Source organism: Micromonospora sp. M42, assembly GCF_000568915.1.
GTDB lineage: Bacteria > Actinomycetota > Actinomycetes > Mycobacteriales > Micromonosporaceae > Micromonospora > Micromonospora chalcea.
The window spans coordinates 3,176,630-3,232,410 of sequence record NZ_KK037233.1; the positions used below are offsets into that span (position 1 = coordinate 3,176,630).

Below are 55,781 nucleotides of genomic sequence, written 5' to 3' on the forward strand. Positions count from 1 at the left end.
CCCACTCGTCGCGTTCGACCGCGGGCTGGCCGACCGGCTGGTCACGCTGCTCGGCGCGCCGGTGCTGCCCACCGGCGCCGGGCACGACGCGGGGGTGCTGGCGGCGCACCTGCCCACCGCGATGCTGTTCGTGCGCAACCCGACCGGGGTGTCGCACTCCCCCGCCGAGGCGGCCACCGACGCCGACTGCGCCGCCGGGGTGACCGCCCTGGCCCGGGTCCTGGAGGAGCTGGCATGCCGCTGACCCGCTGGCTGGCCGAGTACGCCTGGCTGCCCGACCGCGCCGAGCCCACCCGGGACGTGCTGATCGAGGCGACCGACGGGCGGCTCACCGCTGTCACCCCGCTGACCGGGGACGGTCCGCCGACCGCCGGGGTGGAGGTGCTCGGCGACGCGGTACGGCTGCCCGGGCTGACGGTGCCCGGCCTGGCGAACGCGCACTCGCACGCGTTCCACCGCGCGCTGCGCGGGCGTACCCACGACGGGCGCGGCGACTTCTGGTCCTGGCGCAGCCTGATGTACGCGATCGCGACCCGGCTCGACCCGGACACCTACCTGGCGCTGGCCCGCGCCGTGTACGCGGAGATGGCGCTTGCCGGGATCACCTGCGTGGGCGAGTTCCACTATCTGCACCACGGTCCCGGCGGCACCCCGTACGACGACCCGAACGCGATGTCCGCAGCGCTGGTGGAGGCCGCCGCGCACGCCGGGATCCGGCTCACGCTGCTGGACACCGCGTACCTGGCCGGGGGCGTGGACGGCGCGCCGCTGACCGGGCCGCAACGCCGGTTCGGTGACGGTGACGCGCTGCGCTGGGCGGCGCGGGTGGACGCGTTCGGGCCGGCCGACGACCACGTCCGGCTCGGCGCGGCCATCCACTCGGTGCGCGCGGTCCCGGCCGAGCAGCTCGCCACCGTAGCGGGCTGGGCCGACCGCAACGGGCTGCCGCTGCACGTGCACCTGTCCGAGCAGCCGGCCGAGAACGACGCCTGCCGGGCCGTGCACGGCTGCACCCCGACGCGGCTGCTGGCCGACCACGGCGTGCTCGGCCCGCACACCACAGCGGTGCACGCCACCCACCCGACCGCCGCCGACGTGGCGCTGCTCGGCGACAGCCGTACCCGGGTCTGCGTCTGCCCCACCACCGAGCGCGACCTGGCCGACGGGGTCGGCCCGGTGCGCCGGATGGCCGACGCGGGCAGCCCGCTGAGCCTGGGCAGCGACAGTCACGCCGTGGTGGACCTGTTCGAGGAGGCCCGCGCGCTGGAGATGGACGAGCGGCTGCGTACCCGCCGGCGGGGGCACTTCACGCCGGCGGAGCTGCTCGGCGCCGCCACCGTCGGCGGGCACGCCGCGCTGGGCTGGGGCGACGCCGGCCGGTTCGCCGTCGGGCAGCGGGCCGACCTGGTCACGGTACGGCTGGACAGCGCCCGCACCGCCGGGGTGCCGCCGGCCGGCGCGTTCTTCGCCGCCACCGCCGCCGACGTGACGAGCGTGATCGTGGACGGGAGGCCGGTGGTGGACGGCGGCCGGCACCTGACCGTGGACGTGCCCACCGAGCTGCGGGACGCGATCGCGGCGGTGACCGCGAAGGAGGACTCGTGACGCGCGGCAGCCTGCTCGTCGACCACATCGGCGAGCTGGTCACGAACGACGGCCGCGACGGCGACCCGCTGGGCATCAGGCGCGACGCCGCGCTACTGGTCGAGGGCGGCCAGGTGGCCTGGATCGGGTCGGCCCGCTACGCGCCCGCCGCCGACCGGCGGATCGACGCCGGTGGCGCGGCGGTGCTGCCCGGCTTCGTGGACAGCCACGCCCACCTGGTCTTCGCCGGGGACCGGGCCGCCGAGTTCGCCGCCCGGATGGCCGGCGAGCGCTACACCGGCGGCGGCATCCGCACCACTGTGGGCGCCACCCGCGCGGCCTCCGACGACGACCTGCGCGCCACTGTGGGCCGGCTGCGCGCGGAGATGCTGCGGCAGGGCACCACCACCGTCGAGATCAAGAGCGGGTACGGCCTCACCGTCGCCGACGAGGCCCGCTCGCTGCGCATCGCCGCCGAGTTCACCGAGGACACCACGTTCCTCGGCGCGCACGTGGTCCCCGCCGAGTACGCCGACCGCCCGGACGACTACGTGGGCATGGTCTGCGGGCCGATGCTCGCCGCCGCCGCGCCGTACGCCCGCTGGATCGACGTGTTCTGCGAGCGGGGCGCGTTCGACGCCGACCACGCGCGGGCGATCCTCGCCTGCGGGCAGGCCGCCGGTCTGGGCGTACGGCTGCACGCCAACCAGCTCGGCCCGGGGCCGGGCGTACGGCTCGGCGTTGAGCTGGGCGCGGCCAGCGTCGACCACTGCACCCACCTGACCGACGCCGACGTCGACGCGCTGGCGGGCTCGGAGACGGTCGCCACGCTGCTGCCGGGCGCCGAGTTCTCCACCCGGTCGCCGTACCCGGACGCCCGGCGGCTGCTCGACGCGGGCGTGACAGTCGCGCTCGCGACCGACTGCAACCCCGGGTCGTCGTACACGTCGTCGATGCCGTTCTGCGTCGCGCTCGCCGTACGCGAGATGCGGATGACCCCGGCGGAGGCGGTGTGGGCCGCTACCGCCGGCGGGGCGGCGGCGCTGCGCCGCACCGACGTGGGGCGGCTGACCCCCGGGGCACGGGCCGACCTGATCATCCTCGACGCCCCGTCCCACCTGCACCTGGCCTACCGGCCGGGGGTGCCACTGATCCGCCAGGTTCTGCACAACGGAGTGCCGCGATGACCACAGTGACCATCCTGTCCACCGGGGTCACCCCCGCCGACGTGCTCGCGGTGGCCCGCGGCACCGCCAAGGTCGTGCTCGACCCGGCCGCCACCGAGGCGATGGCCACCTCCCGGTCCATCGTGGACCGGATCGAGGCGGCCGGGCGGCCGGTGTACGGCGTCTCCACCGGCTTCGGCGCGCTCGCCAACACGTTCGTCGCCCCGGAGCGCCGGGCCGAGCTTCAGCACGCGCTGATCCGCTCGCACGCCGCCGGGGTGGGCGCGCCGATGCCGCGCGAGGTGGTACGCGCCATGATGCTGCTGCGGGTGCGCTCGCTGGCGCTCGGCCGCTCCGGGGTACGCCCGCTGGTCGCCGAGGCGCTCGTGGACCTGCTCAACCACGACGTCACCCCGTGGGTGCCGGAGCACGGCTCGCTCGGCGCGTCCGGCGACCTGGCGCCGCTGGCGCACTGCGCGCTGGTGCTGCTCGGTGAGGGCTGGGTGCTCGGCCCGTCCGGGGAGCGCGTCCCGGCCGCCGACGCGCTGCACCAGGTCGGGCTGAAGCCGGTGTCGCTGGCCGCCAAGGAGGGGCTGGCGCTGATCAACGGCACCGACGGCATGCTCGGCATGCTGCTGCTGGCCGTCTCCGACGCCCGGCACCTGTTCGCCATGGCGGACGTGACAGCGGCGCTCGCCATCGAGGCGATGCTCGGCTCGGAGCGGCCCTTCCTGCCCGAGCTGCACGCGATCCGCCCGCATCCCGGCCAGGCCGCCTCGGCGGCGAACATCCACCGGCTGCTGCAGGGCTCGGCGGTGATGGACTCGCACCGCGACGACCTGGCGCACGCGGTGCAGGACGCGTACTCCATGCGCTGCGCCCCGCAGGTCGCCGGCGCGGCCCGGGACACGCTCGACTTCGTCGAGGTGGTCGCGGGCCGGGAACTGCTGTCCGTGGTGGACAACCCGGTGGTGCTGCCGGACGGGCGGGTCGAGTCGACCGGCAACTTCCACGGCGCGCCGCTCGGCTTCGCCGCCGACTACCTGGCCATCGCCGCCGCCGAGGTGGGCGCGATCGCCGAACGCCGGGTGGACCGGCTGCTGGACGTCACCCGCTCCCGGGAGCTGCCCGCGTTCCTGTCCCCCGACGCCGGGGTGAACTCCGGGCTGATGATCGCCCAGTACACCGCCGCCGGGATCGTGGCGGAGAACCGCCGGCTCGCCGCGCCCGCCTCGGTCGACTCGCTGCCCACCAGCGGCATGCAGGAGGACCACGTCTCGATGGGCTGGGCGGCCACCAAGAAGCTGCGCACCGTGCTGGACAACCTGACCAGCCTGCTCGCGGTGGAGCTGCTGGCGGCCGTACGCGGGCTCCAGCTCCGCGCCCCGCTGACGCCGTCACCGGCCGGGCAGGCGGCGCTCGACGTGCTCGGCCGCACGATCGGCGAGCCGGGACCGGACGTGTTCCTCGCGCCGCTGATGGAGGCGGCGCGCGACGTGGTACGCGGCCCGGAGCTGCGCGCGGCGATCGAACGGGAGATCGGACCGCTCGGCTGATCTCAGGTGGCGGGCGGGAGCACCTTCGCGACCAGCTTGGCCAGCTCCCGCAGCGCCTTGCCGCGGTGGCTGACCGCGTCCTTCTCCTCGGGCGTCAGCTCCGCGTTGGTGCGCTCCTGCCCGTCGCCCAGGAAGATCGGGTCGTAGCCGAAGCCGCCCTCGCCGCGCGGCGCGCGCAGCAGCCGGCCGGACTGGCGGCCGTCGACCAGGTGCTCCTTGCCGCCCGGCAGCACCAGCGCGACGGTGCAGACGAACGCCGCGCCCCGGTGCTCGTCCGGCACGTCGCCGACCTGGTCCAGCACGAGCTGGAGGTTGGCGTGGTCGTCGCCGTGCCGGCCGGACCAGCGGGCGCTGAACACACCCGGCATGCCGTTGAGCGCGTCCACCGCCAGCCCCGAGTCGTCGGCGATCGTCGGCAGGCCGGTACGCCGGCAGCCCTCCCGCGCCTTGATCAGCGCGTTCTCGCCGAACGTGAGGCCGGTCTCCGGCAGCTCCGGGTACTCCTCGACGTCGTCGAGGCCGAGCAGCGCGATCCGGTGCGCGCCGAGCGCGCCGTCCAGGATCCGCTGCAGCTCGACGAGCTTCTTCCGGTTCCGGGTGGCCAGCAGGACCTTGTTCATGACGAGAGCGCCTTCCGCTGCGCGTCGGCCAGTTCCAGGCAGCCCGCCACGCCCAGGTCGAGCAGCGCGTCGAGCTGATCGCGGGCGAAGACACCCGCCTCGCCGGTGCCCTGCACCTCGACGAAGTCGCCGGCGCCGGTGCACACCACGTTCATGTCGACCTCGGCGGTGACGTCCTCGGCGTAGCAGAGGTCGAGCATCGGCTCACCGCCGATCACCCCGACGCTCACCGCCGCCACCGAACGGTGCATCACCTTCTCCACCTTGCCGGCCAGCGCCTTGCGCTCGGCCAGCCAGGTCACCGCGTCGTGCAGCGCGACGTACGCGCCGGTGATCGCCGCGGTCCGGGTGCCGCCGTCGGCCTGGAGCACGTCGCAGTCGAGCACGATCGAGTTCTCGCCGAGCGCCTTGAGGTCCACGCAGGCACGCAGGCTGCGGCCGATCAGACGGGAGATCTCATGGGTACGCCCGCCGACCTTGCCGCGCACGCTCTCCCGGTCCGAGCGTGTGTTCGTGGCCCGGGGCAGCATCGCGTACTCGGCTGTCACCCAGCCCAGCCCGGAACCCTTGCGCCAGCGCGGCACGCCCTCGGTGACGCTCGCCGTGCAGAGCACCCGGGTCGCGCCGAACTCGACGAGCACCGAACCCTCCGGGTGGGTGCTCCAGCCCCGGGTCAGAGTCACCGGTCGGAGTTGGTCGGGCTCCCGCCCGTCAGGTCGCGCCATGCCTGCACCCTATGCGGTGCGGTGATCGGATCGTCCGCGGGTGTCCGCCGACACGGCCCGGCCGCCGCCGGGGTCACACGTCGTAGCAGGCGCCGGGCCGCACCACGTCCAGCGGCCCGGCGTACGCCCCGGCCGCCGCCTCCACCGTCTGCGACTCGCTGCCCCAGGCCGGTACGAGATGGGTGAGCAGCAGCCGCCCCACGCCCGCCTTGGTGGCCGCCTCGCCCGCCTCCCGGCCGGTCAGGTGCAGATCCGGCGGGTTCTCCACGCCGTCCATGTAGCTCGCCTCGCAGAGGAACACGTCGGCGTCCTGGGCCAGGCGCAGCAACGCCTCGCAGGGCGCGGTGTCGGCGGAGTAGCAGAACACCCGCCCGCCGTGCTCCAGCCGCACCCCGTACGTCTCGACCGGGTGGTTCATCCGGTCGACGGTGACGCTGAACGGGCCGATCGGGAACGTGCCCGGCTGGAGGCCGTAGAACTGGTAGACGTCCTCCACCGAGCCCTCCTCCTGCCCGTACGCGGCGGCGAGCCGGTCGGGCGCGCCGGAGGGGGCGTACATCGGCAGGGGCGGGTACGGACCGTCCGGCGCGTACCGGCGCACCACCACGTAGGACACCGCGTCGAACATGTGGTCGCAGTGCAGGTGGGTGAGGAGGACCGCGTCGGGGGCGTGCAGCCCGACGTAGCGCTGGAGCGTGGAGAGCGAACCCACGCCGAAGTCGATCAGGAGCCGGAAGCCCTCGGCTTCCATGAGATAGGCCGAGCAGGGCGATTCGGGGCCCGGGAAGCTGCCCGCGCAGCCGAGGACGGTCAGTCTCATCCGGTGGCCTCGATCTCACCATGAGTAGTCGATGCGCCGGCGGCGACGCCGCCGATGATCTCTACCGACGCGCTCGCCACGCTGCGCAGCCTACGCGCCGCCCCGGTCGGGCAAGAATCATCTGCCGGAAGTTGTCATCAACGTGACACCCATACACGTCCGCTCCGGGCAGGCGCGGCGGTCCGGCCGGCGGGGACACCACCGGCCGGACCGTCGCCGGACCGTCAAGCCCAGAGCTGCCCCTCCAGCGACTCCTCGGCGTCGGCGAGCGTGCCGCCGTACGCGCCGGTCGACAGGTATTTCCAGCCGCCGTCGCAGACCACGAACGCCACGTCGGCGCGGCGGCCGTCGCGGACCGCCTCGTGCGCCACCGCGAGCGCGGCGTGCAGGATGGCGCCGGTGGAGAACCCGGCGAAGATGCCCTCCACCTCGACGAGCTGCCGGGTCCGCAGCACGGCGTCCCGGGTGCCCACGGAGAAGCGGCGGGACAGCACACCCGCGTCGTACAGCTCGGGCACGTAGCCCTCGTCGATGTTGCGCAGACCGTAGACCAGCTCGCCGTACCGCGGCTCGGCCGCCACGATCTGGATCCCGTCGACCTTCTCCCGCAGGAAGCGGCCGGTGCCCATGAGCGTGCCGGTGGTGCCCAGCCCGGCCACGAAGTGGGTGATGCCCGGCAGGTCCTGCAGCAGCTCCGGTCCGGTCGTCTCGTAGTGCGCCCGGGCGTTCGCCTCGTTGCCGTACTGGTAGAGCATCACCCAGTCCGGGTGCTCGGCGGAGATCTGCTTCGCGGTCGCGACGGCCTGGTTCGAACCACCGGCGGCCGGCGAGAAGATGATCTCCGCGCCGTACATCCGGAGCAGCTGCACCCGCTCGGTGGAGACGTTCTCCGGCATCACGCAGACCAGCCGGTAGCCCCGCAGCTTCGCCACCATGGCCAGCGAGATGCCGGTGTTGCCGCTGGTCGGCTCCAGGATCGTGTCACCGGGACGGAGCCGGCCGGCCTCCTCGGCCGCGCGCACCATGTACAGCGCCGCGCGGTCCTTGATGCTGCCGGTCGGGTTCCGGTCCTCCAGCTTGGCCCAGAGCCGCACCGGCGGCGCCCCGGCGGGAACCGTCGGCGAGAGCCGGGGCAACCCGACCAGCGGGGTGCCACCGCACGCGTCGAGCAGGCTGTCGTACCGCGCCATCGCGGGCCCCCTCAGCGGGCGGCGCGCGTGGAGACCGCGTGCGAGGCGATCGCCGCGGCGGCCGCGAAGCCGAACGCGCCACCGGCCACGGCCGGCAGGATGGTCACGCTGTCGCCGTCGTTGAGCTTGGCGTCGAGCGCGCCCAGGAAACGGACGTCCTCGTCGTTGACGTAGACGTTGACGAACCGGTGCAGCACGCCCGCGTCGGTGACCAGGCGGGCCTTCAGGCCGCCGTGCCGCGAATCCAGGTCGGCGATCAGGTCGGCGAGCGTGTCGCCGCTGCCCTCGACGACCTTCGCGCCGCCGGTGTAGCTGCGCAGGATGGTGGGGATGCGAACCTCGATGGCCATGATGTCTCGTGCTCCTCGTTCGGGATGGTGCCAGGTGACGGGAAAAGGAAGGTGCCGGCGCTGAAGGTCAGCGGTCGGAACACTCGTAGTCGACCGTCGCCGGGCTCTGCCCGAACATGTAGGACTGGACGGCGTTCGGGTCCACGGCGGCATCCACGATCTTCACCGGTTCCTCGGTGATCACGCCGTCGACGATCCGGAAGGAGCGGATCTCCTCGGTGTCGGGCTCGCGGGTCGAGACGAGCAGGTAGTGCGCGCCCGGCTCGCCGGCGAAGGAGACGTCCGTGCGGGACGGGTAGGCCTCGGTCGCGGTGTGCGAGTGGTAGATCACCACCGGCTCCTCGTCGCGGTCGTCCATCTCCCGCCACACCCGCAACTGCTCCATCGAGTCGAACTCGTAGAAGGTCATGGAGCGGGCCGCGTTGTCCATCGGGATGTGCCGGGTCGGGGTGTCGCTGCCGACGGGGCCGGCGACCACGCCGCACGCCTCGTCCGGGTGGTCCCGACGCGCGTGGGCGACGATCGCGTCGATGATCGACCGGTCGATGCTCAGCACGCCACCAGCCTAGCCCCTGGCCGGGCCGGGCGGCGAGGTGGCAACCGTCACCACTCAGTCGATGAGCGCGTTGAGCAGGGACTCCTGCAGATAACCGAGGTAGGCGTAGACCGACAGTTGGAACACCCGGGACGAACCGGGGTCCTCGGCGACCGCGTCGTCGAGCTCCTCACCCAGGTCGGTGCCGTCCTTGATCTCCAGGCGTACGCCCATCGCCAGCCGGGCGTCGTTGAGCGCACGCAGCCACGCCTCGGCCGCCTCCGCGTCGAGTCGCACCTCGCCGCCGGAGTCGCCGTCGGGCAGGGCGGCGAGGATCGCGCCCGCCTGGTCGATCTTCCCGGTCTTCAGATCGCCCTCGGTGTAGCGGCGGAACTCGGCGGTGCCGGCGTCGTCGTCCGGGTAGACGTCGGGGAAGAGCCGGCCGACCACCGGGTCACCGTGGTCGAAGCCGTCGGTCAGCAGCCCGACCACCTCGGCGGCGACCTTGCGCAGCACCCGGACCTCGTCGACGGCGAACGTCGCCACGTAGTGGTCGCCCCGGCGGCGGAACATGCTCATGACCTCTCCACCGTCGCCCAGAGACCGTACGCGTGCAGCTGCGCCGCGTCGTGCTCCATCCGTTCCCGGGCGCCGGTGGACACCACGGCCTTGCCCTTGTGGTGCACGTCCAGCATGAGCCGCTCCGCCTTCTCCCGGCTGTATCCGAAGAGCTTCTGGAACACCCAGGTCACATACGTCATCAGGTTGACCGGATCGTCCCAGACGATGGTCACCCACGGCCGGTCGGAGACCGGCACCTCTTCGGTGTCCGGCGTCTCGACCGGCGCAACCTGTGGAGCCGCCATGCCCCCCATCGTGCCACCGGATCCGGGGAACCGATGAACCGGAACACCGCGGCGGCCGTCGTCACCCGCCCGGGCCGCGTACGCGAGCCCGGGTCGCGGTGTGCCCGCGCCGTGGTCAGGCAAGCAGGATGCCGTGGTCGACAGCATCGGCGAGCACCCCGGTCAGCGAGAGACGGATCACCTCGAAGCGGCGGGACACCTCGCGGGACAGTTCGAGTTCGACCTCGCGCAGCGCGCGCTGGGCCCAGGACCGGGCGGCGTTCGGGTCGTTGTTGTCGGTCGCCCGCCAGTGCTGCCAGCAGCCGCCGTTGAGGGCGACGCCCACGGGCGGGAGCATCTCGTCCCGCTGCCCGCCGGGCAGCCCGGCCAGGGCGTCGAGAGCGCCTTCGCCGGTCAGCGCGGCGACCCCGGCCGTGCTGGTGACCAGGAGGACCCGGTCCAGCTCCCGGCCGTCCGGATGGTCGGCCAGGCTACAGCGCACCGCGTGCGCGATCCGCCCGCGTACGCCCTCTGCCAGCGGCGCGCCGAAGACCCGGGCGGCGGCGGCGTCGACGAGACCGCGGACGGCCTCGTCGCACTGCGCGGTGGCGAGCAGCGACAGCGCCTCCAGTTCGCGGTCGAGCATCTGTGGCAGGCCGACGCAGCCGACCCCGAAGACGATCTCCTGCACCACCCGCAGGTGGATGTTCGCCAACTCCAGGGCGAGGTGCTGACGGATCTGGCGGGCGCAGGCTCGTGACCCCCTGTCGATCCGGTCGGCCAGCTCGCCGGGCTCGACGCCGGCCAGCACCGGCACCCGGCCGTGCGCGCCGGGCGGCACCGGCGGGCTTGCGCTGCCGCGGCGCAGTCCCTCGTCGGCGGCCCAGCCGACCAGGGCACGCCGCAGGTGCGGCAGCTCGGCCCGGCGGGCCGGGAACCACCGGGCCGGGGTGAGCGCCGGCACCGCGGCCAGCAGCGCCGCGCGGTGCGCCTCGATGGAGACCGACACCGGGTCGAGCCGGCGGGCGGACGGACCGGTGGCCTCCGCCGCCGGGCCGTCGGCCGACGCGGTCCAGCCGGTCGTGCCGGGGGTGACGGCGAAGAACACCTCGACCCGGGCGCGCGCCATCTCGGCGAGCAGGTGCAGCTCGGCCGCGCTGAACGCCTGGTCGGCGGAGATCACGAAGAGCAGCGCGCCGGCCCGGCCGACGGCGTCGCGCAGCACCCGGCCGCCGGCCACGCCGAGCGTGCCGGTGTCCGGCGTGTCGACCACGGCGAAGTGCCGCAGCAGCGGGTCGGGCAGGCTCAGCTCGACCCGGCGTGGCGGCCGGGCCAGCGCCGGGCCGGTCGCCATCGGGTCGGCGCCGTAGGCGTGCGGCTGGCGGTAGCCCGGAACGTACGCGGCGCGGGTCGCCTTCTCGGCGTGCTGGACCAGCAGGTTGCTTCCCGCGGGCACGGCGAGCGTCGCGGAGTCGATCCCGAGCAGGCCGGCGATCACCTCGCGCCGGCCGGCGCCGGCCGGGCCGGCGACGACCACGGCCATCGGATCGTCCGGTCCGGGCGTGGCCGCCCCGAGCCGGGTCGGCAGCGGGGCGCACCCGGGCGGGCCGGCCTGACGGCGCGGGTCGGGCACGTCGACCGAGGGGAGTGGACCCGGCGTCATCAGGTGGCCTCCCGGTCAGGCGACCGGGGTGCCGGTCGCGGCTTTTCCCTGGTTGCAGGGGCTGTCGGAAGAGTACGGCTGTCGGCCATCCGACAACGAACACCTCCGATACTCATGGGTAACGGCCAGATTACTCAACTTCACTGCGTAACGGCCCGCACGCGGACGGAACACGGTCGATATGCTGCTCCGATGAGTAGGTGGGAGTTCGTCGGCCGTAGGGATGAACTCAACCGTCTGTTGTCGACGATCGGCCGACCCGGAGGGCGCGGGTTGCTCTTCAGCGGCGACGCCGGGGTCGGCAAGAGCCGGCTGCTGCGCGAGGGCGTCTCCGAGCTCTCCCCCGAGCGGTACGCGATCTGGTCCATCGCGGCCAGCGCCACCACCGCCGCGCTCCCCTTCGGCGGGCTCGTCCAGGTGCTGCCCGCCACCCAGCCGCAGGGACTCTCCCCCGCCGGAATCCTGCGCTGGGCCGTCGACGTGCTGCAGGAACAGGCCGCCGGCCGGCCCATCGTCCTCGCCATCGACGACGCGCACCTGCTCGACCCACCCTCGGCCGCGCTTGTGCACCTGGTCGCCCGCTCCGAGAACGCCACAGTCATCGGGACGCTGCGCAACGGCGAGCAGATCCCGCTGCCGATCCGCGCGCTCTGGACCGACGACCTGGTCGAACTGGTCGAACTGGGCCCGCTCGGCCGCAGCGAGACCACCGGTCTGCTCGCCGCCATCCTGGGTGGACCGGTCGACGCCGGCTCCTCCGACCGGCTCTTCCAGCTCTGCGCCGGCAACCCGCTGCTGCTGCGCGAGCTGGTCCTGGCCGCCGACGACGAGCTGCGCCGCACGTACGGGATCTGGACCTGGACCGGGCGGCTGGAGCTGGCGCCCAGCCTCACCGACCTGATCGACACCCGGATCGGGCAGCTCACCCCCGGCGTCCGGGCGGTGGTCGAGCTGGTCGCCTTCGGCGAGCCGCTGGGCCTGCAACTGCTGGAACGGGCGGTCGACCCGGCGGACGTGGAGACGGCCGAGGAGCGCGGGCTCATCACCCTGATCCACGACGACCGGCGGCTCAACGTCCGCCTGGCGCACCCGCTCTACGGCGAGGTGATGCGCCGGCACTGCCCGGTCAGCCGCACCCGCCGGCTCCAGGCCACCCTCGCCGGGCTGCTGGAGCAGGTCGGCACGCGCCGCCGCGACGACCTGCTGCGGGTCGCGGTGTGGCGGCTCGACTCGGGCACGGCGCAGGACGTCGCCCTGCTGCTCGACGCGGCGGTCCAGGCGTTCGGCCGGTACGACGTGCCGCTGGCCACCCGGCTGGCCCGCGCCGCGCTGGAGGCCGGCGGCGGCACCGACGCGGCCGAACTGCTGGCCACCATCCTGATGTTCGGCGACCGGCCGGACGAGGCGATCAGCGTGCTCGACCAGGTCGCCGGGGAGATCCACGACGACCGCCGGCGCAGCCGGTGGCTGACGGTCCGGGGCATGGTCAGCTACTGGGGACTCAACCGGGAGTCCACGGTGGAGGAGATCGCCGCGCGCGGCGAGGAGCTGCGCGACCCCGCCGACCGGACTCGCGTACGCGCGTTCGAGGCCATCATGCGACTGCACCGGCTCGACGTCGACGTCGCGGTACGGCTGGCCCAGGAGGTGCTCGACCGCCCGGCCGCCCCGATGGCCGCCCGGGAGCTGGCCCGCTGCACGCTGGCCCACCTCCAGGCCGCGCAGGGGCAGTATCAGCGCAGCGCCACCGCGATCGCCCGGGTCCAGGCCGAGGCGGCGTGCTGGCGGGCCGACATGCCATACCTCCAGCTCGCCATGGAGCTGGCCCGGGGCACCCGGCTGACGCTCTCCGGCGACCTGCCCGGCATCGACGCGATAGTCGCCGACGAGTTCGCCGACCTGGCCGGGGCCGGTGACTTCCGGCTCGGCACCGGCTACCTGGCCATCCTCCAGGCGTACGCGGCGCGGCTGCGCGGGCGCGGCGACGAGGCGCTGCGGACCAGCCTGGAGGCGTGCGCGGTGCTCGCCACCAGCCGCGTGTACGCCGGGCTGGCGCACGCCGAGCGCGCCCAGGCCGCCGCGCTGCGCGGGGACGTGACGCACGCGACCGACGCGATGGCCGAGGCGGACCGGACGCACGCACCCGGCATGGCCGTGCTCTATCCCTGGCTGGAGCAGGCCCGGGGCGCGGTCCAGGCCGCGACGGGTGACCTGCCGGCGGCCACCAAGCACCTGTGCGCGCTCGCCGACCGGCTGCGCGAGGACGGCCTGGCCGGGCACGAGCTGCTCGTCCTGCTCGACCTGGTCCGGTTCGACCAGGCCGCCGCGCCGGTCGGCCCGACCTGCACCGACGGCGGCCGGCGCACCGTGGCGCAACGCCTGGCCGAGCTCTCCGAGAAGGTCGACGGCGTGCTGCCGCCGCTCGTCGCCCGGTTCGGCCGGGCCGCCGCCGACGGCGCCCCGGACGCCCTGCTGGCCGTCGCCGACGGTTTCGCCGACCGCGAGCTGACCGTGTACGCCGCCGAGGCGACCGCCATGGCGCTGCACCGGACGCGGAACGCCCGCGCCGGCGCCACCGGGCCGGTCCGGGAACGCCTCGCCGACCTGCTGCGCCGCTGCGACGAGATCTCCACCCCGGCGCTGCGGCGGCTCCGCCCGACGCTCAGCGACCGGGAGTGGGAGGTCGCCCGCCTGGCCGCCGACGGGGTGACCAGCCGGGCCATCGCGGAGCGGCTGTTCCTGTCCACGCGAACGGTGGAGAACCACCTCCAGCGCGTCTACAGCAAGCTCGGCGTCGCCGGGCGCGGCGAGTTGCGGGCCGCGCTGCGGTCGATGCCGGGGCACGACGGCACGGAGCCGGACTGAACTCTAGGCTGGAGCGGTGAGCACCCTTCGCCCCGCGCTGCTGACCGACCACTACGAGCTGACCATGGTCAGCGCCGCGCTGCGTGACGGCACGGCCGACCGGAGCTGCGTCTTCGAGGTGTTCAGCCGGCGGCTGCCGGCCGGGCGCCGGTACGGGGTGGTCGCCGGCACCGGCCGGTTGATCGAGATGATCCGCGACTTCCGGTTCGACCCGGCCGAGATCGACTTCCTGCGCCGTACCGGTGTGGTGGACGACCGGGCCGCGCAGTGGCTGGCCGACTACCGCTTCACCGGTGACATCGACGGCTACGCCGAGGGCGAGCTGTTCTTCCCCGGCTCCCCGATCCTCACCGTGTCCGGCACGTTCGCCGAGTGCGTGGTGCTGGAGACGCTCGTGCTGTCGGTGCTCAACCACGACTGCGCGGTCGCCGCCGCCGCGGCCCGGATGGTCACCGCCGCACGGGGGCGGGCGCTGATCGAGATGGGCTCCCGCCGCGCGCACGAGGAGGCCGCCGTCGCCGCGGCGCGGGCCGCGTACCTGGCCGGGTTCCGGTTCACCTCCAACCTGGCCGCCGGGCAGCGCTACGGCATCCCCACCGCGGGCACCGCCGCGCACGCCTTCACACTGCTGCACGACGACGAGCGGGCCGCGTTCGCGTCCCAGGTCGCCACGCTGGGCAAGGACACCACGCTGCTGGTCGACACGTACGACATCGCCCAGGGCATCCGCAACGCGATCGCGGTGGCCGGGCCGGAGCTGCGGGCGGTCCGGATCGACTCCGGCGACCTCGCGGTGATCGCCCAGCAGTCCCGCGAGCTGCTCGACTCGCTCGGCGCCACCGAGACGAAGATCATCGTCTCCGGTGACCTCGACGAGTACGCGATCGCCGCGCTCGCCGCCGAACCGGTCGACATGTACGGCGCCGGCACCGCCGTGGTGACCGGCTCCGGCGCGCCCACCGCCGGACTGGTCTACAAGCTGGTCGAGGTGGAGGGGCGGCCGGTGGTCAAACGCTCCGAGCACAAGGCCACCATCGGCGGCCGGAAGGTCGCGGTCCGCCGGCACAAGCCGACCGGGACCGCCACCGAGGAGGTCATCGTCCCGCAGGGCGTGCCGGACCGGCAGCCCAACGACCGGCTGCTCCAGCGCTCGTACGTGGTGTCGGGCGAGCCGGAGACACTGCCCACGCTGGAGGAGTCGCGGGACCACCTGCGCCAGTGCCTGATCTCCATCCCGTGGGAGGGGCTCAAGCTCTCCGCCGGCGACCCGGCCGTCCCCGTCACCGTCGTACCCGCGAGCTGAGGAGGAACCCGATGGCGAACGCCCTGATCATCGTGGACGTGCAGAACGACTTCTGCGAGGGCGGCTCCCTCGCGGTCGGCGGCGGGGCGGGAGTGGCCGCCGGGATCTCCCGGCTGCTCGCCGCCGAGCCGGACCGGTGGGACCACGTGGTCGCGACGAAGGACTACCACATCGACCCGGGCGCGCACTTCGGCGACCCGCCGGACTACGTCGACTCCTGGCCCCGGCACTGCGTGGTCGGCACCTCCGGCTCCGAGTTCCACCCCGAGCTGGCGACCGACCGGGTGGAGGCGATCTTCCACAAGGGCGAGCACGCGGCCGCGTACTCCGGTTTCGAAGGCCATGCGCCCGACGGCGAGTGCCTGGCCGACTGGCTGCGCCGGCACGACGTGGACCGGGTCGACGTGGTCGGCATCGCCACCGACCACTGCGTGCGCGCGACCGCGCTGGACGCCGCACGGGAGGGTTTCCGGACCACTGTGCTGCTCGACCTGACCGCCGCCGTCGCGCCGGACACGCTCGACGTGGCGCTGCGGGCCCTCGACGGCGCCGGGGTGACAATGGTGGGCGAGCCTGTGATCGCCACCGCTTGACCCGGTAATCGCTTGCGGGTGTCGTAACCCGGCCCCAGGATGGCGCCGGAGGTACGGACCGTCGTGAACCTGAAGCCTTACCGGGAGGCGCTCGCCCTACCCGGTGTCCGATCGTTGCTGCTGGTGTCGGTGCTGGCCCGTGTGCCGCTCACCGCCACCGGGGTGACGCTCACCTTCTACGTGGTGCTCGACCTGGGCCGCGGCTACGGCGCCGCCGGCCTGGTCGGCGCCGCGTCGACCATCGGCGCGGCGGTCGGCGCCCCGCTGCTCGGGCGGCTCATCGACCGCCGGGGACTGCGGCCGGTGCTGGTGCTCACCACCGTCGCCGAGGCGCTGTTCTGGTCCGCCGCGCCCACACTGCCGTACCCGGTGCTGCTGCCGGCCGCGTTCCTCGCCGGGCTGCTCGCGCTGCCGATCTTCTCGATGATCCGCCAGTCGATCGCCGCGCTCGTGCCGGCCGAGAAGCGCCGCCCCGCGTACGCGCTGGACTCGATGGCGATGGAGTTGTCGTTCATGGTCGGCCCGGCGCTCGCCGTCGCCCTGGCCACCGCCGTCACGCCGCGCCTGACGCTGTGGGCGGTCGGCGCCGGGATCGTCGGCTCCGGCATCTGTTTCTGGCTGCTCAACCCGCCGGTGCGGACCGCCGACGAGCAGACCGGGCCGCAGCGCCCGGTACACCGCCGCGAGTGGCTCACCCCGCGCCTGCTCGCCGTGCTGGCGGTCAGCCTCGCCGCCACCCTCGTGCTCGGCGGCACCGACGTCGCAGTGGTCGCCGTGCTCCGCTCCGGCGGCGAGGTCGGCTGGACCGGCGTCGTGCTCGCCGCCTGGGCGGTCGCCTCGCTGGTGGGTGGCTTCGCGTACGGCGCGGTACGCCGCTCGTTCTCCCCGCTGGCGCTGGTGGCGGTGCTGAGCCTCGCCACCATCCCGGTCGGGCTGGGCGGATCGCACTGGTGGCTGCTCTGTCTCGCGCTGATCCCGGCCGGTGCGCTCTGCGCGCCCACCCTCGCGTCCACCTCCGACGCGGTCAGCCGGCTGGCCCCGCCCTCCGTACGCGGTGTGGCGATGGGGCTGCACGGCTCCGCCGTGACGGTGGGCATCGCGCTCGGCGCGCCGCTGGCCGGCGCGGTGATCGACGCCTCCGCGCCCGCGTGGGGCTTCGCGGTCACCGGCGCGATCGGGGCGCTGGTGGCGCTGGTGGTGCTCCCGATCGAGCTGCGCCACCGCCGCACCCCGATCCCGGACCCCGACCTGGCCCTAGCCTCCCGCTAATCCCCTCGGCCGGCGGGATCAGGAGTTCGTGTCTCCCGCGAGGCGGAGGGCAAGGCCAGTACGGGAAGTGGCTGGATTCAGGTGCTCCGGACACCACCACTCCCCCGAACTGGTGCCGCGGGGCAGGCGGGCGGGGACGGGAAAGGGCGGAAAAGGGCGGGCGCCGCACCCCCGGTTGGGGAGTGCGGCGCCCGGCTCGACGTGACGGCGCGAAACTCAGCGCTGGTCGAGGTTGCCTGCGGTGTCCTCCTGGTAGCTGGCGCCACCGTTGACCTCGCTGGTCAGCGGCTTGGCACCACCCTCGGGCGGTCCGGCCAGGCTCTGCCCGGCGGCCAGCTCGGGGAACTTCGCGTCGAACGCCGGCCGCTCGGAGCGGATGCGCGGCATGCGGTCGAAGTTGCGCAGCGGCGGCGGGGAGCTGGTGGCCCACTCGAGCGAGTTGCCGTAGCCCCACGGGTCGTCGACCTCGACGACCGGGCCGGTCTTGTACGACTTCCAGCAGTTCCAGATGAACGGCAGCGTCGAGATACCGGTGATGAACGCGCCGATCGTGGAGATCGTGTTCAGCGTGGTGAAGCCGTCGATGGCCTGGTAGTCGGCGTACCGGCGCGGCATGCCCTCGTTGCCCAGCCAGTGCTGCACCAGGAACGTGGTGTGGAAGCCGATCATGGTCAGCCAGAAGTGGATCTTACCGAGGCGCTCGTCCAGCATCCGGCCGAACATCTTCGGGAACCAGAAGTAGATGCCGGCGAAGACGGCGAACACGATGGTGCCGAAGAGCACGTAGTGGAAGTGCGCCACCACGAAGTACGAGTCGTGCAGGTGGAAGTCGAGCGGCGGGCTGGCCAGCAGCACACCGGTGAGACCACCGAAGAGGAACGTCACCAGGAAGCCGATCGAGAACAGCATCGGCGTCTCGAAGGTGATCTGGCCCCGCCACATGGTGCCGATCCAGTTGAAGAACTTCATACCGGTGGGCACCGCGATCAGGTAGCTCAGGAAGCTGAAGAACGGCAGCAGCACCTGGCCGGTGGCGAACATGTGGTGCGCCCAGACGCTCATCGACAGCGCGGCGATGGCGATGGTGGCGGCCACCAGGCCCTTGTAGCCGAAGATCGGCTTCCGGGAGAACACCGGGATGATCTCGCTGATGATGCCGAAGAACGGCAGCGCGATGATGTACACCTCGGGGTGGCCGAAGAACCAGAACAGGTGCTGCCACAGCATCGGCCCGCCGGTCGCCGGGTCGTACACGTGGGCGCCCATCAGGCGGTCCGCGGCGAGCGCGAACAGCGCGGCGGCCAGCAGCGGGAAGACCAGGATCGCCAGCAGGCTGGTGACCAGCATGTTCCAGGTGAAGATCGGCATCCGGAACATGGTCATGCCGGGCGCGCGCAGGGTCAGGATCGTGGTGATCAGGTTGACCGCGCCGAGGATCGTGCCCAGACCGGAGATGGCCAGGCCGACGACCCACATGTTCGCGCCGACGCCCGGGGCGTGGTCGGCGGTGCTCAGCGGCGTGTACGCGGTCCAGCCGAAGTCGGCCGCGCCGCCCGGGGCGATGAAGCCCGCGGTGGCGAGCGTGCCGCCGAACAGGTAGAGCCAGTACGCGAAGGCGTTGAGCCGCGGGAACGACACGTCCGGCGCGCCGATCTGCAGCGGCACCACGTAGTTCGCGAAGGCGAACACGATCGGCGTCGCGAAGAACAGCAGCATGATCGTGCCGTGCATCGTGAAGAGCTGGTTGTACTGCTCGGGCGACAGGAACTGCAGGCCCGGCCGCGCCAGTTCGGCACGCATGATCAGGGCCATCAGGCCACCGATCATGAAGAACACGAACGCGGTGACCATGTACATGATCCCGATCTGCTTCGCGTCCGTGGTGCGCAACAGCCGCGCGAGGGCCGACCCCTTGACCGGCTCCCGGACCGGCCAGGGCCGGGTCACGACCGGCTTGGGTGCGACGGTGGTCACGAGTGGCCTCCGGTTCTGGTTGTCCCGCTCGGCGCGCTGGTCATCGGCGCAGCCGTCATCCGCAAGGAGGATAGTCCCCGGTAGGTGGCCCCGCCGCGTGGGGTGGGCGGCTACGATCTCCGGCCGCCTAGAGCGGGCCGGTCAGGAGCCGGTAGTGCTCCCGGAAGATCCGTCCGCCGCGTCCGCGCAGCAACGGGTCGCGCAGCGCCGGCGGCACGTCGCGGGTGCGGTTGCGGTCCCGGGTCCGGTCCCGCACCCAGCGGGTACGCGGGCGGCGGCGACTCTCGTACGCCAGCAGCGCGGCGTCGACGCTGCCGGCGGCGCGCAGCGACTCGGCGAGCACGACGGCGTCCTCCAGCGCCATGGCCGCGCCCTGGGAGAGCGTCGGCGCGGTGGCGTGAGCGGCGTCACCGACGAGCAGCACCCGGCCGTGGAACCACCGCCCCAGCTCGACCTCCTCGGTGCGCTCGACGCACACCGTCTCCAGCGCGTCCAGCACCTCCGGGACGGGGCCGCCGTAGGAGCCGAACAGCTCGCGCAGCCGGGCGAGCGGGTCGGCGGGCAGGTCGGTGCCGGCCTCGTCGGCGTAGCAGTAGAGCCGCCCGGCGCCGAGCGGCACCACCAGGAACCCGGCCCGCTGGCCGAGCAGGGCGGTCCAGTCGGCGATCCGCGGGCCGCCGCGCACGAGGGCCCGGTAGACCACGTGACCGGCGGGGCGGGGCGGCCCGCCGAGCGCGGCGAGCGTGCGTACCGCCGAGCGTGGCCCGTCCGCGCCGACGACCAGGTCGTACTCCGCGCTGGTGCCGTCGGTGAAGCCGACCGCCACGCCGCCGGGCAGCGGGTCGACGGTGCTGACCTCGGCGCCGTGCCGGACCGCGCCGCCGGCGCCGGTGAGCAGCACCCGGTGCAGCTCGGCCCGGGGCAGTGCCCGGCATTCCCCCACTCCGGTCCAGAGCGCGTCGAGGTCGACCTCGCACAGCGGCGCACCGGCGGCGTCGAGGAAGCGCTGCCGGTGGATCACCTGGCCGAGCGGGCGCAGCGGGCCGTCGAGGTCGAGCCGGCGCATCGCCCGGGCCGCGTTGCCCGGCAGGTAGAGGCCGGTGTCTGTCGACTCCGCGGGTGGCAGCCGCTCGGTGACGTCGGGCCGGAATCCCGCCAGGCGAAGCGCCCGGGCGACGGCGAGTCCGGCGATGCCCGCGCCGACGACGAGGACGCGCAGGGGTGAACCACCCATGGTGGGTTACGCCTCCGGAGGGGAACGGCACGCGTTGGAGGCAAGACATTACTCGCCGCAACCAGGCGGCGGAAGTGCCCGCTCGCCCTGGCACGGACCGCCGGTCGGCGGCACACCCCGTCCCACCGGCAGGAATCCCGCCTCCATCTGGGGGAAGGGGTCGGCCGCGGCACTCGGTCGCACCACCGGCCGTACGCGGAGCGTTAACGAGCCCGGCGCATTTGCGCAATGATTTGAGACATGTAAATGTATTCCCTGCACCGTGGGAGCGCTCCCGTCCGTAACACCGACCGAACCGGCGCCGTCCCCGCGCCGAGCCAAGGAGCATCATGAAGCGTCCACTCAGGGCTCTCGCCGCAGCCGGCCTGCTGGCCGCCGGCACCATCGTCGCCGTAGCGCTCGGCGGCACCGCCTCCGCCGACACGCAGATCTGCGAGCAGTACGGCTCGACCACCATCGGCGGCAAGTACGTGGTGCAGAACAACCGCTGGGGCACCAGCGCCCAGCAGTGCATCAACGTCACCTCGACCGGCTTCTCGATCACCCGGGCGGACGGCTCCGCGCCGACAAACGGGGCGCCGGTCGCCTACCCGTCGATCTTCGTGGGCTGCCACTACACCAACTGCTCGCCCGGCACGAACCTGCCGGTGCAGGTGAAGAACATCAGCAGCGCACCGTCCAGCATCAGCTACAACTACGTCAGCGGCGCGATCTTCAACGCCTCGTACGACATCTGGCTCGACCCGTCGCCGAAGCGGGACGGGGTGAACCAGATGGAGATCATGATCTGGCTCAACCGGCAGGGCTCGATCCAGCCCATCGGCTCCCCGGTCGGCACCGCCAACATCGCGGGCCGGACCTGGGAGGTGTGGCGCGGCAGCAACGGCTCGAACAACGTCATCTCGTACCTGTCGCCGTCGGCCATCCCCAGCTTCAGCTTCGACGCGCTGGCGTTCATCAACGACACCCGCAACCGGGGCGCGATCACGAACGACTGGTACCTGACCAGCATCCAGGCCGGCTTCGAGCCGTGGCAGGGCGGCGTCGGGCTGGCGGTCAACTCGTTCTCGCAGAACGTCAACACCGGCGGCTCCAACCCGCCGCCGACCACGTCGGCGCCGACCACGCCCCCGCCCTCGGGCGGCGCGTCCTGCACCGTCACCTACAAGGCGGCGAACGTCTGGAACAACGGCTTCACCGCCGAGGTGACGGTCAAGAACACCGGCTCCGGCACGATCAACGGCTGGACGCTCAACTACAACCTGCCCTCCGGGCAGACCGTCACCAACGCGTGGAACGCCACCGTCAGCCAGAGCGGCTCCGCGGTGACCGCCCGCGACGCCGGCTACAACGGCACCCTGTCGCCCGGCGCGTCGACCACCTTCGGCTACCAGGCGACGCTCAACGGCAGCTACTCGGCACCGAGCAGCTTCACGCTCAACGGCTCCACCTGCGCCCGGGGCTGACCACCGCACACGGGAGGGGGCGCGGTCCGTCGCGGACCGCGCCCCCTCCCCCCGGGTACGCCTCAGCCGGCGAGCGCGTCGATGTCGCGCATCTCCTCGGCGGTGAGCGAGAACCCGAACACGTCGACGTTGGCCCGGATCCGCTCCGGCGTGACCGACTTCGGGATGACCACGATCTCGTGGTCGATGTGCCAGCGCAGCACCACCTGGGCCGGCGACACGTCGTGCGCCTGGGCGATGCGGACCAGCACCGGGTCGGACAGGTCGCTGGTCTTGAACGGGCTGTACCCCTCCAGCGCCACGCCCCGGTCCCGGTGGGCGGCGTGCGTGTGCCGCTCGTACAGCGACGGGCTCCAGCGGATCTGGTTGACCGCCGGCGTCTCCTCGGTGGCCTGGATCAGCTCGTCGATCTGCCCGATCGAGTAGTTGCTCACCCCGACCGTGCGCGCCATGTTCTCGTCCCGCGCGGCGAGCATCTCCCGCCACACCGGGATGCTGTCGCCGGGCGCGGACGGCGGCCAGTGCACCAGCCACAGGTCCACGTAGTCGGTGTCCAGGGCGGCCAGGCTCGCCTCGATGGTCTCCCGCTCCCGGCCCACCCGGTCCGGCGGCAGCTTGGTGGTGATGAAGACGTCCTCGCGGCGCAGCCCGCTCTCCTTGACCGCCCGCCCGACCTCCTTCTCGTTGCCGTACATGGTGGCCGTGTCGATGTGCCGGTAGCCGGCGTCCAGCGCGGCGAGCACGGCCTGGAAACCGGCCTCGCCGGTGGCCTGCCACGTCCCGAAGCCGAGCAGCGGGATCCGGACGTCACCGGCGAGCGGAAGGGTGGGCTGGTCGCTGTCCATGTCCCCCGTTCTACCCCGGTTCGCCGCACACACACCGGCATCCCGGCGCGCACGGCGCGTCTGGGGGAGGATGCGGGGATGGCGGACCGGCTGGACGAGTACCGGCGCAAACGGGACGCCGCGCGTACCCCGGAACCGGTGCCCGAGCGGGTGCCCGGCCGGAAGCGGTCCGCGCGGCGCGCGCCCCGTTTCGTCATCCAGCAGCACCACGCCCGGAGCCTGCACTGGGACCTGCGGCTGGAGCACGACGGCGTACTCGCCTCCTGGGCGGTGCCGCGCGGCCTGCCCCGCGACCCGGGCCGCAACCACCTCGCCGTGCACACCGAGGACCACCCGATGGAGTACCTGACGTTCCACGGGGAGATTCCCGCCGGGGAGTACGGCGGCGGCCGGATGACAGTGCACGACACCGGCACCTACCGGGCCGAGAAGTGGCGCGACGACGAGGTGATCGTGGTGCTCGACGGCGAGCGCACGAAGGGGCGGTACGTGCTGTTCGCCACCGGCGGGCGGGGCCGGGACTGGATGATCAGGCGCACCGACCCGGCGCCGGAGGGCTGGACGCCGATGCCCGAACTGGTCCGCCCGATGCGGCCCGCCGAGGGTGGGCGGCTGCCGCGCGACGCCGACGCCTGGGGGTACGAGCTGCGCTGGGCGGGCGTACGCGCGATGGCGTACGTCTCGGGCGGCCGGCTGCGGCTGCTCGACGGCGACGACAACGAGGTCACCGGGTCGTACCCCTGGCTGCGGGCGATGGCCGAGGCGCTGGCCCCGGCCGAGGCGGTGCTGGACGGCGTGCTGGTCCGGATCGACCCGGCCGGGCGGGTCCGGCCGCCGACCCGGCGCGACGGGCAGTTCCTCGCCGTCGACCTGCTCTGGCTGGAGGGCGTGCCGAGCCTCGACGTGCCGTACGCGCAACGCCGTGACCTGCTCGACGGTCTGGCGCTCGCCGGTCCGCACTGGCAGACTCCGCCGTGGTTCCCGGGAGTCGGTGCGGACGCCCTGCGGGCCGCCCGTGAGCAGGGGCTCCCGGGAGTGGTGGCGAAACGCCTCGACTCCCCGTACGAGCCGGGCCGGCGCAGCCGGCACTGGCTGAGCATCGACGCGAGCTGAGGACCACCGTGCACCTGACGCACCTGGAGTGCCCGCGCTGCGGTCGTGACCATCCGGCCGACGTGTTGCAGAACCTGTGCGGCTGCGGCTCGCCGCTGCTGGCCCGCTACGACCTCGCCGAGGTGGCCGCCACCGTGGCCCCGGAGCAGTTCGGGCTGCGCCCGGCCGACCTGTGGCGCTACCGGGAGCTGCTGCCGGTGGCCGATCCCCGGTGCGTCACCACGCTCGGCGAGGGCTGGACGCCGATGTGGCGTGCGCCCGCGTACGGCCACGAGATCGGCATCGCGGATCTGCTCGTCAAGGACGAGGGGCTGACCCCGACCGGGTCGTTCAAGGCGCGGGGCGCGTCGGTGGGTGTGAGCCGAGCCCGGGAACTGGGCGTGGAGCACATCGCGATGCCGACGAACGGCAACGCCGGGGCGGCCTGGGCCACGTACGCGGCGCGGGCCGGGATGGGCGCGACGATCGCCATGCCGCTGGCCGCGCCGACCATCTGCCGGGAGGAGTGCCTCGCCGCCGGCGCGGATCTGCGGCTGATCGACGGCCTGATCAACGACGCCGGCCGGGACATCGCCGAGCTGATCGCCGGGTCGGACGGGCGGATCTTCGACGCGGGCACGCTGCGCGAGCCGTACCGCCTCGAAGGCAAGAAGACCATGGGGTACGAGATCGTCGAGCAGCTCGGCTGGCAGGTGCCCGACGTGATCGTCTACCCGACCGGCGGGGGCGTCGGGCTGATCGGCATCCACAAGGCGCTGCACGAGCTGCGCGAGCTGGGCTGGGTCGAGGACCGGCTGCCCCGGCTGGTAGCGGTGCAGTCCACCGGATGCGCGCCGATCGTGCGGGCGTTCGCGGCCGGCGAGGACCGCGTCACCCCGTGGGAGGACGCGCGCACCGTCGCGTTCGGCATCACCGTGCCCGCCCCGCTCGGCGACGAGCTGATCCTGTCCGCGCTGCGGGAGAGCGCCGGCACCGCGATCGCCGTGGACGACGCGGAGATCCTCACCGACCTGCGCGACTTCGCCACCCGCGAGGGGCTGCTGCTCTGCCCGGAGGGCGCGGCCTGCCTGACCGCCGCCCGGCACCTGCGGGCCGGTGGCTGGATCCGTCCCGGCGAGCGCGTGGTGGTGCTGAACACCGGCGCCGGCCTGAAATACCCCGGCCTGGTGCAAGGAGGGGCCCCTTCTTAACGTCTCCGGTATAGCAGGGGCCCCCGCTTAACACGTGCGCACCGGGCGTCAGGACGTCGGCGGCTCGTCCTCGCCGGCCTCCTCGGCGGCGTCCGCCTCCTCCTTCGTCTTGTGCACCGCGCCGTCGGCGTGCTCCGGCGGGCCGTAGACGGTGTAGAGCACCAGCGGGTTCGGCCCGGTGTTGACGAAGTTGTGCTTCGTGCCGGCCGGGACGACCACGAGGTCGCCGGAGACGACCTCCTTCTTCTCGCCGGCCACCCGGGCCTCGCCGGTGCCGCTGACGAACGTGAGGATCTGGTCGATGCCCTCGTGGACCTCCTCGCCGATCTCGCCGCCCGGCGGAATGGTCATGATGACCAGCTGGGTGTGCTCCCCGGTCCAGAGCACGCGGCGGAAGTCGGGACTCTTCTCGGCGACTGTCGCGATAGTGAAATGCTCCATGGCCCGCTCATACCCCGATCACGCGCCCGCCACGCCGGGAGTCGCAGATGGTGGAATTCCCCACGCCGATCCGGTTTGGATCCCCGGAGAAGGGGCATGTGCTGCCGACAAGACCGGTGCGGGACGGGCCGGTCGAGCCAAGTCCCCGCTGGCGTACCGCCTGTACGGCTGCGGCGGTGGGAGACGGCCGGAGCGCGGCGACGTTACGACCGGAGGTCGTGCGGCGCCGTGCGCTCGTCTGCGCGTCCGGTCAGGCCAGCACGGCCAGGTGGAACGGACGGTCCACGTGCCCGCTCGTGCCGTGCGTCTCGACGAACACGGCGTTCGCGATACCCGAGCGCGGCGCCACGGTGATGACACCCTGCGGGACCAGCCCGTTCGCCGTCGCGGGGCCCACCGATCCGACGTACGCCGCTCCGGCCACGTCCTGGTCGAACGCGACCTGGTACATCCCGGCGGCGAGCCGGGTGGCCGAGGTGGCGCCGAGGCCGCGGACGAGTTTTCCGTCGGCGTCGACCACGGCGAACAGCATCCGTGCGGTGGCCGGCAGCCCGACCGGCGAACACGAGTTGATCTCGGTGTCGGCGCGTGCGGCCTCCCGCATGCTCGGGATCGGCTGGCCGGTGGTTTCCCTCCTACCTCTGCGGCTGGGCATGGTGATCCTCTCTCCCGCCGGTACGCCGGCCGGAGGCGTTCGTGCGCGTTCGGGCGATCGTCGGCGGTCACCCTCGATGATTCCGACGCTATGTCGGCGCACCGCCCGGCAACCAGCCGATGAAGTGTCCAATCACTGACAGCGAACGGCTCTGACCTGCGAAAACGTTCACGACGTGACGCAGAGCGATCGGCTGGCTACATTTAAGTATGGTGCAGTCGCCCCGAGGCCCGGTCTACCGCCCGGTGCTGGCCGCGCGGCGCGGTGAGCTGGAGGCGCTGTCCCATCTCGACGGAGGCTCCACCCCGCTGCTCGCACCGGTTCTCGACGTCGCGGCGGACGCGCCGTCCATCAAGGACTCGCTGGCTCGACTGCCGGACGGGCTGCTGCCCGCCGTCGACGTGTCGGCGCTTCCGGACACCCCGGAACACGATCCGGTCCGGTGGGGCGTACCGCTGGCACCGGTCATCGGCCTGACGGACAGCGACCGGCGGCTGGCCGCGCACGGCGCGGCGGCACGGGCCTGGGCGCACCACGCGGTCGTCCGGTTGCGCACCGGCCCGGACCGAAGCGGGCCGGACGCCGCGACGGCCGCCGCGGAGCGGGTGTGGCGGCTGACCGGCCTGATGCCGGAGCAGTGCGACCTGCTGCTCGACGCGGAGGACGTGTGCTGCACCGCGGACGTCCGGCTGGCCGAGCCACGGGTGCGGCGCGCGGCGGAATGGGCCCGGCGGCACGCCTGGCGCTCGGTGACGGTGGCGGCCGGCGGGATGCCGCCGGCCCTGTCCCGGCTTCCGGTGGACGAGCCGGTCCGGCTGGACCGGTACGACTGGTCGCTCTGGCAGCGCCTGGCCGACCTGGACCTCGGGTACGGCGACTACGGCGTGAGCTGCGCGGTACGCGGCGCGGACGAGCCGGTCGACCGGGTTCCCACGCTGCGCTGGGCAACCGACGACGCGTGGTGGGTCTACCGCTGGTCGCGGCGCGGCGGGCGGGGCGACGAGCGCTTCGCCGACCTGTGCCGCACGGTGACCGCCGCCGCGCACTGGCCGGCAGCCGGGGCCGGCTTCTCCTGGGGCGACCACGAGATCGTCCGGCGGGCCCGGCGCGGCGCGGGCGCAGGTTCCCCGGCCAACTGGATCGCGTGGAGCACCTCGCACCACCTGGCGCAGGTGCTGGCCGCACTGGTCCGACCGGAACGGGACCAGCGCGGCCGGGCGTGGTGGGCCGACCCGGACGTCCCGGAACGGGGACGTACCGGCCGCTCGCCGCGCGGCGGGGAGTCCCGCCGCGCCGGCTGAACTCACTCCTTCTCGGTGAACCCGAACTGCACCACGCCCTCGTCGTCGACGACCGCGTCCACCGAGGTGTCGTTCAGCAGTTCGGCGGCGTCGGAGTCGAGGAAGATGCGCGCCCCCTCGGTGTCCACCACCTGGTCGCCCCGCACCGGCTCCGGCACCAGTTCGATGGAGAGCGAACCGGCCTCGGTGTCGGCGGCGATGCGCAGCCCACCGGCGTCGGCCACGTCCTGCTGGGCGGCGAGGTCACGGATCACCAGGACGGCGTTGTCGGTCATGGTCAGCATCGCTGAACTCCTCATGGCTGGATGTCGGGATTCGCGCGGGCGACAAGGCCCACGTACAGGTCTTTTCCCTCCCTCGGCCCGGCGAATCCCTAGGCTGGGGGCAGAGACGGCGCGGTGCGCGCCACGTCTCCTGGCGATAACCTTTCACACCGGAGTCTTTCCCGCAGGAAATCTCCATGGCAGCATCGGCACATGCATCGTCGCCTATTCCCCCGGGCGCTCGCGGTGCTGGTGCTGGTCGCCACCGCGGCCACCGCCGGCGCCACCACCGCCACTGCCGAAGCGCCCACCCCCGCGCAGACCCGGCTGCACGCCACCATCGACGCCGTCCTCGCCGACAGCCGGCTCGACGGCGCGCAGGCGGGCGTGGTCGTCGTCGACACCACCACCGGCCGCACGCTGTACGACCGCAACGGGACGCGACGGCTCATCCCGGCCTCCAACACCAAGCTGTTCACCTCCGCGGCGGCGATGGAACTGCTCGGACCGGGCCACCGGTTCACCACCGACGTGAGCGCCGACGGGCCGCGCCACGCCGGCATGCTCTCCGGCGACCTCTACCTGCGCGGCGGAGGCGACCCCACCATCCTCGCCGCCGACTACGACCGGCTCGCCGCGCAGGTCGCCGCGACCGGCGTACGGGTCGTCGCGGGCAACCTGGTCGCCGACGACACCCGGTACGACCGCGACCGGCTCGGCCCGGACTGGACCTGGGACGACGAGCCCTACTACTACGCCGCCCAGGTGTCCGCGCTCACCGTGGCCCCGGACACCGACTACGACGCCGGCACGGTGATCGTCCACGCCGCGCCGGGAACGCGGGCGGGCGCCCGACCGAAGATCACCATGACTCCGGACAACGGCTGGCTGCGCATCGAGAACCGGGCCGAGACGGTGACCGAGGGCGAGACCACCATCTCGTTCGAACGCGAGCACGGCGGCAACACAGTGGTGGTCACCGGCCAGATCGCGCTCGGCCAGGCCACCGAGAGCGACTGGGTGACGGTCTGGGAACCGACCGGGTACGCGGCCGACGTGTTCCGGTCCGCGCTGCGCCGTCACGGCGTACGGGTGCTCGGGCGGACCGTGCTCGGCGCCGCCACCCCGGACACGGCCAAGCCGCTGGCCCGGCACGACTCGATGCCGCTGACCGACCTCATGGTGCCGTTCCTCAAGCTCTCCAACAACGGCCACGCCGAAGTGCTCACCAAGGAACTCGGCCGGCAGCTCTCCGGCTCCGGCACCTGGGCCGCCGGGCTCTCCGCGATCAGCGGGTACGTGGGCGACACCGGGGTGGACACCGGCACGCTGCGCCAACGTGACGGCTCCGGCCTGTCCCGGCGCAACCTCGTCCCGCCGGGACAGTTCGTCACGCTGCTCTCGGCGGTCCGCGCCGAACCGTGGTTCGACACCTGGTACGCCGCGCTGCCGGTGGCCGGCAACCCGAACCGGCTCGTCGGCGGGACGCTGCGCAGCCGGATGAGCGGCACCGCCGCCGCGAACAACGTGCACGCCAAGACCGGCAGCCTGACCGGCGCGTCAGCGCTCTCCGGCTACGTCACGAGTGCGGACGGCCGGCTGCTGGCGTTCTCGATCGTGCTGAACAACTACCTGACCTCGTCGGTGAAGGGGCTGGAGGATCAGATCGCGATCGCCCTGGCCGCGTACACCGAGAGGGAGACGGCCACCGCCCGGCGTACCGTGCCGGCCGCGCCGGAGTCACCGCGCGTACCGGAGGGACGGGAGTGCTCCTGGGTCAAGCCGGCGCTCTGCTGACCGGCGCCGTACCGCCCCGGTGCTAGGCGCCGGGGCGGCGCGGCTGCGGGCCGGCGGCGGGGTCACCCCGCTCGACTAGCGCGTCGATCTCGGCCGGTGGGAGCCCGCGCAGGGTGAGCACCCGGCGACCCCACCGGTGCAGCCGGCACGGGTGCGGGCTGGCGTCGTTGCGGCAGATGGTCCCGCCCGACCACGTCCGCGGCGCGTGCACCACCACCGCGCGCACCGCGAACTGGACGTCCTCGACCGTCACGTACGGCGGCATCGGGATCTCGCGCAGCACGTCACCGTCGGCGCGGGGGCGGGCGGGGACGACGGGAGCAGGGCCGGTCATCGGTCGTGCCTCCACAGGGGATGGTCGGACGGGAACAACGGAAACCTACGACGCCGTGCCGGGTACGCGACGGACAAACTGTCCCCGCTCAGCGCAGCGCCACCGCCTGGAGGCTGACGTTGCCGCAGTCGCCGAGCGACTCCTCCACCGTCCAGTTCAGCAGCAGCCGCGCGCCACGCTGGGCGCGGAACTTGATCGTGAACTCGGTGGTGAGCGCGGTGTGCGGGTCCTCCATCCGGAGCGTGGTCACCGGTCCGCCGGTGGAGACACGCACGTCGAGGCGGCCACGGGCCATCCAGAGCCCGGCGTACAGACGCACCGTGCGCTGCTGCCCGTCGGCGGCCACCGCCAGGTTGAACCCGCTGCCCCGGTGGCAGGCGTACACGCCGGACATGGTGCCGCTCGCCGACGCGACCGGGTTGCCGTCGCGCCAGGCGTACGCCTCGGGGTTGTTGCTGAAGCTCTGCCGCCGCCCCCGGCCGCCCTCGTCGCGGATCTCGCCGGAGCCGCCCCGCTTGCGGACCGTCCGGTCGGCGCCGGTGAGCCCCCAGTGGACCCAGTCGGTGGTGCCCACGGCGGTGAGGTCGACGGTGGCGGGCACCTCGGCGCGGGTCACGGTGACTGTCGGCGGGAGCGCGCTCGTCGGCGACGGCGACGGCGACGGCGTGGACGGCGTCGGGCTCGGCGACGGTGGCCGCTGCCGGGGACGCAGTCCCGGATTGGCCACCGGGTCGTCGGCCTCGTTCGGCAGCCCGACCCGGCCGGGCGGCGCGGCCGGCAGCCGGGCGTGCTCCTCGCGTGGCGCGTCGTGCCGCTCGACGCCGAGGTAGAGCGCCAGTGCCGCCAGGCAGAGGAACGCGGCCAGCCCTTCCAGCATCAGCCGTCGTCGGCGGCGCAGCCGCCGCAGCGCGGAGCGGGTACGCGGAAGGCCGTGCCGATGCGAGCCGGGGCCGGTACGCGGACGGTCCTCCTGGCCCACCACACCCTCCACTTCGGTCACGACACCGCCGGATACGACTGGTGCGCGACGGGCTTCACGGTGTCACCGGACGGCTCTTTGCGCCATATGTCGAGTGACGGGCGTTTCCAGTTCGTTACCTGGCGGCCGCTCGCCGGACCGGCCGCTCAGCTTACCGTGACCGCCTGCAGGGCCACCCCGTCGTTCTGCGCGCCGGTGACCGTCAGGGCCTGCCATTTGATCAGCAGCCGCTCCCCCGGGGCCGCCCGGAAGCGGATGACGTACTGGTAGAAGCGGTCGCCCGCGGCGAGGGCGACCTCACGGACGACGGGATCGCCGCCGCTGGACAGCGTCAGGTCGAGCCGCGCGCCGGCCGAGAACGTTCCGACGAACAGCCGGACCGTGCGCAGGTCCCCGCTCCCGGCCACCCCGAGCGTGAAGCTCTTCCCGGCGCCGCGCTGGAAGACACCCGCCCGGGTGCCCTCCTGGCGCGCTGTCGGCGTACCGTCGGTCCACTGGAGATCACAGGCGCCCGCGTTGTGCTCCAGCCGCTCGCCACCCGGATCCTGGATCTCGCCGGTGCCGCCCGCCTTGCGATGGAAGCTGTCCGCGCCGGTACCGCCCCAGTGCCGCCAGTCCCGCGTACCGAGCGCGGTGAGCGACAACGCCCCCGGCAGCGGCGCCAGGTCCACGTCGAGCAGCGGCCCGCCGGGTGACACCGGGTCGGCCGGCGCCTGATCGGGCGCCTGGTCGCCGGGCGCCTGATCGCTCGGCGCCGCCACGGGCGACGTCTCCCGGTTCGACGGTGGCGCGGGTGACCGGCCCGCGTACGCCAGCGCCGCCACCAGCCCGGTCACGGTCACCGCCGCCAGCACGGCGCGCCGGCGCCGACGACGGGCCCGGGCCACAGCGACCCGGGTGGCCGGGGCATCGGCCGGGGGCCAGGTCGGGCCGAGTGGCAGCCTGGTTCGCGCCGCGTCGCGCAGCCGGACGCCGATCCCGCCCGCCAGATCGCCGATCCGGCCGGCCAGGTCGCCGATCCCGCTGGTCAGGTGGCCGATCCCGCTGGTCATATCGGCGAGGCGCGCCGGGATGCTCTCCCGGGCGGAGTGCCGGCCCGGTCTCGCTCCCGTTTCCGCCACCTGCGGCGGGCCGGGTTCGGCCGGATCGGAAGCGGGCCGGACCGGCGACGGAGCGGACAGGTGCAGTCCGTTCGGCGGCGGCCCGACCAGCGGAACCCGACCGCCGGGCGGGTTCGGACGGGACTCGGGGCCGGCCGAAGCAGCCGCCCCGGAGACGAGTGGCCTCGGGCCGAGCGAACCCGGAGCGGGCGTGCCGGAGCCGGGCGGACCCGGAGCAGGCTCACCCGGGCTGAGCGGGCCCGAAGCGAGCGGACCCGAAGCGAGCGGACCCGAAGCGAGCGGACCCGAAGCGAGCGAGCCCGGAGCGATCGAGCCCGGAGCGATCGAGCCCGGAGCGATCGAGCCCGGAGCGATCGAGCCCGGAGCGATCGAGCCCGGAGCGATCGAGCCCGGAGCGATCGAGCCCGGGGCAAGCGGGCCCGGGGCGGGCGTGTCCGCCGGGAGCGGGCCGGCGGCCGGAAGGTCGGGAGCCGGCGGTCCGCCGGCGCGCGGAGGCGGCCACACAGCGGTACCGGGCGGATCCAGGTCGACCGGCGGCACCGGATCGTCCGCGCCGGAAGGTAAGCGTTCGGCGTCCGGGGGCGTCACCGGCCGGGACACGCCGGGGTCGGTGTTCCCGGGCAGGCGGCGTGGACCGGTGGGCCGCGCCGGCGCGTCTGCCGATTCGTCCGGCGTGGGCAGCCAACCCCCGACCCGGATTCCGGTCCGCGCGATGTCGTCCTCAGCCACCGACCCTCCTCGGCCACCGGCGGCGAGCGGCCCGGCCCCGTGGCTCGCCGTAGGGAGGATGACACAGAACGCGATCTTGCAGAAGGCATCCGCCCTCGCAATTCCCACGCACCCCACGCCGCCAACCCGCCCCACGGACCAGATCTTGGAAGATTCAGGTCCCCACAGGAGCCATTTCCTTCCAAGATCTCTCCCGGCCGGCGCGCCCACCCTCGGCAACCTGTTGATCATGAGGTTGGCGGGGACATTTCGGGCGCGGAATGCCGTCAACTTCATGATCGACGGGAGCGGGGCGGGGGTGGGGGTGGGGGTGGGGCGCCCCGGGGGGCGGGATGGTGGGTGGCGTCAGTGGCGGGTGCGGCGGCGCAGGCCCCGGGTGGGGTGCCAGCTCTCGATCAGCAGGTGGTCGGGCGGGTCGCCGACCCGGGTGAGCACCACCTCGGTCAGCTCGATCCGGAAGCTGTGCGAGCCGTCCTCGGCGGGCTGCTCCTCGTGCGCCCGGCCGGCGATCTTCGCGTCCCCGTCCCAGGTGGACGGGTCGTCCGGCGGGGCGTCCTCGGTCGGGCTGTGCAGCGCCACCCGAGGATCGCGGCGCAGGTCGAGCGCCTTGACCGCGCCGGCCATGCTGCCCAGCCGCAGCTGCCCGTCGTCACCGAAGTCGAACTCGGTGCCGCTGATCCGCGGCGAGCCGTCCCGCCGCAGTGTCGCCATCGTGCCGTGCTTGCGGACCGCGAAGCGGGCGCGCACCCGCGCCGCGAACTCGGGTTCGGCCGCCACCAGATCGGACCACCATGTCATGCGCCCGATTCTGGCCGGGAAACCTGACAACCCGCGGCAGCTTTCAGCCGACCTGGAAACCGAGCGCCTGGGCCAGCATCACCGCCTGCTCGGCGTCGATCCGCGCGCCGGAACGCTGCACCGCCGTCGGGTCGAGCGCGGACAGGTCGCTGCCGCGCAGGTCGGCCCGGATCAGCTTGGCGGCGTGCAACTGGGCGCCGGAGAGGTCCACGCCGGTCAGCGTCGCGCCGGTGAGGTCGGCACCGGTCAGGTCGACCTCCCGCATCCGTACGTCGGTGATCCGCGCCCCGCGCAGGTCGGCGCCGGCGAGCGTGACGAAGGACCAGTCGCCCCGGTCGACCCGCAGCGGGCGCAGGTCGCAGCGGTCGAACGTGCTGCCGACCAGCTTGCAGCCGGTGAACTCGGCCTCGAAGAGGTTGCACTTGCTGAACGAGCACCTGGTGAACGCCGAGTCGGTGTGCCGGGAGGCGTTGAACGCCACGTTGCCGAACACGCAGTCGGTGAAGACCGCGCCCCGGCTGACCGCCTCGGTCAGGTCGACGTGGAAGAACTCGCACCGTACGAAGTGCCTGTCGGCCAACTCCTCGGCGTACCAGTCCTGCTGGCGGTAGGTGACGTCCTCGACCGGCTCCGGCATGCCACCGACCCTAGTGACACTTCCCGGCCGCGGTACCTGCGGGTAGGTTCGCGGTCGTGAGTGTCACCGTGAGCACCGACCCCGGACGTGTCGGCCTCGATCCCGCCCGGCTGGCGCGGATCGACGAGCACTTCGCCCGGTACGTCGACGACGGCCGGCTCGCCGGCTGGCAGATCGTCGTCACCCGCCGGGGCGAGATCGCCCACTCCTCGACGTACGGGCTGCGCGACCGGGAGGCCGGTACGCCGGTCGAGGCGGACACGCTCTGGCGCATCTACTCGATGACCAAGCCGATCACCTCGGTCGCCGCGATGATGCTCTGGGAGGAGGGCCGGCTCGAGCTGAACGACCCGGTCAGCCGCTGGCTGCCGGAGTTCGCCGACGTACGCGTCTACGACCGGGGTTCGGTGCTGAAGCCGTACACGGTGCCGGCGGTCGAGCCGATCCGGATCTGGCACCTGCTCACCCACACCGCCGGCCTCACGTACGGCTTCGCCCAGGTGTCGGTGGTCGACGGCCTGTACCGGGCGGCGGGCTTCGACCTCGGTGTGCCGCCGGGCGCGGACCTGGCGGCGGCGTCGGCCGGGCTGGCCCGGCTGCCGCTGCTGTTCCAGCCCGGCACGAGCTGGAACTACGGCGTCTCCACCGACGTCCTGGGCCGCCTGGTCGAGGTGATCTCCGGGCAGTCGCTCGACGCGTTCTTCGCCGAGCGGATCCTGGCCCCGCTGGGCATGACCGACACCCGCTGGTGGGTGGACGCGGCGGACGCGAAACGCCTGGCCGCGCTCTACGCCCCGCACCCGGCGACCGGTCAGGCGGTACGCGCCGACGCGGTGGGCCGGGCCGCGCTGGCGGAGCCGACGTGGCACTCCGGCGGCGGCGGGCTGCTCTCCACGGCGGCCGACTACCACCGGTTCACCCAGTTCCTGCTGCGTGGCGGCGAGCTGGACGGGGTGCGCCTGCTCGGGCCGCGCACGGTGCGCTTCATGACCCGCAACCACCTGCCCGGCAACCGGGACCTGGCCTCGTTCTCGCCGGAGGGCTTCGCCGAGACGATCCTCGACGGGGTCGGCTTCGGGCTGGGCTTCGCGGTCGTGCTGGACCCGGTGCCGTCGCGGGTGCCGAGCAGCGTCGGCGAGTTCTACTGGGGCGGCCTCGCCAGCACCGCGTTCTGGGTGGACCCGGTGGAGGAGGTCACCGCGCTGCTGTTCACCCAGTTGATGCCGTCCAGCACGTACCCGCTGCGCAGCCAGTTGCGCCAGCTCGTCTACTCGGCGATCGTCGACTGAGCCGGTTCGGCGGAACTCCCGCCGCCCGCCGGCAGGCTGCCTAGCCTGTGAGTCATGAGCGACATCGTCGTGTTCGGCGCCGGCGGGACGGCGGGCTCGCGGATCGCCGCGGAGGCGGTCGAGCGGGGGCACCGGGTGACAGCGGCGGTGCGGCGTCCGGAGGCGGTCGGCTACCTACCCCCAGGCGTACGCACGGTGACCGGCGACGCCACGTCGGCGCGGAGCGTACGCGAACTGGCCGAGGACGCGGACGTGCTGGTGGTGGCCATCGGCGGCGGCGAGCGGGCCCTGTGGCGCGACGCCGCGCGGACGCTGGTCGACACGCTGCGTGAGTTGCCGGACCCACCTCGGGTGATCCACGTCGGCGGTGGCTCGACGCTGCTCACGCCGAAGGGGACCCGGTATCTGGACGAGCCGGACTTCCCGGAGGAGTACCGGGACTCGGCGCACGGTCAGGCCGACGCGCTGGAGTTCTACAGGTCCAGCGCCGACGGGGTGACCTGGACGTACGTCTCCCCGCCGCCGCTGGAGTTCCACCCGGGCGAGCGGACCGGGCACTACCGCACCGGCACCGACCACCCGGTGACCGACGCGCAGGGCCGTTCGGTGCTCACCTACGAGGACCTGGCGGTGGCGATCGTCGACGAGATCGAGGATCCGCGCTTCGGCAACGCCCGGTTCACGGTCGCGTACTGATTCAGTCGGCCAGCCGGGCCGGGAAGCCGCCGGTGGCGATCGGGCCCCAGGACTCGATCGTGACCCGGATCAGCGACTTGCCCTGCGCGACCATGGCCGACCGGTACTCGTCCCAGTCCGGGTGCTCGCCGGAGATGCTGCGGAAGTACTCGACCAGCGGTTCCAGCGCCTCGGGCAGGTCGAGCACCTCGGCCACGCCGTCGACCTGCACCCACGGGCCGTTCCAGTCGTCGGAGAGCACGCACGCGGAGACGCGCGGGTCGCGGCGGATGTTGGCGACCTTGGCACGCTCGGGATAGGTGGAGATCACCAGCCGGCCCTCGGCATCCACCCCGCAGGCCACCGGGGAGGACTGCGGGCGCCCGTCGGAGCGGGTGGTCATGAGCACGACGTGGTGGCGGGGGCGGAGGAACTCGATCAGGGCGTCCCGGTCGACCCGGGTGTTCTTCGCGATGCTGCGTGCCATGCCTCGGTTCTACCAGGCATGTCCGTCGTTCTCAGCGCGGGCGGCCGGCGGACCGCTGCGCGGTGACCTGCTCCGGCACGCGCGGGCGGGCCGAGGGCCGCCAGGCGCGGCCGTTGGCGTAGATCACCCGGAAACCGAGGTACGCGGCGAGCGGCGCCCAGTGCGCCGAGCGCATCCGCAGTTCGGCGGCGTTGTGCCGCTGCCCGTTGGCGAGCACGTCGAGCAGCACCGTCTCGAAGGCGGCCGACTCGACCCAGTCCACCTCGCGGGTGAAGCCGCAGATCAGCGCCGCGCCGGTGACGTCGAGGAACTCGCGCAGCGTGGCGTCGGAGGCACGCAGCACCGAGCAGCTGCCGAAGTAGAGGCGGCGGCCCTCGCAGCGGCCGGCCATCCGCTCGGCCACGTCCGACAGCTCGACCGAGTCCCAGTCGGTGAGGCAGAGCCGGCTCGGCTCGCCGTGCATGGCGAAGAAGCCCACCCGGTGGTCGGCGTACTGCTTGAGCAGCCAGCGGTCGACGAAGTAGAACAGCTCGTCGCGGGTGGCCGCGTCCTTGTGGATGTAGCGGATGCGGCCGAGCCGCTCCAGCAGGTCGAGCGTGGGCAGGACGGACCCGCGTTCGTTGAGGTCGCGGTGCCACTGCCCCTCGACGCAGAACACGCCGCCACGCGCCAACGCCCACCTCCCCGCCCGTCGAGGTCGCCGCCCGGTCCGGGAGCAGACGTTACCGGTCACGTCCGACGGGCGACACCCGGCAGCGCGTACGCAAACAGGCAGTATTCACAGCCAATACCCAGCAACCGGGCGATGTGAGAACAATTTCCGCTAATCACCACGAAGAATCCTCGTACCTGTCACGGTGATAGGGACGGGACGTACCGGTCGATGTGCCCGTCGGATCCCAGTTCCGCTCTGACATCGGGAGGACTCTGTGCGCGTCAACACCCTGAAGCGGGCGGCGGTCGCGTTCGCGCTGGCCCTGCCCGGGGCCGCCGTGGCGACAGTCGTGGCCGCGCCACCGGCGCACGCCGACGGCTGCTACACCTGGAACCGGACGCTGTCCCAGGGAAGCTCCGGCGACGACGTCCGGCAGCTCCAGATCCGGGTGGCCGGCTGGGCCGCGTACGGCGGCATCGTCCGGGTCGACGGCGTGTACGGCCCGGAGACGGCCGCCGCGGTCAAGCGCTTCCAGACCGCGTACGGGCTGCGCGCCGACGGCGTGGCCGGGCCGCAGACGTTCGCCAGGATCTACGACCTGCAGAAGGACAGCGACTGCACGCCGAAGCACTTCAGCTACGCCGAGCTGGACAACGGCTGCGGCAAGGGCGGGTGGGCCGGCGGCCCGCTCTCCGCGTCGGCCACCCGGGAGAACGCGCTGCGCACCATGTGGAAGCTGGAGGCGCTGCGGCGCAGCCTCGGCGACAAGCCGCTCTACGTGACCAGCGGGTTCCGCAGCATCGCCTGCAACCGGCAGGTCGGCGGCGCCGCGGACAGCCAGCACCTCTACGGCAACGCGGCCGACCTGATCGCCAAGCACCGCAGCCTCTGCGACATCGCCCGCTCGGCCCGCAGCCGGGGCTTCAGCGGCATCTACGGCCCCGGCTACCCGGACCACGACGACCACACGCACGTCGACTCGCGGCGGGAGAACAACCGGGACAAGTCGTCGAACACGAAGGGCTGGTCCGCACCGGACTGCGGAGTCAAGTGATGCGGTGACGGCGGCCCGGACCGGGGGTGGGGGCTCCCCGTCCGGGCCGCCGTCGGCATGCTCCGGCACGACCGACGCCATCCGCGACGGGGCGTCGGCGCGACCGGAACCGGGCGCCGGGCGTCAGCTCGCCCGGGGCCAGCGGGCCGGGCGGTGGGAGCCGACCGCCCGGCGACCGGCCGCAGACCGGGCCGCACCGGCGGGCGGCGGTCCCGCGGAACCGCACCGCGCGCCGCCTGCGCCGCGGCGGGGCGGGCGGCCTGACCCGGCACCGACCGGGCCGGCTGTCCGGGCACGGGACGGCCGGCCTGACCGGGTACGCCGGGCCGCGCCACCTGACCGGGTACGCCCGGTCGCGCCGTCTGACCGCGGGCGGCCTGCCCGGGGGCGGGACGGGCGCCGGACGGTCCGGTCAGCACGAACGGGAAGGGCACGTGCACGAACGGGTTGCCGTGCCGGATCAGCGCGTCGATCTGGCGGTCGTTGAGACCGTGTGTCTCCAGCACGCGCCGGCCCCAGCGATGCAACCGGCAGGGAAACGACGAACCGTCGTTGCGGCACTTCGGCCCCGCGGGCCACTCCTCGGCGGCGTGCACCACCACCGCCCGGACCGCGAGGCGGACGTCCTCGGGGGTCAACGGCGCCGGTACCGGCACCTCGCCCAGGATCTGGTCGATGGGATCCGTCGACTGCTCACCAACTCGCACGGCAGGCCTCCCGCAGTTCGGCAGCGGTGCGGCGGAACGGCCGCACCACATCCTCGACCACTGGTACGGCCGGATGACGGCAGCAGTTCAATCCCGCCACGCGGCGAGCAGTTCGGCCGGCCCGAGCGCGGTGACTCCGTCGACCGCACGGCCACTGCGCACCACCGCGACGACCGGTGTGTGGTCGTCGGCGCCCGGTAGCTGGGCGCGGTGGTGAAGCAGCCGGGCCAGGTCGTGACCGTCGAACGCGCCGTTCTCCAGCCACTTGACCGAGCCCACGAACGTGATCCGCTTGGCCACCGGGCTCCGATCGCCGCCGACCAGGTCGATCTCGGGATCGTTGGTACGCGTCCAGTAACCGCCCACCTCCGCCGTCCCGGACGGCAGGCTCCCCGGCGGCAGCCGCCGCAGGGACTCCCGGATCACCGGCTCGACCGCACGCCCTCGCCATGAGGTCCAGGACGAATGGATGCGGGCGAGCGTCAGATCCCCTCTGCCGCGCTCGATCTCGGCGAGGTAGGGGTCGAGGAAGGCGAGCCAGAAGCGGAGATACGGATCGGCGACCACGTAGCGGGTCTCGCGCGACGGACGGGTGGACAGCGGGAGGGCGGCCTCCACGACCCGCTTGTCGGTCAGCAGTCGGAGCGCGCGGTGCAGCGACGCCTGCGGGATTCCGCCGGCCGCCCGCGCGATGGAGGAGGAGGTGCGCTCCCCGGAGCCGATGGCGCGCAGCACCACGCCCGGCTGGGACTGCGGCGGAAACTCGGCAGCGAGGGCCCGTTCCCCGCTGACGAGCAGCGCGGAAGTGGGGTCCGGGACGGCCTGGGCGAGGTAGTCGCGCACGGTCTCGCCGGGGGCCCAGTCGTCGAGGACGAGCGGCAGGCCACCGGTGACGAGGTACGCGTCGATGGCATCCGCCGGCGGCAACTGGAGCATCTCGGCCACGTCGCCGGGGCTCAGGGGCGGCACGACCATCTCGGTCGCGCGCTGGTGGAACGGGCGGCCGTAGTCGTTGAGCGCCTCCATCATCGCCAGGTCCGAGCCGACGCAGATCAGCAGGACCGGCCGACGGGACAGCTCCCGGTCGAAGACCTTCTGGAGGGTGCCCTCGAAGCCGGGATCGGTGGCGATGAGGTAGGGCATCTCGTCGAGCACGACGACGCTGGGCTGATCCGTGGGCAGCGCGGCGGCGAGGAGGGTGAGAGCCGCGTCCCAGGTGGCCGGCGCCTGTCCGGCGAACAGACCCGCTCCAGGGAGCGTCGAGCCGGCCGCCGCTTCGACGAAGAGCCGCAGGTCGGCGGCGGGGGTGGGTTGCGCCGAGGCGGTGAAGAAGAGGTGGGGTACGCCCGCGCGCTCGACGAACTCCTCAACGAGGCGGGACTTACCCACCCGTCGGCGTCCACGCATGAGCAGCGCCCGTCCCGGGCGCCCCGCCCGGCCGCCGCGTTCGACGCGCGCCAACATGCCGTCGAGCCGGGCCAGCTCCCTCGTCCTGCCGACGAAACCGGCCACGTCAATCACCTCATACTCTCAGGACGGATACTCTCATCTCTGATAGTATCCCGAATGAGAGTGTCTGTGCCTCAGACCAGGCCGGCGTCCTGGACCAGCAGGGCCACCTGCACACGGTTGTTCAGGTCGAGCTTCGTCAGCAGCCGCGACACGTACGCCTTCACCGTCGCCACGCTCATGAACAACTCGGCGGAGATCTCCGCGTTGGTGCGGCCCCGGCCGAGCAGCACCGCGACCTCCCGTTCCCGTTCGGAGAGCCCGTCGAGCAGCCGTACCGCCCGTTCCCGCTTCGGGTCCGGGCCGGGCACCGGCGCGGCGCCGGTGACGTGCGCGATGAGTTTGCGGGTCACCGCCGGGGACAGCGTCGCCTCCCCCGCCGCGACCCGGCGTACCGCCGCCACGATCTCGGCCGGCGGGGTGTCCTTGAGCAGGAAGCCGCTCGCCCCGGCCCGCAGCGCCCGCAGCACCTGCTCGTCCGCGTCGAACGTGGTGAGCACCAGCACCTCGGGCGGTTCCGCTGTGGCACGCAGCGCCTCGGTGGCGGCCAGGCCGTCGACCCGGGGCATGCGGATGTCCATCAGCACCACGTCCGGGGCGTGGGCGGCGACGGCCTGGGGCACCTCGGCGCCGTCGGTGGCCTCGCCGACCACCGCGAGGTCGGGTACGCCGCCGAGGATCATCGACAGCGCGCCGCGGACCAGCGGGTCGTCGTCGACGATCAGTACCCGTACCGGGGCGCTCACTGCGCCCCCCAGGGCAGCCAGGCGGTCAGCCGGAACGTGCCGTCGGCGTCCCGCCCGTGTTCCAGGCGGCCACCGGCGAGCGTGACCCGCTCGGCGATGCCGACCAGGCCGGTGCCGGTGCCCGGGATCGCGGTGGCCGGGCTGCCCACCGGCCACGGGTTGCTGATCTCCACCACCAGCCCGTCACCCGGGCCACCGGCCAGCCGGACGGTCACCACCGCGCCGGGCGCGTGCTTGCGGGCGTTTGTCAGCCCCTCCTGCACGATCCGGTACGCGCTGCGCCCGATCGCCGCGGGCACCGCCTCCGGCTCGGTCACCTCGTCGACGACGGCGACCCGTACCCCGGCGTCGCGGCTCTCGGCGACCAGCGCGGGCACGTCGGCCAGCGTGGGTTGCGGCCGTTCCGGCGTGGCCTCGGAGCCGACCTCGGCCCGCAGCACGCCGATCACCTCGCGCAGGTCCTGGAGCGCGGCGTGCGCGCTGGCCCGGATCACCCCGGCCGCCCGCGCCACCTCCTCCGGCGGCGCGTCCGGCCGGAACTCCAGCGCTCCCGCGTGCAGGCTGAGCAGGGAGATCCGGTGGGCGAGCACGTCGTGCATCTCCCGGGCGATCCGGCCGCGTTCGAGCTGCCGGGCCTGGTCGAGCCGGAGCTGCTGCTCGGCCTCGGCCCGCTCGGCGCGGTCGCGCAGGGACAGCACCAGCTGGCGGCGGGCCCGGACGAACAGCGCCCACGCCACCACCACGCCGATGAACAGCGCGGTCCAGATCACCGAACCCCAGAACGGCATCGTCGGGTCGGGCCGGACGGCGAGGTAGACCGGCAGGCTGAGCACGTTCCAGGCCGCCAGGGCCAGGCCCACCGGCAGTGGCCGGTGCACCAGCACGGTGAACGTGATGACGAGCAACGCGACGCCGGAGGTGACCGAGAAGAACACCAGCGGCGCGGTGGCCAGTGCCAGCCCGACCGGCCAGCGCCGGCGCAGCCAGAGCGCCCCGCTGATCCACAGGCCGATCAGCAGGTCGACCTCCTCCAGCCAGGCCGGACCGGCGTTGAGCCCGAACTCCGGGCTCGCGCTGGTGACGTCGCCGTGGGCGATGAGCACCCAGAGCAGCGAGGCCACGAACAGCGCGCCGTCGACGAACCAGTCCCGCGGGGTCCGCCGGGCGGTCCGGGCGGGCACCAGGGAGCCCGGCAGGAGCCAGGGATGATCGGGTACGACGGCGCTGCTCACCCACCCATGCTAGGAAGCCGTCCGGACCGGCTACCAGCTACCAAAGTCGACGACTGCGGTGAACCGAGGTCGACGGCGACGCCGACCGCCGGCCGCAGCGCGTGACCGGGTGGCCCCGGCAGGCTCGACGGCATGATCGAAGTCGACCAGCTCACCAAGCGGTACGGCCCGCACACAGCCGTCGCGGACGTCACGTTCCGGTGCGAACCGGGCACAGTGACCGGTTTCCTCGGGCCGAACGGCGCCGGGAAGTCCACCACGATGCGGATGATCTGCGGGATGACGCCGCCCACAGCGGGCGGCGCCACGGTCGCCGGCCGCCCCTACCGCGACCTGCCCAATCCGGGGCGGGAGATCGGCGTGCTGCTCGACGCCTCGGCACAGCACGCCGGGCGGACCGGCCGGGAGACGCTCACGCTCGCCGCCCGGACCATGGGCGTGGACCGGGGGCGGGTGGCGGCGGCACTCGACCGGGTCGGGCTGAACGAGACCGCCGCCCGGCGCCGCGTCGGGGCGTACTCCCTGGGCATGCGGCAGCGGCTCGGCCTGGCGCTGGCGCTGCTGGGTGACCCCCGGGTGCTGATCCTGGACGAGCCGGCCAACGGCCTCGACCCGGAGGGGATCTTCTGGATGCGCGGCCTGCTGCGCGACTTCGCCGACCGGGGCGGCACGGTGCTGCTCTCCTCGCACCTGCTGCGCGAGGTGGAGGCGGTGGCCGACCGGCTGGTGGTGATCGGCGGGGGCCGGGTGGTCGCCCAGGGCGGCAAGGACGAGCTGCTGGCAGGCGCCGGCACGCTGGTGCGCGCCCGCGACGCGCACGCCCTGCGCCTGACGCTGGAGCGGGCCGCGCTGCCCGCCACGGCCGGCACCGACGGCGGCTACGTGGTCCGGGCCGAGCCGGGTCAGGTCGGCCAGGCCGCGGCGGACGCCGGACTGGTCCTCACCGAGCTGCGCCCGGCCGGCAGCGGCGGCCTCGAACAGCTCTTCCTCACCCTCACCGCCGGCGCGTCGACCAAGGAGGCCGTCCGATGACCACCGCCACCCGTAACCCCGCGCCGCCGCGTCCCGAAGCCGCCGTCGCCGGACCGACGCTGGCCCGGCTGACCGGCGTGGAGCTGCGCAAGCTCGCCGACACCCGGGCCGGACGGTGGCTGCTGATCACGATCGGGCTGATCGCGGCCGTGATCGTGGTGGTGCAGCTCTTCGTCGTCGAGGCGCCGGACCAGACGTTCACCGCCTTCTTCACCCCGTCGCTGCTGCCGGTCGGCCTGCTGCTGCCGGTGCTCGGCATCCTCTCCATCACCGGCGAGTGGTCGCAGCGCACCGCGCTCACCACGTTCGCGCTGGTGCCCCGCCGGGAACGGGTGATCGTCGCCAAGCTCGCCGCCGTGGTGCTGGCCGCGCTCGCGTCGGTGCTGGTCAGCCTCGCGGTCGCCGCGGTCGGCACGCTCGCCGCCGGCGCCACCGGCGGGGCGGGCGCCTGGACGTTCGACTGGCAACTGCTGCCGCACGCGGCCGTGTTCCAGGTGGTGAACGTGCTGATGGGCGCCGCGTTCGGGCTGCTGCTGCTGAACACGCCGCTGGCGATCGTCACCTATCTGCTGCTGCCCACGGTGTGGAGCCTGCTCGCCGCGATGATCTCCGCGCTGCGGGAGCCGGCCCGCTGGCTCGACACCTCGTACACGATGGAGCCGCTGCTCGGCGCCGAGATGACCGGCGGGCAGTGGGGCCGGCTCGGCGTCTCGCTCGCCGTCTGGGTGCTCCTGCCGCTGGTCGCCGGTCTGGTCCGCACGCTGCGCCGGGAGGTGTCGTGACCATGGTGGCCCGGCACACCGGCGAGGACGTCGTGGTCGACGGCGGGCGCGGCGAGCTGGTGCTGTTCTGGGCGGGGTTCCCGCTGCTCGGGGCGGGACTGGGCGCCGGGCTGACCACGCTGTCCGGCTGGATCGCCGGGCTGCCCTGGTTCCCGTTCCAGGGCCTGTTCGAGCTGCTCGACCGGTGGCCGGACGAGCGGGCGTACCCGATCGGGGCCGGGCTGGGTCTGCTCGGCGGCCTGGCCCTGGCGGTGGTGGCGGTACGCGACCGGCTGACCGTCACGGTCGGGCACCGCACGGTACGGCTGCACCGCGACGGGCACGGCCGGGACGTGGCCCGCGCCGACGTCGCAGGAGTGTTCGTCGACGGTGAGGCGCTGGTGCTGCTGGACACCGCCGGTGGCGAGCTGGCCCGGGAGAAGTCCGACCTGGACACCGAGCGGCTGCGGGAGGCGTTCACCCGGCAGGGCTGGCCGTGGACCGGGCAGGACCCGCACCGGGACGCGTACCGCAGGTGGGTCGAAGGGCTGCCCGACCTGCCGCCGGGCGCGGACGCCCTGCTGCGCGCCCGGCAGCGGGCGCTCGACAGCGGCCACGACGCCGAGACCCGGGAGCTGCACGGGGAGCTGGCCCGGCTCGGCGTCGTGGTCCGCGACGAGGGCAAACGGCAGTACTGGCGGCTGGTCCCCGGACCGCCGCCGCGCTGACGGCCTCCGCTCCGGCGCCTGATCCCGCGCGGCGCCCGCCGCGACGCCGGTGGACGTGACAAGTCACATCGCTGGCGCGTTTCCGGCATCAGAACGAACTGTTCGGGCATGTTCTCCGTACACAGGTGTGGTACGTGACGTCTACCTCGGAGGCATGGTGTCCGCAGTTCGAACTGATCCATTCGCGGGGGCGATACTCCAGGTCGGCGTACTGGCGGCCCTGGCCGGCACGGTCGGCCTGAGCGCGTACGGCTGGCTGGCCGGTCTGCTCTTCGGGGTGGTCATGGTCGCGGCGCTCGGATACGGGCTGCGCCGCTCGGGCGCGGACCGGCTCGGCCCGGCCGACTGGGTGACGCTCACCCGGGCCACGCTCGCCGGCGGGGTGGCTGCGTTGACAGTCGAGGCGTTCCGCGGGCCGATCGCGGTGCCGGTGCTGGTCGCGCTGGCCGCCGTGGCGCTCTCCCTGGACTGGGTCGACGGGCAGGTGGCCCGGCGCACCGGCACGACCAGTGCGCTCGGCGCCCGGTTCGACATGGAGGTCGACTCCTTCCTCGTCCTGGTCCTCTGCGGGTACGTCGCCGACCAGGTGGGCGCCTGGGTGCTGGTGATCGGCGCGATGCGGTACGTCTTCGTCGCCGCCGGCTGGGTGCTGCCGTGGATGCGCGGCTCGCTGCCGCCGCGCTACTGGCGCAAGGTGGTCGCCGCCACGCAGGGCATCGCGTTGACGGTGGTGGCGGCCGGTGTGCTGCCCCGGCCGCTGGCCCTCGCGGTGGTGCTCGGCGCGCTCGCGCTGCTGGTCGAGTCGTTCGGACGCGACGTCGGCTGGCTGTGGCGGCACCGCGTACGGCCGGCGCTCCCGGCGGCGCCGGTCTCCCCCGCGCCGGCGGGCCACGGGTCCGAGTGGACGCCGGGCACGCGGATCGTGCGCCAGCCCGTCGAGGTCGGCGGGCGGCGCCGGTGACCGACCTGTCCCGGCCGGCCGACGGCGACGACGTCCCGGCCGGCGCCACGTCCACGGAAGACAGCACGCCGGACAGCGCCGGCGCCTCGGCCGAGAGCGGCGACCGCACCCCGAACGACAGGGAGACGAGCGACCCGGGCAACGACGCGGTCGGCGCGTGGAGCGCCCGGCGGCTGCTCGGCGCGGCGGTCACCGCGCTGGCCGGAGCGCTCGTGCTGGTGGCCCTGGTCGCGCCGAGCGAGGTCAAACTGCTGTCCCTCGGGGCGTTGCTCCGCATCCCGGTGGAAGGGCTGCTCGCCGTCGCCCTGCTGCTGGTCCTGCCGGCCCGCCCGCGCCGCGTGGTGGCCACGCTGCTCGGCGCGCTGCTCGGCCTGATCCTGGTGCTCAGGGTCACCGATCTCGGGTTCTCGATGGTGCTCGACCGGCGCTTCGACCTGATCGCCGACCTGATCGCCGACTGGACGTTCCTCGGCGCGGGCGCGGAGAAAACTGTAAAGAGTCGTACGGCGGGGCCGCCGAGGTGGGCGCGATCGCCCTGGCCGTGGTCGCGGCGCTCGCCGTACCGGTGCTGGTGACGCTCTCGGCGCGGCGGCTGGCCCGCGCCGCGGCGGCCCACCGCCGGGTGACCACGCGCGCCGTCACCGCGCTCGCCGCCGCCTGGGTGGTCTGCGCCGTGCTCGGCGCGCAGATCGTGCCCGGCCTCCCGGTCGCCGCGGACACCGTCGCCGCCGACGTCTTCGACCGTGCCCGGCAGGTGCGGGCGGGCCTGAACGACAAGGAGACGCTGAACACGCAGCTCGCCGGCGACCCGTTCCGGGAGGTGCCGGGTGAGCGGATGCTCACCGCGCTGCGCGGCAAGGACGTGCTGTTCACGTTCGTGGAGAGCTACGGCCGGGTCGCGCTGGAGGACCCGGAACTGGCCCCGGAGGTGGACGCCGTCCTCGACGGGGGGACCCGGCAGTTGCGCGCGGCCGGTTACGGCAGCCGCAGCGCGTTCCTCACCTCGTCCACCACCGGCGGTGGAAGCTGGCTCGCGCACGCCACGCTGATGAGCGGCATCCGCACCGACAACCAGTTGCGCTACACCAACCTGGTACGCAGCGACCACCTGACCCTCAACGGCGCGTTCAAGCGCGCCGGCTGGCGGACCGCGCTCGTCATGCCGGCGCTGAACCGGGCGTGGCCGGAGGCGGCATTCTTCGAACCCGACACGCTGTACGGGGCAAAGGAACTCGGCTACAAGGGGCCGCTGTTCAGCTTTTCCTCGCCACCGGACCAGTACACGCTGGCGGAGTTCCAACGCCGCGAGCGCGGCCCCGGGCGCACGCCCGTGATGGCCGAGATCCCGCTGCTCTCCAGCCACCTGCCGTGGACGCCGGTCCCGCCCCTCGTCGGCTGGGACGACATCGGCGACGGCTCGGTCTACAAGGGAACGGCGCGCGCCGACCGCTCGGCGGAGGGCACCCGGGAGGCGTACCGGCAGGCCGTCGTGTACTCGCTGCGCACGCTCATCTCCTACGTGCAGCGGTACGGTGACGAGAACCTGGTGCTGGTGTTCCTCGGCGACCACCAGCCCGCCCGCACGATCACCGGCGACGACGCCGGCAAGGACGTGCCGATCACCGTCGTCGCGAAGGACCCGGCAGTGCTCGACCGCATCGCCGGATGGGGCTGGCAGGACGGGCTCAACCCGGACCCGCAGGCCCCGGTCTGGCCGATGGAGTCGTTCCGGGACCGCTTCCTGCGGGCGTTCGGACCGCAGTCCACCACTCACAGTTAGGGATGTCGTGACGATGCTCGCGCGGGCCTGGGGGATCACCCGTTCCCTGGCCGTCTACCACGGTCAGCCGGCCAAGCACCGGCGTGCCCGGCAGCTCTACGGGCAGTTCCTCTCCCCCGGCGACCTCGCCTTCGACATCGGCGCCCACGTCGGCGGCCGGGTGCGCACCTGGCGGCGGCTGGGCGCGCGAGTGGTCGCGGTGGAGCCGCAGCCCGACTGCCTGCGGGTGCTGCGCCTGGGCTTCGGGCGGGACGCCGACGTGGTGATCGAGCCGACGGCGGTCGGTGCGCGGTCCGGGAGCGCGCGGCTGGAGCTGTCGTCGGCGACGCCGACGGTGTCCACCATGTCGTCGTCCTGGATCGAGTCGGTCACCGCCGATCCGAGCTTCGCCGGGGTCCGCTGGGACCGGTCGGTCGAGGTGCCTGTGGTGACGCTCGACGACCTGGTGGCGCGGCACGGCGTACCGGCGTTCTGCAAGGTCGACGTCGAGGGCTTCGAGGTCGACGTGCTGTCCGGGCTCAGCCACCCGGTGCGCGGGCTGTCCTTCGAGTACCTGCCACCGGCGCACGACGCCGCGCTCGCGTCGCTGGACCTCGTGGAACAGCTGGGCGCGTACCGCTACAACTACTCGCCGGTGGAGACCATGCGGTTCGCGAGCGAGAACTGGCTGGACGCGGCCGGGCTGGTGCGGCTGCTGGAGACGTACCGTCCCGGCGGCCGCTCCGGCGACGTCTACGCCCGGCTGTCGGACTCCTGACGTAGGGTCGGCCCCGGGCACGAGCCGAGGAGGGCCGATGGCCAGGTACGCCGCTCTGCTGCGGGCCGTCAACGTCGGGGTCAACAAGCTGGCCATGGCCGACCTGCGCCGCGTGGTCACCGACCTCGGTCACACCGACGTCAAGACCTACCTGCAGAGCGGCAACGTGGTCTTCACCAGCCCGCCGGCCCGGCCGGAGACGCTGGCCGAGGGCATCGCGAACCGGCTCGGCGACGAACTGGGCCTGCGGGTGCCGGTGCTGGTCCGCGACGGGGACGAGCTGGCCGCGGTGGCCGCCGCGAGCCCGTACGCGGGCCGGCAGGACGACCACACGCGGGTGCTCGTGGTGTTCCTGTCGGCCGCGCCCGCCGCCGCGCGGGTGCGCGAGCTGGCCGTGCCGCCGGGCGAGACGATGGAGTACGAGGTGATCGGCCGGGAGGCGCACCTGCACTTCCCGGCCGGCGGCTACGGACGGACGAAGTTCACCGCCGCGTACCTGGAGAAGAAGCTGGGTGTGGTGGCGACCGCCCGCAACTGGCGGTCGGTGCTGGCCCTGCGCGACCTCACCGCCGCCTGAGCCTCTCCTCAAACCGGCCCGCGGCACCTAGCATTGCTGCTCATGAATATGAAGCGCGTCACCCGCTCGCGATCCGGGCGGCTGATCGCGGCAGTCGTGCTCGCCGTCGCGGTCGCGATCCCGCTCGGCATGACCGGCGCCGCCTCGGCCGCGACCACGCTGACCGTGGCGCAGGCCCTCGCCGCGCAGGACGGCCGGACCGCCACCGTGACCGGCTACGTCATCGGCCAGCCCACCGCCACCAACACGGTGCTCACCTCCGGCTTCACCGCCGACACCGCGATCGCCATCGCCGACCAGGCCGGCGAGACCGGCACCGCCCGGATGCTGTACGTGCAGGTCACGGCCGCCTGGCGGAGCACCTTCGGGCTGCTCGGCAACCCGTCGCTGCGCGGGCGGCAGGTGACCGCGACCGGCACGCTGACCGCGTACTTCAGTCACGGCGGGCTGAAGAACCCGAGCGCGATGAGCCTCGGCGGCGGCGCCACGCCGAGCCCTTCCCCGACCCCGACCCCGGCGCCGACCGGCACGCCCGACGCCTACTACGCGGCCGCGGCCGGCAAGACCGGGCCGGCGCTGCGCACCGCGCTGCACGGCATCATCCGGGTGCAGACAAAGCTCAGCTACGACCAGGTGTGGGACGCGCTCAAGGACACCGACCAGGACCCGGCCAACCCGGCGAACGTGATCCTGCTCTACAGCGGACGCTCGCAGAGCAAGACCAGCAACGGCGGCGGTGCGAACGACTGGAACCGGGAGCACGTCTGGGCCAAGTCGCACGGCGACTTCGGCACCGCCACCGGCCCCGGCACCGACGTGCACCACCTGCGGCCGGAGGACGTGTCGGTCAACTCGCTGCGCGGCAACAAGGACTTCGACGCCCGCGGCGGCGCGGTCGCCGAGGCGCCCGGCTGCTACACCGACGCCGACTCGTTCGAGCCGCGCGACGCGGTGAAGGGCGACGTGGCCCGGATGATCCTGTACATGGCGATCCGGTACGAGGGCGGCGACGGCTGGCCGGACCTGGAACCGAACGACTCGGTGTCGAACGGCTCCGCGCCCCGGCTCGGGCGGCTGTCGAAGCTGCTGGCCTGGAACGACCAGGACCCGCCGGACGCCTTCGAGCAGCGACGCAACCAGCGGATCTACGAACGCTGGCAGGGCAACCGCAACCCGTTCGTCGACCACCCGGAGTGGGCCCGGTCGATCTGGGGTTGACGCTCGTCCCCGATGTGAGGAAGCGTGGCGAGCGGGTAGAGACATCCGGTTGGCACGGCCGGGGCGGGCGGCACGGACGCGCCCCGGCACCGCACGATCGGAGATGAGACTCTTCATGGCCCCCAACAGCGTTCCGGACATCGCGCTCAACGACGGAAACTCCATCCCACAGCTCGGCTTCGGCGTGTTCCAGATCGAACCGAAGGACACCGCCCGGGCGGTCGGCACCGCGCTGGAGATCGGCTACCGGCACATCGACACCGCCCAGATGTACGGCAACGAGGCCGAGGTGGGTCAGGCGCTGCGCGCCTCCGGGCTGGACCGCGGCGAGGTCTTCGTGACCAGCAAGCTGAACAACGGCTTCCACCGCCCGGACGACGCCCGCAAGGCGTTCGAGCAGACGCTGCGGGAACTCAAGTTCGACTACCTCGACCTGTTCCTGATCCACTGGCCGCTGCCCACCCGCTACGACGGCGACTTCGTCTCCACCTGGAAGGTGCTGGAGGAGCTGCGTGACGCGGGCACGGTCCGGTCGATCGGCGTGTCCAACTTCCAGGTCGCGCACCTGGAGCGGCTGGCCGCCGAGGCGGACGTGGTGCCGGCGGTCAACCAGATCGAGGCGCACCCCTACCTCGGCAACGAGGAGGTACGCGCGTACGACAAGGCGCACGGCATCCTCACCGAGGCGTGGTCGCCGATCGCGCAGGGCGCGGTGCTCGACGACCCGACGGTCGTCGACGTGGCCGAGCAGGTCGGCCGGACCCCGGCCCAGGTGGTGCTGCGCTGGCACGTGCAGCGCGGCGACATCGTCTTCCCGAAGTCGACCACCCCGAAGCGGATCGAGGAGAACTTCGCGATCTTCGACTTCACGCTCGACGACACCGCGATGGAGCGGCTCACCTCGCTGGACCGGGGCGAGGACGGCCGGACGGGCCCGAACCCGGACGAGTTCGACTACATCCCGAGCTGAACCGCCGCACACCGAAGGGCCCCGGGGAACCGGGGCCCTTCGACGTTTGACTTCGCGCGCACTCGAAGGGGCAGGGTGACCGGCAAAGCTCCGACGGGGAGGAAATCCATGCGCTACCGCACCATCGGCACCGCCCCTGCGACGCGCCGCAAGGTCAGCGTGCTCAGCCTCGGCGCGATGCTCTTCGGCACCGCCACCGACGAGGCCACCTCGTTCGCCATCCTCGACCGCTACGTGGAGGCCGGCGGCACGTTCATCGACACCTCGGACAACTATGCCTTCTGGCAGAACGGGGGCCAGGGTGGCGAGAGCGAGGAACTGCTCGGCCGCTGGCGGCGCAGCCGCGGGGTCGGCGACGAGGTGGTCATCGCCACGAAGCTCGGTGCCCGGCCGCTCGCCCCGGGCACCAGCTACGTGGACAACCCCGAAGGGCTGTCGGCGAAGGTGATCCGCGAGTCCGCCGAACGCAGCCGGGAGCGGCTCGGGCTCGACCGCATCGACCTGCTCTACGCCCACATCGAGGACCACACGGTTGCGCTGCGGGAAACCGTGGAGGGCTTCGCCGAGCTGGTCGCGGAGGGCACCGTCGGGCTGCTGGGCGCCAGCAACCACCGCGCCTGGCGGGTGGAGCGGGCGCGGGCGCTCGCCGCCGCGGCCGGGTTGCCCGTGTACGAGGTGCTGCAGTACCACCGCAGCTACCTGCCCCGGCGTCTCGACGTGCCGAGCGAGCTGGACCGGGACGGGGACGTCGGCTGGGTCGGCCCGGACCTGCTCAGCTATCTGCGGGCCGAGCCGCAGCTCACGCTGGTGGCGTACTCGCCGCTGCTCAAGGGCGCGTACGTCCGGCCGGAACGGCTCGGCGAGGAGTACGCGGTGCCCGCCACCCCGGCCCGGCTGGAGGCGTTGCGGGCGGTGGCCGCCGAGACCGGGGCCACCGTCAACCAGGTGGTGCTGGCCTGGCTGATGGGCGGCGACATCCCGTCGATCCCGCTCGTCGGCTTCTCCTCGGTGGCGCAGCTGGAGGAGAGCCTGGGCGCTGTCGACCTGGAGCTGACCGCCGAGCAGCGGACCCGGCTGGACTCGGCGCGCTGACCGGCGCCGGGCCGGGTGGCTCACACGCCACCCGGCCCGTGCCGATCGACCGGATCGTGTCGCTCAGGCGGCCGGGTACCGGTCGACAGCGACGTCGAGCCGCAGGGTGCCGGTGCCCGGCAGGGTCACCTCGGTGGCGTCGGCCGGGCGGGCCGCGCCGTCGAACCAGCCGGCGTAGCTGACGAACGGCGGCGTCCACAGCCACGCCACGGTGACCGGCTGGGGGCCGAGCACGCGCAGCGCGTACTCGCCGTCGCGGTCGGCCGTCCGGCCGATGACCTCACGGGTACGCGCGTTGCGCACCGTCAGCTCGGCGACCACCGGGCGGCCCTCCGGGTCGACGAGCCGGCCGGTAACCAGGACGCCTCGCCGCACGGCGAGGTCGTAGACGGTGGTGGCGCCGACCCGGACCGTGACCGGTACGGCCTTGCCCCGCAGGGCGAACCCGCCGGACCACTGGGTGGCGTTGTCGGCGGTGGTGAACAGCAGCGGCCACCCGTACGGGCCGAGCCAGTCGATCCGGTAGCGGCCCTGCGCGTCCAGTTCCACTCCCCAATCCGGGAAGTCGCCCGGCTCGGGCGCGAGCGTCACGGTGCCGGAGGTCGCCGGCCTGCCGGTGGCCGTGCTGGTCACGGTGCCGGTGACGACGCCGGCGCGGTCGAGCCGGATCGGGGGCACGGTGACCGTCTGCCCGGCCCGGAGGGTGACCACCCGGGCCTGCTTCGCGTCACCGGTGCCGCCGGTCGCGCCGACCCACTGCGCGCCGTACGCCGATCCGCCGGCGGGGCGGGCGAACAGGTTCCAGGAGCCGGCCGCGACCAGGCCGACGCGGACGTTCCCGGAGGCGTCGGAGCAGTACCGTCCCGGGTTGGCGGGCAGCTCGCCGGTACCGGCGGGCGCCGGCGTCACGCAGGCCCCGGCGACTGGTGCGCCGGTCGCCGCGTCGACCACCCGGGAGACCACGTTCGCGGCCGGGGTCAGGACGACCACGGCGGTGCCGCTGCCGTCGGGCAGGACGTTCACCGTGGCGTAGCGGGGCAGGTGGGTGTCGTCCCGGGTGTAGACCCACACCTCCTGCGGGCCGGGGATCAGCGGCGGGACGGTCACCCGGGTGTCGCCGCACGGATTGCGCCGGGGGTCGAGGAACACGCACACCCCGTCGACCGCGGCGCCGGTGACCGCGTCGCGCGCCCGCAGGGTCGACCCGCTGGGCGTGACCAGGCGCTCGGAGACCTCCGTCGTGTCCCCCGCGGACACCCGGACCGTTCCGGCCTGCGCCCAGCTGGTGCGGCCCGGCACCCACTGCCGGAGCACCTCGTCGTCCTGGCCGTCGCTGTACACCGGGGTGACGGCGATCTTGTAGTCGCCGGCCGGCACCTCCACGCTGAGCTGCCCGGACTCGTCCAGCGGCAGCAGGTCCTTGTCGTAGCTGCTGTCGGCTGCGGTCACGGCGACGTTGCCGCCGGCCGGGCTGCCGTCGGGGCTGGTGACGGTCAGGTGGAGCACGCCCGCCGGATCCGCCGCCGCACCGGCGGCGGTGGGTGCGGCGGTGACGGCCAGGGCCGCCACGGCGAGTGCGCCGAGCACTTTTCGGACGATGGACACGGTGGACCCCTCTCGGTTTCAATGCGCTCAAGAGGCGTCCGCGTCACCACAACCAGGACACGCCCCCGTGCGTCGGATGCCGGCGCAGCATATGGCGGACGATCGATCGCGCACTGTCCGCGACCGGTCATCCGGCGGACTGCTGCGGGAACGGTCATAACCCCGTCTTTCTCCCGTACCGGGCCGCCGTCGGCCGGGAACCGCGACCGCCAGATCGGATCTGGCGGACCGTCTGGCGCCGAAGAGGTGAGGCCGGCACAACACCACAGCTCCCCGGCCTCGTTGAAACAGGCGATCGGTCCGGCGGCACGCCGTACGCCTGTCGAGACACCGACGAGAGAGGTAGCAATCCATGAGTAACCGGAACACCGGCCTGGCCGTCGAGGCCGAGGGCCTGGTCCGGTCCTTCGGTACGACGCGGGCGCTCGACGGGCTGGACCTGCGGGTCCCCGCCGGCACCGTGTACGGGGTGCTGGGCCCCAACGGCGCCGGCAAGACCACAGCCGTACGGGTGCTGGCGACGCTGCTGCGCCCCGACGGCGGCACCGCCCGGGTCTTCGGCCACGACGTGGTGCGCGACGCCGACGCGGTCCGCTCCCGGGTGAGCCTGACCGGCCAGTACGCCTCGCTGGACGAGGACCTGACCGGTGCGGAGAACCTGATCCTGCTGGCGCGGCTGCTCGGGCTGAGCCGGGCCGGCGCCCGGGACCGCGCCGACCAGCTGCTCGCCGCCTTCGGGCTGACCGAGGCCGCCGGGCGGCAGGTGAAGAAGTACTCCGGCGGGATGCGGCGGCGCATCGACATCGCCGCGAGCATCCTCAACACCCCGGATCTGCTGTTCCTGGACGAGCCGACCACCGGGCTGGACCCGCGCAGCCGCAACCAGGTGTGGGCGATCGTGCGGGCGGTGGTGGCGTACGGCACCACTGTGCTGCTGACCACGCAGTACCTGGACGAGGCGGACCAGCTCGCCGGGCGGATCGCGGTGGTCGACCACGGCCGGGTGATCGCGGAGGGCACCCCGGGCGAGTTGAAGTCGTCGGTCGGATCCGGCAGCGTCCACATCCGGCTGCGCGATCCGGGGCAGCGGCCCCAGGCCGCGAAGGTGCTGCGGGCGGCGCTGGGCGTACCGGTGCAGCTCGACACGGACCCGGTGGCGCTGACCGCCCGGGTCGGCGAGGACGGCACCGACCTGGAGGCGAGCGCGCAGGCCGCCCGCGCGCTCGGTGAGCTGGCCGGCGCCGGCATCGTGGTGGACGACTTCTCCCTCGGCCAGCCCAGCCTGGACGAGGTCTTCCTGGCCCTGACCGACCACCCGGCCGTCCCGGCGGACGAGCGGGACGACGAGCTGGAGGCGGCGCGATGAGCGACACCGCGATCACCACCGGGCGCGCGCCGTCCGTCTACGTACCGTCCGCCGAGGCGCTCGCCACGGTGCTCGCCCCGGCGGAACGGCCGGCCCGGCCGAGTCCGCTCGCCGCGTCGCTGACGTTCGGCTGGCGGGCCCTGCTGAAGATCAAGCACGTGCCGGAGCAGCTGTTCGACGTGACCGCGTTCCCGATCATCATGGTGCTGATGTTCACGTACCTGTTCGGTGGCGCGCTCGCCGACAGCCCGCGTGCGTACCTGCAGTTCTTCCTGCCCGGCATCATGGTCACGAGCGTCGTGATGATCACCATGTACACCGGGGTCGGGCTGAACAACGACATCGAGAAGGGTGTCTTCGACCGGATCCGTACGCTGCCGGTCTGGCGGCCGGCCGCGCTGGTCGGGATGATCTTCGGGGACGTGCTGCGCTACGTGCTCGCCGCGGTGGTCATCCTCTCGGTCGGGCTGGTGCTCGGCTTCCGCCCCGACGGCGGGCTGCTCGGGGTGCTGGCCGGGATCGGGCTGCTCGTGGTCTTCTCGTTCGCGTTCTCCTGGGTGTGGACGTTCTTCGGCCTGGTGCTGCGCAGCGAGAAGTCGGTGATGGGGGTCAGCATGAT

55 protein-coding genes (1 of these 55 cut by a window edge) are annotated in these 55,781 nt (G+C 73.4%); 29 read left to right on the forward strand and 26 right to left on the reverse strand.

Going from position 1 to position 55,781, the window contains the following annotated elements; translation table 11 throughout:
• The 4 genes from MCBG_RS14320 to hutH form a co-directional block, all read left to right on the forward strand.
• Positions 1-244: M20/M25/M40 family metallo-hydrolase (locus MCBG_RS14320; RefSeq protein WP_043326193.1), on the forward strand; the 244-nt coding region annotated here is incomplete at its 5' end.
• Positions 241-1,605, forward strand: a complete 1,365-nt coding sequence (locus tag MCBG_RS14325; RefSeq protein WP_043330593.1) for a formimidoylglutamate deiminase — start codon at positions 241-243, stop codon at positions 1,603-1,605. The genes MCBG_RS14320 and MCBG_RS14325, both read left to right, overlap by 4 nt.
• Positions 1,602-2,771: an imidazolonepropionase gene (hutI, locus tag MCBG_RS14330; protein WP_043326195.1), complete on the forward strand. Its 1,170-nt coding sequence runs from the start codon at positions 1,602-1,604 to the stop codon at positions 2,769-2,771. Before MCBG_RS14325 ends, hutI begins: the two co-directional genes overlap by 4 nt.
• Entirely contained in the window at positions 2,768-4,306 is a 1,539-nt protein-coding gene (gene hutH, locus MCBG_RS14335) for a histidine ammonia-lyase (RefSeq protein WP_043326196.1), read from the forward strand. Before hutI ends, hutH begins: the two co-directional genes overlap by 4 nt.
• Positions 4,307-4,308: 2 nt before the next feature.
• Here the strand turns inward: hutH and rdgB are convergent, their stop codons facing one another.
• From rdgB to MCBG_RS14380, 9 genes are all read right to left on the reverse strand, one after another.
• Positions 4,309-4,926, reverse strand: coding sequence for an RdgB/HAM1 family non-canonical purine NTP pyrophosphatase (rdgB, locus tag MCBG_RS14340; protein WP_043326198.1), 618 nt, complete (start codon positions 4,924-4,926; stop codon positions 4,309-4,311).
• Positions 4,923-5,651, reverse strand: coding sequence for a ribonuclease PH (gene rph, locus MCBG_RS14345; RefSeq protein WP_043326200.1), 729 nt, complete (start codon positions 5,649-5,651; stop codon positions 4,923-4,925). Before rph ends, rdgB begins: the two co-directional genes overlap by 4 nt.
• 73 nt (positions 5,652-5,724) lie before the next feature.
• Positions 5,725-6,471 carry an MBL fold metallo-hydrolase gene (locus MCBG_RS14350; protein WP_043326202.1) on the reverse strand — a complete coding sequence of 249 codons (747 nt, stop codon included), beginning with the start codon at positions 6,469-6,471 and terminating at the stop codon, positions 5,725-5,727.
• Between the two features lie 224 nt (positions 6,472-6,695).
• A complete protein-coding gene (locus MCBG_RS14355) occupies positions 6,696-7,661 on the reverse strand; it encodes a PLP-dependent cysteine synthase family protein (RefSeq protein WP_043326204.1) in 966 nt (321 codons plus the stop codon).
• An 11-nt stretch (positions 7,662-7,672) separates the two neighbouring features.
• Positions 7,673-8,011, reverse strand: a complete 339-nt coding sequence (locus tag MCBG_RS14360; protein WP_030501846.1) for a MoaD family protein — start codon at positions 8,009-8,011, stop codon at positions 7,673-7,675.
• A gap of 67 nt (positions 8,012-8,078) precedes the next feature.
• Complete coding sequence (locus MCBG_RS14365; RefSeq protein ID WP_030501847.1) at positions 8,079-8,567, reverse strand: M67 family metallopeptidase; 489 nt, start codon at positions 8,565-8,567, stop codon at positions 8,079-8,081.
• A 54-nt stretch (positions 8,568-8,621) separates the two neighbouring features.
• Complete coding sequence (locus MCBG_RS14370; RefSeq protein WP_030501848.1) at positions 8,622-9,125, reverse strand: DUF2017 domain-containing protein; 504 nt, start codon at positions 9,123-9,125, stop codon at positions 8,622-8,624.
• Positions 9,122-9,412 carry an ATP-dependent Clp protease adapter ClpS gene (gene clpS / locus MCBG_RS14375; protein WP_030501849.1) on the reverse strand — a complete coding sequence of 97 codons (291 nt, stop codon included), beginning with the start codon at positions 9,410-9,412 and terminating at the stop codon, positions 9,122-9,124. The genes MCBG_RS14370 and clpS overlap by 4 nt, the downstream gene beginning before the upstream one ends.
• A 115-nt stretch (positions 9,413-9,527) precedes the next feature.
• Positions 9,528-11,054 (reverse strand): P-loop NTPase family protein, encoded by a 1,527-nt coding sequence (locus MCBG_RS14380; RefSeq protein ID WP_043326206.1) that lies wholly within the window; start codon positions 11,052-11,054, stop codon positions 9,528-9,530.
• Between the two features lie 192 nt (positions 11,055-11,246).
• Between MCBG_RS14380 and MCBG_RS14385 the strand changes: the two genes are divergently transcribed.
• The 4 genes from MCBG_RS14385 to MCBG_RS14400 are packed head-to-tail and all read left to right on the forward strand — an operon-like array spanning position 11,247 to position 17,084.
• Positions 11,247-13,919 carry a LuxR C-terminal-related transcriptional regulator gene (locus tag MCBG_RS14385; protein ID WP_043326208.1) on the forward strand — a complete coding sequence of 891 codons (2,673 nt, stop codon included), beginning with the start codon at positions 11,247-11,249 and terminating at the stop codon, positions 13,917-13,919.
• Positions 13,920-13,935: 16 nt separating this feature from the next.
• Positions 13,936-15,222: a nicotinate phosphoribosyltransferase gene (locus tag MCBG_RS14390; RefSeq protein WP_043326210.1), complete on the forward strand. Its 1,287-nt coding sequence runs from the start codon at positions 13,936-13,938 to the stop codon at positions 15,220-15,222.
• Positions 15,223-15,233: 11 nt separating this feature from the next.
• A complete protein-coding gene (locus MCBG_RS14395) occupies positions 15,234-15,815 on the forward strand; it encodes an isochorismatase family protein (protein ID WP_043326212.1) in 582 nt (193 codons plus the stop codon).
• A gap of 39 nt (positions 15,816-15,854) precedes the next feature.
• Complete coding sequence (locus tag MCBG_RS14400) at positions 15,855-17,084, forward strand: MFS transporter (RefSeq protein ID WP_043326214.1); 1,230 nt, start codon at positions 15,855-15,857, stop codon at positions 17,082-17,084.
• Between the two features lie 216 nt (positions 17,085-17,300).
• Here the strand turns inward: MCBG_RS14400 and ctaD are convergent, their stop codons facing one another.
• Positions 17,301-19,058 carry an aa3-type cytochrome oxidase subunit I gene (gene ctaD, locus MCBG_RS14405; protein WP_043326216.1) on the reverse strand — a complete coding sequence of 586 codons (1,758 nt, stop codon included), beginning with the start codon at positions 19,056-19,058 and terminating at the stop codon, positions 17,301-17,303.
• Between the two features lie 127 nt (positions 19,059-19,185).
• A complete protein-coding gene (locus tag MCBG_RS14410) occupies positions 19,186-20,292 on the reverse strand; it encodes an FAD-dependent monooxygenase (protein ID WP_043326218.1) in 1,107 nt (368 codons plus the stop codon).
• Positions 20,293-20,621: 329 nt separating this feature from the next.
• Here MCBG_RS14410 and MCBG_RS14415 point away from each other — a divergent pair, with 329 nt between their 5' ends.
• Positions 20,622-21,758, forward strand: coding sequence for a glycoside hydrolase family 12 protein (locus MCBG_RS14415; protein WP_043326220.1), 1,137 nt, complete (start codon positions 20,622-20,624; stop codon positions 21,756-21,758).
• A 62-nt stretch (positions 21,759-21,820) separates the two neighbouring features.
• Here the strand turns inward: MCBG_RS14415 and MCBG_RS14420 are convergent, their stop codons facing one another.
• Positions 21,821-22,603, reverse strand: a complete 783-nt coding sequence (locus MCBG_RS14420) for an aldo/keto reductase (RefSeq protein WP_043326222.1) — start codon at positions 22,601-22,603, stop codon at positions 21,821-21,823.
• Positions 22,604-22,681: 78 nt separating this feature from the next.
• Between MCBG_RS14420 and MCBG_RS14425 the strand changes: the two genes are divergently transcribed.
• Positions 22,682-23,716, forward strand: a complete 1,035-nt coding sequence (locus MCBG_RS14425) for a DNA polymerase ligase N-terminal domain-containing protein (RefSeq protein ID WP_043326224.1) — start codon at positions 22,682-22,684, stop codon at positions 23,714-23,716.
• Between the two features lie 8 nt (positions 23,717-23,724).
• Positions 23,725-24,906: a threonine synthase gene (locus MCBG_RS14430; RefSeq protein WP_043326226.1), complete on the forward strand. Its 1,182-nt coding sequence runs from the start codon at positions 23,725-23,727 to the stop codon at positions 24,904-24,906.
• A gap of 48 nt (positions 24,907-24,954) precedes the next feature.
• Here MCBG_RS14430 and MCBG_RS14435 read toward each other — a convergent pair whose 3' ends face one another.
• Both MCBG_RS14435 and MCBG_RS14440 read right to left on the reverse strand, forming a co-directional pair.
• Positions 24,955-25,347 (reverse strand): cupin domain-containing protein, encoded by a 393-nt coding sequence (locus MCBG_RS14435; RefSeq protein WP_013284343.1) that lies wholly within the window; start codon positions 25,345-25,347, stop codon positions 24,955-24,957.
• A 250-nt stretch (positions 25,348-25,597) separates the two neighbouring features.
• Positions 25,598-26,002 carry a hypothetical protein gene (locus MCBG_RS14440; RefSeq protein ID WP_043326228.1) on the reverse strand — a complete coding sequence of 135 codons (405 nt, stop codon included), beginning with the start codon at positions 26,000-26,002 and terminating at the stop codon, positions 25,598-25,600.
• A 209-nt stretch (positions 26,003-26,211) separates the two neighbouring features.
• Between MCBG_RS14440 and MCBG_RS14445 the strand changes: the two genes are divergently transcribed.
• A complete protein-coding gene (locus MCBG_RS14445; protein WP_051611212.1) occupies positions 26,212-27,303 on the forward strand; it encodes a beta family protein in 1,092 nt (363 codons plus the stop codon).
• A 2-nt stretch (positions 27,304-27,305) separates the two neighbouring features.
• On the opposite strand, the gene MCBG_RS14450 is transcribed toward MCBG_RS14445, so the two are convergent.
• Positions 27,306-27,587 carry an iron-sulfur cluster biosynthesis family protein gene (locus MCBG_RS14450; RefSeq protein WP_030501863.1) on the reverse strand — a complete coding sequence of 94 codons (282 nt, stop codon included), beginning with the start codon at positions 27,585-27,587 and terminating at the stop codon, positions 27,306-27,308.
• Positions 27,588-27,779: 192 nt separating this feature from the next.
• Here MCBG_RS14450 and dacB point away from each other — a divergent pair, with 192 nt between their 5' ends.
• Positions 27,780-29,363, forward strand: a complete 1,584-nt coding sequence (gene dacB / locus MCBG_RS14455; RefSeq protein WP_043326229.1) for a D-alanyl-D-alanine carboxypeptidase/D-alanyl-D-alanine endopeptidase — start codon at positions 27,780-27,782, stop codon at positions 29,361-29,363.
• A 22-nt stretch (positions 29,364-29,385) separates the two neighbouring features.
• Here dacB and MCBG_RS14460 read toward each other — a convergent pair whose 3' ends face one another.
• From MCBG_RS14460 to MCBG_RS14480, 5 genes are all read right to left on the reverse strand, one after another.
• Positions 29,386-29,697, reverse strand: a complete 312-nt coding sequence (locus MCBG_RS14460; protein ID WP_043326231.1) for a hypothetical protein — start codon at positions 29,695-29,697, stop codon at positions 29,386-29,388.
• Between the two features lie 88 nt (positions 29,698-29,785).
• The gene (locus tag MCBG_RS14465) at positions 29,786-30,697 is read right to left on the reverse strand and encodes a hypothetical protein (RefSeq protein ID WP_223201220.1); all 912 of its coding nucleotides are present in this window, start codon (positions 30,695-30,697) and stop codon (positions 29,786-29,788) included.
• Between the two features lie 125 nt (positions 30,698-30,822).
• Positions 30,823-31,728 carry a hypothetical protein gene (locus tag MCBG_RS34065; RefSeq protein WP_223201221.1) on the reverse strand — a complete coding sequence of 302 codons (906 nt, stop codon included), beginning with the start codon at positions 31,726-31,728 and terminating at the stop codon, positions 30,823-30,825.
• Between the two features lie 1,143 nt (positions 31,729-32,871).
• Positions 32,872-33,324 (reverse strand): pyridoxamine 5'-phosphate oxidase family protein, encoded by a 453-nt coding sequence (locus tag MCBG_RS34930; protein ID WP_043326236.1) that lies wholly within the window; start codon positions 33,322-33,324, stop codon positions 32,872-32,874.
• Positions 33,325-33,367: 43 nt separating this feature from the next.
• On the reverse strand, positions 33,368-33,961 hold the full coding sequence (locus tag MCBG_RS14480) for a pentapeptide repeat-containing protein (protein ID WP_013284334.1): 594 nt from the start codon (positions 33,959-33,961) through the stop codon (positions 33,368-33,370).
• A gap of 56 nt (positions 33,962-34,017) precedes the next feature.
• On the opposite strand from MCBG_RS14480, the gene MCBG_RS14485 reads away from it, so the two are divergent.
• Both MCBG_RS14485 and MCBG_RS14490 read left to right on the forward strand, forming a co-directional pair.
• Positions 34,018-35,250: a serine hydrolase domain-containing protein gene (locus tag MCBG_RS14485; protein WP_043326238.1), complete on the forward strand. Its 1,233-nt coding sequence runs from the start codon at positions 34,018-34,020 to the stop codon at positions 35,248-35,250.
• Between the two features lie 54 nt (positions 35,251-35,304).
• Positions 35,305-35,946 (forward strand): NAD(P)-dependent oxidoreductase, encoded by a 642-nt coding sequence (locus MCBG_RS14490; RefSeq protein WP_043326240.1) that lies wholly within the window; start codon positions 35,305-35,307, stop codon positions 35,944-35,946.
• 1 nt (position 35,947) lies between these two features.
• Here MCBG_RS14490 and MCBG_RS14495 read toward each other — a convergent pair whose 3' ends face one another.
• Positions 35,948-36,412 (reverse strand): PPOX class F420-dependent oxidoreductase, encoded by a 465-nt coding sequence (locus tag MCBG_RS14495; protein ID WP_030272926.1) that lies wholly within the window; start codon positions 36,410-36,412, stop codon positions 35,948-35,950.
• 31 nt (positions 36,413-36,443) lie between these two features.
• On the reverse strand, positions 36,444-37,085 hold the full coding sequence (locus MCBG_RS14500; RefSeq protein ID WP_043326246.1) for a DUF6642 family protein: 642 nt from the start codon (positions 37,083-37,085) through the stop codon (positions 36,444-36,446).
• A 256-nt stretch (positions 37,086-37,341) separates the two neighbouring features.
• Between MCBG_RS14500 and MCBG_RS14505 the strand changes: the two genes are divergently transcribed.
• Positions 37,342-38,121 (forward strand): D-Ala-D-Ala carboxypeptidase family metallohydrolase, encoded by a 780-nt coding sequence (locus MCBG_RS14505; RefSeq protein WP_043326248.1) that lies wholly within the window; start codon positions 37,342-37,344, stop codon positions 38,119-38,121.
• Positions 38,122-38,915: 794 nt separating this feature from the next.
• Here the strand turns inward: MCBG_RS14505 and MCBG_RS14510 are convergent.
• The 3 genes from MCBG_RS14510 to MCBG_RS14520 form a co-directional block, all read right to left on the reverse strand.
• Entirely contained in the window at positions 38,916-40,340 is a 1,425-nt protein-coding gene (locus tag MCBG_RS14510) for an ATP-binding protein (RefSeq protein WP_176722750.1), read from the reverse strand.
• Positions 40,341-40,411: 71 nt separating this feature from the next.
• Positions 40,412-41,104 (reverse strand): response regulator, encoded by a 693-nt coding sequence (locus MCBG_RS14515; protein ID WP_282102418.1) that lies wholly within the window; start codon positions 41,102-41,104, stop codon positions 40,412-40,414.
• Positions 41,080-42,315: a sensor histidine kinase gene (locus tag MCBG_RS14520; RefSeq protein ID WP_043326252.1), complete on the reverse strand. Its 1,236-nt coding sequence runs from the start codon at positions 42,313-42,315 to the stop codon at positions 41,080-41,082. Before MCBG_RS14520 ends, MCBG_RS14515 begins: the two co-directional genes overlap by 25 nt.
• Positions 42,316-42,447: 132 nt before the next feature.
• Here MCBG_RS14520 and MCBG_RS14525 point away from each other — a divergent pair, with 132 nt between their 5' ends.
• From MCBG_RS14525 to MCBG_RS14570, 11 genes are all read left to right on the forward strand, one after another.
• Positions 42,448-43,347: an ABC transporter ATP-binding protein gene (locus tag MCBG_RS14525; RefSeq protein ID WP_043326253.1), complete on the forward strand. Its 900-nt coding sequence runs from the start codon at positions 42,448-42,450 to the stop codon at positions 43,345-43,347.
• Positions 43,344-44,129, forward strand: a complete 786-nt coding sequence (locus MCBG_RS14530) for a hypothetical protein (protein WP_043326256.1) — start codon at positions 43,344-43,346, stop codon at positions 44,127-44,129. Before MCBG_RS14525 ends, MCBG_RS14530 begins: the two co-directional genes overlap by 4 nt.
• 2 nt (positions 44,130-44,131) lie before the next feature.
• Positions 44,132-44,836: a YqeB family protein gene (locus MCBG_RS14535; RefSeq protein ID WP_043326258.1), complete on the forward strand. Its 705-nt coding sequence runs from the start codon at positions 44,132-44,134 to the stop codon at positions 44,834-44,836.
• Between the two features lie 154 nt (positions 44,837-44,990).
• Positions 44,991-45,797: a CDP-alcohol phosphatidyltransferase family protein gene (locus tag MCBG_RS14540; protein ID WP_205795783.1), complete on the forward strand. Its 807-nt coding sequence runs from the start codon at positions 44,991-44,993 to the stop codon at positions 45,795-45,797.
• A complete protein-coding gene (locus tag MCBG_RS34075; RefSeq protein WP_157560785.1) occupies positions 45,794-46,372 on the forward strand; it encodes a hypothetical protein in 579 nt (192 codons plus the stop codon). Before MCBG_RS14540 ends, MCBG_RS34075 begins: the two co-directional genes overlap by 4 nt.
• Positions 46,318-47,577: an alkaline phosphatase family protein gene (locus MCBG_RS14545; RefSeq protein WP_157560786.1), complete on the forward strand. Its 1,260-nt coding sequence runs from the start codon at positions 46,318-46,320 to the stop codon at positions 47,575-47,577. The genes MCBG_RS34075 and MCBG_RS14545 overlap by 55 nt, the downstream gene beginning before the upstream one ends.
• 13 nt (positions 47,578-47,590) lie before the next feature.
• Positions 47,591-48,334, forward strand: coding sequence for an FkbM family methyltransferase (locus MCBG_RS14550; protein WP_043330599.1), 744 nt, complete (start codon positions 47,591-47,593; stop codon positions 48,332-48,334).
• Positions 48,335-48,371: 37 nt separating this feature from the next.
• A complete protein-coding gene (locus tag MCBG_RS14555) occupies positions 48,372-48,911 on the forward strand; it encodes a DUF1697 domain-containing protein (protein ID WP_043326260.1) in 540 nt (179 codons plus the stop codon).
• 42 nt (positions 48,912-48,953) lie between these two features.
• Positions 48,954-50,129, forward strand: coding sequence for an endonuclease (locus tag MCBG_RS14560; protein ID WP_043330600.1), 1,176 nt, complete (start codon positions 48,954-48,956; stop codon positions 50,127-50,129).
• 115 nt (positions 50,130-50,244) lie between these two features.
• The gene (locus MCBG_RS14565) at positions 50,245-51,099 is read left to right on the forward strand and encodes an aldo/keto reductase (RefSeq protein WP_043330601.1); all 855 of its coding nucleotides are present in this window, start codon (positions 50,245-50,247) and stop codon (positions 51,097-51,099) included.
• Positions 51,100-51,207: 108 nt separating this feature from the next.
• Positions 51,208-52,191 carry an aldo/keto reductase gene (locus MCBG_RS14570; RefSeq protein ID WP_043326262.1) on the forward strand — a complete coding sequence of 328 codons (984 nt, stop codon included), beginning with the start codon at positions 51,208-51,210 and terminating at the stop codon, positions 52,189-52,191.
• A 63-nt stretch (positions 52,192-52,254) separates the two neighbouring features.
• Here MCBG_RS14570 and MCBG_RS14575 read toward each other — a convergent pair whose 3' ends face one another.
• A complete protein-coding gene (locus MCBG_RS14575; protein ID WP_140946581.1) occupies positions 52,255-53,796 on the reverse strand; it encodes a carboxypeptidase-like regulatory domain-containing protein in 1,542 nt (513 codons plus the stop codon).
• Between the two features lie 352 nt (positions 53,797-54,148).
• Between MCBG_RS14575 and MCBG_RS14580 the strand changes: the two genes are divergently transcribed.
• Both MCBG_RS14580 and MCBG_RS14585 read left to right on the forward strand, forming a co-directional pair.
• The gene (locus MCBG_RS14580) at positions 54,149-55,162 is read left to right on the forward strand and encodes a daunorubicin resistance protein DrrA family ABC transporter ATP-binding protein (protein WP_043326267.1); all 1,014 of its coding nucleotides are present in this window, start codon (positions 54,149-54,151) and stop codon (positions 55,160-55,162) included.
• Positions 55,159-55,781, forward strand: partial view of an ABC transporter permease gene (locus tag MCBG_RS14585; protein WP_043326269.1) — the 5' portion only. The gene runs 232 nt beyond the window's last position; only the first 623 of its 855 coding nucleotides appear in the window; it begins with the start codon at positions 55,159-55,161; the stop codon falls past the right edge of the window. The genes MCBG_RS14580 and MCBG_RS14585 overlap by 4 nt, the downstream gene beginning before the upstream one ends.

What these genes read in the sequence shown, in the direction of transcription:
- hutH (WP_043326196.1), top strand. Translation starts at nt 2,768, where the DNA reads ATGACCACAGTGACCATCCTGTCCACCGGGGTCACCCCCGCCGACGTG.
- rdgB (WP_043326198.1), bottom strand. Translation starts at nt 4,926, where the DNA reads ATGAACAAGGTCCTGCTGGCCACCCGGAACCGGAAGAAGCTCGTCGAG.
- rph (WP_043326200.1), bottom strand. Translation starts at nt 5,651, where the DNA reads ATGGCGCGACCTGACGGGCGGGAGCCCGACCAACTCCGACCGGTGACT.
- MCBG_RS14350 (WP_043326202.1), bottom strand. Translation starts at nt 6,471, where the DNA reads ATGAGACTGACCGTCCTCGGCTGCGCGGGCAGCTTCCCGGGCCCCGAA.
- MCBG_RS14355 (WP_043326204.1), bottom strand. Translation starts at nt 7,661, where the DNA reads ATGGCGCGGTACGACAGCCTGCTCGACGCGTGCGGTGGCACCCCGCTG.
- MCBG_RS14360 (WP_030501846.1), bottom strand. Translation starts at nt 8,011, where the DNA reads ATGGCCATCGAGGTTCGCATCCCCACCATCCTGCGCAGCTACACCGGC.
- MCBG_RS14370 (WP_030501848.1), bottom strand. Translation starts at nt 9,125, where the DNA reads ATGAGCATGTTCCGCCGCCGGGGCGACCACTACGTGGCGACGTTCGCC.
- clpS (WP_030501849.1), bottom strand. Translation starts at nt 9,412, where the DNA reads ATGGCGGCTCCACAGGTTGCGCCGGTCGAGACGCCGGACACCGAAGAG.
- MCBG_RS14380 (WP_043326206.1), bottom strand. Translation starts at nt 11,054, where the DNA reads ATGACGCCGGGTCCACTCCCCTCGGTCGACGTGCCCGACCCGCGCCGT.
- MCBG_RS14385 (WP_043326208.1), top strand. Translation starts at nt 11,247, where the DNA reads ATGAGTAGGTGGGAGTTCGTCGGCCGTAGGGATGAACTCAACCGTCTG.
- MCBG_RS14395 (WP_043326212.1), top strand. Translation starts at nt 15,234, where the DNA reads ATGGCGAACGCCCTGATCATCGTGGACGTGCAGAACGACTTCTGCGAG.
- MCBG_RS14400 (WP_043326214.1), top strand. Translation starts at nt 15,855, where the DNA reads ATGGCGCCGGAGGTACGGACCGTCGTGAACCTGAAGCCTTACCGGGAG.
- MCBG_RS14410 (WP_043326218.1), bottom strand. Translation starts at nt 20,292, where the DNA reads ATGGGTGGTTCACCCCTGCGCGTCCTCGTCGTCGGCGCGGGCATCGCC.
- MCBG_RS14415 (WP_043326220.1), top strand. Translation starts at nt 20,622, where the DNA reads ATGAAGCGTCCACTCAGGGCTCTCGCCGCAGCCGGCCTGCTGGCCGCC.
- MCBG_RS14420 (WP_043326222.1), bottom strand. Translation starts at nt 22,603, where the DNA reads ATGGACAGCGACCAGCCCACCCTTCCGCTCGCCGGTGACGTCCGGATC.
- MCBG_RS14425 (WP_043326224.1), top strand. Translation starts at nt 22,682, where the DNA reads ATGGCGGACCGGCTGGACGAGTACCGGCGCAAACGGGACGCCGCGCGT.
- MCBG_RS14435 (WP_013284343.1), bottom strand. Translation starts at nt 25,347, where the DNA reads ATGGAGCATTTCACTATCGCGACAGTCGCCGAGAAGAGTCCCGACTTC.
- MCBG_RS14440 (WP_043326228.1), bottom strand. Translation starts at nt 26,002, where the DNA reads ATGCCCAGCCGCAGAGGTAGGAGGGAAACCACCGGCCAGCCGATCCCG.
- MCBG_RS14445 (WP_051611212.1), top strand. Translation starts at nt 26,212, where the DNA reads ATGGTGCAGTCGCCCCGAGGCCCGGTCTACCGCCCGGTGCTGGCCGCG.
- MCBG_RS14450 (WP_030501863.1), bottom strand. Translation starts at nt 27,587, where the DNA reads ATGCTGACCATGACCGACAACGCCGTCCTGGTGATCCGTGACCTCGCC.
- dacB (WP_043326229.1), top strand. Translation starts at nt 27,780, where the DNA reads ATGCATCGTCGCCTATTCCCCCGGGCGCTCGCGGTGCTGGTGCTGGTC.
- MCBG_RS14460 (WP_043326231.1), bottom strand. Translation starts at nt 29,697, where the DNA reads ATGACCGGCCCTGCTCCCGTCGTCCCCGCCCGCCCCCGCGCCGACGGT.
- MCBG_RS34065 (WP_223201221.1), bottom strand. Translation starts at nt 31,728, where the DNA reads ATGACCAGCGGGATCGGCCACCTGACCAGCGGGATCGGCGACCTGGCC.
- MCBG_RS34930 (WP_043326236.1), bottom strand. Translation starts at nt 33,324, where the DNA reads ATGACATGGTGGTCCGATCTGGTGGCGGCCGAACCCGAGTTCGCGGCG.
- MCBG_RS14480 (WP_013284334.1), bottom strand. Translation starts at nt 33,961, where the DNA reads ATGCCGGAGCCGGTCGAGGACGTCACCTACCGCCAGCAGGACTGGTAC.
- MCBG_RS14490 (WP_043326240.1), top strand. Translation starts at nt 35,305, where the DNA reads ATGAGCGACATCGTCGTGTTCGGCGCCGGCGGGACGGCGGGCTCGCGG.
- MCBG_RS14495 (WP_030272926.1), bottom strand. Translation starts at nt 36,412, where the DNA reads ATGGCACGCAGCATCGCGAAGAACACCCGGGTCGACCGGGACGCCCTG.
- MCBG_RS14525 (WP_043326253.1), top strand. Translation starts at nt 42,448, where the DNA reads ATGATCGAAGTCGACCAGCTCACCAAGCGGTACGGCCCGCACACAGCC.
- MCBG_RS14530 (WP_043326256.1), top strand. Translation starts at nt 43,344, where the DNA reads ATGACCACCGCCACCCGTAACCCCGCGCCGCCGCGTCCCGAAGCCGCC.
- MCBG_RS14535 (WP_043326258.1), top strand. Translation starts at nt 44,132, where the DNA reads ATGGTGGCCCGGCACACCGGCGAGGACGTCGTGGTCGACGGCGGGCGC.
- MCBG_RS14540 (WP_205795783.1), top strand. Translation starts at nt 44,991, where the DNA reads ATGGTGTCCGCAGTTCGAACTGATCCATTCGCGGGGGCGATACTCCAG.
- MCBG_RS14550 (WP_043330599.1), top strand. Translation starts at nt 47,591, where the DNA reads ATGCTCGCGCGGGCCTGGGGGATCACCCGTTCCCTGGCCGTCTACCAC.
- MCBG_RS14555 (WP_043326260.1), top strand. Translation starts at nt 48,372, where the DNA reads ATGGCCAGGTACGCCGCTCTGCTGCGGGCCGTCAACGTCGGGGTCAAC.
- MCBG_RS14560 (WP_043330600.1), top strand. Translation starts at nt 48,954, where the DNA reads ATGAATATGAAGCGCGTCACCCGCTCGCGATCCGGGCGGCTGATCGCG.
- MCBG_RS14565 (WP_043330601.1), top strand. Translation starts at nt 50,245, where the DNA reads ATGGCCCCCAACAGCGTTCCGGACATCGCGCTCAACGACGGAAACTCC.
- MCBG_RS14570 (WP_043326262.1), top strand. Translation starts at nt 51,208, where the DNA reads ATGCGCTACCGCACCATCGGCACCGCCCCTGCGACGCGCCGCAAGGTC.
- MCBG_RS14580 (WP_043326267.1), top strand. Translation starts at nt 54,149, where the DNA reads ATGAGTAACCGGAACACCGGCCTGGCCGTCGAGGCCGAGGGCCTGGTC.